Consider the following 57,671-nt stretch of genomic DNA (forward strand, 5'->3'; position numbering starts at 1 on the left):
CTGTGCCCGATAATCGTTTGCGTCGAGAATTCTAAGAGCTGAGGAATGGCGATTGATAAGAAAATAAAGCCAACCCCTGCCCCAAGTGTAATCATTGTACTTCTGCTTATTGATCCCAATAATGTAAAGACTGACACAACGCTAATCATTGTCACAAAACAAGCAAAGAAGTATTTAACGTTATATAATAAAGCTGCTGTCAAAGATAATTTCTGCTCATCTAAAAATGTTATTAAGGTATCAACCTTGGGAAAAAAGATATAACCAGCAACAGTATTTAAAATCCAAAATAGAGTTAAATACAAGAACATGGTTGTTAAAATAGTAGCTAATTTTGCTAAAAAAAGTTGAGTTGTAGAAAAAGGACGAATGAGGATCATTCTTAACTGCCCATTTTCTATCTCATTAGCTATAACCGTAGAAATTAGTATTATAGCTATGATATTAAAAGAAACAACGAGATGTTCAGAAATGCTGATTATAGGAAAGTTTAAGGAAGTTACATAATCTGGTTGCCCTGGTGACACTCGTTCATTCCAACTCAAGTAATATTTAACTGAACCTATCGACATCAAGGGTATAAAAAATAGTATGATCCATGATATCTTTTGGGACCATAATCGTTCTAACTCTGAAGTGAAAAGTCCTTTCATGATGTCATCATCTCCACAAATATATCTTCTAGTCTCTTACTTGGATCTTTAATTAACTCCTCTTTGCTTCCTTGTGTAACAAGTTTACCGTTACGAATAATGACAAGACGATCACACATTTGTTGAATTTCGTCAAGTAAATGACTAGAGATGAAAAATGTTAGGTTTTTCTTTTCTCGAAGTTCAAGAATTAATTCCCTTAATTCTCTCATTCCCATAGGATCCAGACCGTTTGCTGGCTCATCTAATAAAATGACATCTGGTTCTCCTAAGAGGGCTTGAGCAATTCCCAGCCTTTGTCGCATACCTAATGAATAATTCTTGATTTTTACATCCGCATCCTCTGTTAGTCTTACAATGGATAATGCTGCCTCCACCTGTTCTAACTGTTCTTTTCTCGATAGGTCAGGATATAGTCTCGCTAGATTTTGTAACATCTTTCTTCCTGACATGTAAGGGAAAAAGATAGGGGATTCTATAATCGCTCCTACATTTCTTAAAGCCTGTTGTCTATCTTTATTTACATCTTTACCCCCTACCATTATTGAGCCTTCAGTAGGACGAATAAGTCCTGTAAACATTCGCATAACAGTTGTTTTTCCTGCTCCATTGGGTCCCAAGAAGCCGCATATATCTCCTTTATACACCTTAGTTGAGAATTGGCTTACAATATTCTTTCCACTCACTGCTTTTGTGATGTTATTTGCTTCTAAAACAATTTCTTTTTTCATATTCAATCCCTCCTTATGGTTTAATATAAAAGACAAATATAAATAAAAAATAAAGAAAATAAAAAAACTCACATTTTTGTGAGTTTTTATTGAACTTCAACTTTTTCACAAACATTCAATAGTGTATTTCTTTCTTCTAATTGTTTAGAAATGATATTTAATATATTTTGCGGATTAGGTAACACGTAGTTAGGCCTCAATGACATAGTTGCAATTTCAAAAGCTGTTGTTTTTACAGGAGGTACAACAATATGATCATATTGTTGTAGTAGCTTAACATTATGCTGAACTACTTTCTTTTCCCACATTAATTTATTCATGTTTGGGGTACCGCCACATGCCCATCAAGCTAAGTTTAAACAATACCTTCAAAAATGAAAAAACGCTATGCTTATCGTAAGAAGTTTACGAGAAAGGATGGTGTTTTTTTATGAATCCTATCGTCTCTATTGTAAAATTGTTCAATCTCAAGTGGTCTTTCGCAATAAGTACTTATTTGTGGGTTTGTTTCAATCAGTACCCAAAAATCATATTCCAAATCACTAAATAAACGAACATTTCTTTTAACTTTTGGGCTATATGCTTCCCAATAGTTATTTCCAAACTTACTGCTTCTCTTTGTTGGAATGGGTGAATACATGATATTCCCCCCCCCTCCTTAAACGTAGTATCTGAAGCGTTGTTTTAAAAAGTATATTATGTCAGATATTCTACATTACTTTACAGAAACCTTTGTCGAAATCTCGGTAATTTGTAGAAATATGCTGTTAAATGATAAAGAATTGCTTCATTCTACACTGCTTAAAATGATCACACTTTTGCCTTCCATATAAAGAATGTACTCACTTTTGGTTCCTACTGATTAGACACAAAAGTGAGTACATTAATTTGTGAAATAGTTGATTAATAAGCAATTATAGATACCTTAAATGTTCTTGCTTTTATGACCTTCTACACTTTTGTACACAGACACAAAAAGTTCAATACATTAGGGACATCCTCATCACATTCACTCTCTAACTGTTTTGATATACAAAATCGAGTTTATAAACATCAATCGTATAAATTTAACTGTAAACACACATACCACCGTTCTGAAATTTCAGAACGGTGGTATGTGTGTTGCCCTTTTAACCTATAACTCCTCGCTGGATAACACATTCCATTCTAGGAAAAAGATATAATGTTCAGAGGGGCGGTTTTTTCTGTGTTTTAAACCCTCACGGTGATGATTCATGTTCCATCTTGCTTGCTGGATCGATAAAAAGCTGGTTGAATGAACTGAGAACAACCAACAGATCCGTCTGTCCTGATAGATGTTTGTTGCCTTTACTCCTCTTCATAGAGCGTAAGAAAGGAATCCGGCTCGACACGACCCTCTGCAATCGCGTTTACCCTGTCGACGTATTCCGGAAGAATCAGATGACGCAGAGGCTGGTCTACTTGATTCAATCGTTTAAATGCCTCCCGAGCCAACTCATCCCATTCCTTGTAGCGATGCAGATAATCATCCGGCATCACTACGGTGCTAGACGTCCCTTCCTCCGGTTCACACTCAAACGGTTCGTCTAACCCGAGCGTAGCATAATCGCATGTGATTTGCTCTCCGGGGAGGATATCCCTCGACGCCAATTCAATTTCATAGACCGTCGATACCACATTTGGACTGAAGCTGTGATTCATGTATCTGGCATGATCCCAGCACAGCACATAGCGGTCGTCATCGTTGAGGTAGGCATATTTATAGACGATTTCCTTTCGCACTAGATCAAGCGATTCAATCTCATCTTCCTCTAGGATGATGTCCAAATCATCCAATGCCCAGATAATCGTTCCTTTGGGAATCATTTTTGTGGCAAAAACCCCCACACCAATCTTTTCATTGACAAACCGAATCTCGGTATCTGGATGTATCATCGATTCTGTTCACCCTTTCTCAAAACTTACTATTACAATATATAGCAGATTCGTTTAATTGACTGTTCATTCGCGTATTTTATCCAAGTTCAATTAGCGGAATTTTCCACTAGAAAAATGAAATTGGTCGCTTTAATGGAAAAACCACAGAAATTTAGAAATAAACAGAAAAGAGGATGCATGATAACTTTCATCAAAACTTCACCGGAAAATATTGATCTTCATAGAATAAGTGAAGAGTATAATTATTAATGAAGGTGCTTACGGAAACAAAAGAATTTCTAGCTATATTACTTGATAGGTGAAATTATTTTGTAATTCATCATCATAGATCATCTTTTGAAAAATTCGAGGATAAAAAGTTTGCAGTAAGCATCGACAAAAAAAGATGGTACTTAAATCTTAATTTAATAAGGAGAATTCTCTAATTTGGTGACCTTACAGGAGCTTACAAATTAATACCTAAATATGATCCCAAGCCAATAACTAGTGAATTAATGATGGGGAAAGTTAATTTAGCAAATCAAACGATTTTAGATCGAGGAAAAAGAGAAAAGAACGCCACCTCCCCCTTCATCTCATTGCCTTACCGATTTCATGACTATAAAGAAACACTTTTGGATCAGCAAAAACATTATAGTGAACCTTTTATAATCAGAAAAAATATGCCATTAAATCCTTGTGGACTGCACAAAATATTTAAAGAGATTTTAGAACCAGCTGATCTACCCCGCTCACCGATTTTCTCTGCATCATTTAAGGCATACTTTTGCTACCTTACTATTAAAAATTTGCAAATATCATATGTTTCAGTTGGTTCCTTATCTGTTTTTAACTCCAACAAGGACAAGTATTTTCATTCGATCACCTTAATTCCTACCTATCGTTCAATTAATATGCCCCTGTAGTTAAAGTAAAAAAGCCTTACTTCTTTTTGAAGTAAAGCACCCATTAGTTATATAAATTTTTGAAACAGTCAAATACAAATAAAGCTACACCCCTTATGTCCTATTAGGAGCATTGACTCGTATTTAGGACTATGTTTTATTTGTTTTCCTTTTTTCAATTTCTTTTTTTACCAAAGGGATTACCTTTTCTTTTACTGTTTTTTGTACTTTTGGATCACTTATTAATTTTTTAAATTTGTTTAACACATTCATACCTCCGATTTATTAAATTTAGGATTTAACTAATATGGCTGTGTACTAAAAGGAATAAACGATTCTTCTTCTTGTCAAACATTTCACAAATGTTAAAAGTGGCAGGCCACTCTTAAAGTAAATTACCCAAAAGAATAAAAAAATCTAAAGAATTCCACAGTGCATAAATATATAATCCTCTTCTAAGAGCTGTTTTTAGTCGTTAAATCTACCTTCGTTTAACAACCTCTTTATATACCATATATGCAATTACAATTATAGCTAGAATAAAAATTACTTTCATCCAAATCTACTCCCCATCTACTTTTTTCTATCCTCTCTTATACCCGTAATCTGTATTAAGAAACAATGAGATAAAGGAAAGGTTAATTAACCATAATTGATTTGTTATTAAATAAAACATAGTTTTCATAATAAATGTCTTGGTTGTAATAACCCAGGTAGAAAATGTATACGACGCTGAAAAAATAATGCGTTTAGCACCTTACTATACTCTTTGGACTTCTTACACCAATAATGAGATATCAATTTGCAATTTGTAATCAGGTAGTTCCCACATTTCCTATGGTCAATAGGCAAGATTACAGGATTTTCTTCTGTAAGAGCCAAGTTAATTCGAACATTGGCATACATTATGACTATCCGCAAGGTGATGCACCACTCCCCCTCCTTTAAGTTTCTTACAGTATCTCGTAATTGGATTCAAAAAAAGAAAAATAAATAAAAATATTGCTTTGGTGTACATAATATAAGGAATAACCAATGATAGTAAAAGTGTTATGAAAAGGGTGAACAAATGGAAAGAAATAGCGCGATTGACTTTATTAAATTTTTTGCAATTTTTTCTGTTGTAGTCATTCATGTATTCCCAAAGGATAGCCAAATTGGTCTATTTATTCTCGATAACATCTCAAGGTTTGCGGTGCCATTCTTCTTTACTGCCTCTGGTTATTTGTTCGGTAAAAAGATGATACATACAAGGGATTCCATTGATTATTTTAAAAGGTATATTATAAAAATCTTAAAACTGTATTTATGCTGGCTCTTCTTTTATATGATGTATGATGTTCTTATTCTTTATAAAGTTGCTACCGATGCAGCAAAGGAATTAGCGCAATACATTAATCATTTTTCCTTTCTTGACCTTATATATTACGGAACTGGGACTAGCGGATACCAATTGTGGTTTTTAACCGCATTAATTTGGAGTGTTATCATTCTTTTCGTTTTTTTAAAATTAAAAAAAGTAAGGCTTCTTTTAACCATCAGCCTAATATTAAACTTGATAGGTCTTTTCGGACAATCGTATTCTGTGTTCTATGATTTTCCTCAAAGTACACGGGATGCTTTATTTATTGGTCTTTTTTATACAACTTTGGGATTCTTCTTAGCGGATGATAAATTCTTTAAAAAGTCAAGAGCAATAACAGCCAAAACCTACCTATTATTAATTTTTATCTTCTTTACTTTCCAAGTGGTAGAAGGATACTTATTAGATAAGGTATTATCAGGAAGCCATGGAGAATATTTTATTTCTACTATCTTTTTAACTGCATTTCTTTTTTTATTTGCATTAAATAATAAAACATTGGGGAAGGATTTGTTCATTACTAAAGTAGGAGGAAGAGCCCTAGGTATATACATTGTTCATGTGGTCTTCATCGATATTTTTGATTTGATTTTATCGGCAGTAAAAATGGATCATATATCCGACAATTTATTGTTAAAACTATTTGAGACACTCCTTATAATTTCTATGTCGTACATTTCTTATGACCTCCTTCAATATTTCAAAAGGCGTTTAAGCAAAATGATAAAAACCTGTTAGTGGAGAGTTACAACGATAAAAGCGCATGAGACCTCAAGTCCCCATAATTCTTCTTAAAAATTACACTTAAAAAACCACAGGTCCAAGCGTTATTAATTCGATGTTCTCTCCTCTATAAATGAAAAAAATCTGTTTTTTGCTTTCAACTAAGTTTGACAGAAATTTGTTGTCACTCCCTTTTTTTGAGAATTTTAACTTTATATTTGCAAACCCTGAATTAATTCAATTATGTTAAATCCTTTTTTGACACTTCGATTTTAACTTAGTGCGACCAAGACTTTATGATGCCAATTAAACAGATTTTCGGTGATATGGTTTGTTCTCCCGCTTTCTCATATATAAGTAATGATAGGTTTGATACTACTTTGCCCATTAAAAAAGCGCCTTTCTCAAAGGGCGCTAAGCTGGTTATTTATAGTTTAAAAATTGATCCCCTTTTTATAAGACAGTAAATTTATCCGTTTTATCCTTTTGACATAGTGAAGGAATCAACGTTACATTCTTTTAAAGCATCATTAATCAATGTAAGCTGATCATTAATGATTGATAAGTAGGAAATATGATAGTCATTTATTTGTTCCTTTAACTCCAACAGCAGCGTTTTGTCCCTAAGTACAAGGTAAATCTCGTCTGGATGTAACATATCACTTCTCCTTTTAGTCAAGATATTACCTTTTACCCAATTTATTACAATCATTAACTTGTAAATGGATGTTTTGTACCATATTTCACAAGGGATATTAAGAAGAAGTTGGACTATACGTTTTTTATTACAAACCATGCAACTTAGTTTCATAATGGGCTCAGTGACAGTTCCTCCTTTTAGTAAAGTTCCGTCAGTTGAGGTAGCACAACGATAAGTATATAGAATATTTATTAAAAAAGGCTGTCGTATATTAGTCTTTAACGTCGAATATGCCCCCTTCTTACATTGTTATGTTAGACTTAATATATCAAACCATATTTTCTTGGGTTTGATAGACTTTTCTTAGTCACACTTGTATAAGGAAAGGAGTGTAGTAAATGGAGAAAATCAGCGTATTTCTGGATGACTATCGGAAAGCACCCGATGGCTATGTGTTAGTCGAGACTATTGACGAATGTATAGAGCTATTGCAAAACTTTGATATTGAACATCTTTCTTTGGACCATGATTTATTAAATAAAACCAGGAATGGTTTTATGCTTGTTCAAAAGATGGTCAAAGAAAAACTATTTGCCAATCGCATTACTATTCACTCTGCAAATTCAGTTGGCGGTAAAGCAATGTACAACTGTTTAAAGCAAGCACAACGGAATTTAACTATGCCCCCTGCCATTATTGTATCCTTACGACCATTGCCTCTCAAATTCTTCCCGTCAAAGGTTCTGCAACATTATATAGATATACGGTAAACTCTTCTCAATCTCAATTACATTTCATCCATTGTAAATGTAAAATAAACTATATTGAAAAGGCAACTTTATTCATAGTTGCTTTTTTGTATTTTTATTTTGACTGTTGTACAGATAGAAGCAATCCTTAATTTAAAAAGATCACTCCCTGATCAGAATCTATCAGGGAGTGATCTTTTTTGGTCCAAAAGCTATAGGCACCTTCTGTAACCATTGATTTAAATCATGATTTCACTTCATTAAAAAATTGCGGCAGGTCTTCTTTATGCGCTTCGAGCATTTCATCCAGTATTTTTTTGGCGATGGTGTCTGATGGTACTAAAGGATTTATGGTCATCGCCACTAAAGCTTTATGATAATCTCCTGTGACAGCCGCTTCAGCAGCCATCCTTTCAAAAGATTTAATTTGCTGGACCAATCCCCGGACTGCTACAGGCAGGTCGCCAATGGCGATTGGTCTTGGCCCTTCTTTGGTGATCACACAGTTAATTTCAATGGCTGATTCATTTGGAATACTCGCTATCGCCCCGTTATTGCGTGTATTGACTGGCTGAATATCCCGCTTATCATTGTAAATCGAATTGATGAGACTGCATGCCGCTTCGCTGTAATACGCTCCACCGCGCTTTTCTAGTTGAGCCGGTTTAACATTCAGTTCAGGATCTCTATACAATTCAAATAGGTCCTTTTCCAGTTGTTGAACGACCTCGGCCCGCGTCCCATTTGTTGCTGAAGATTCCTTTTCTTCGGCAAGCATTTCATCGGTCTTGTAATAATAACGATGGTATCCGCAAGGAATAATGCCCATTCCTTTGATGAAATCACGATCCCAGGCAAAGCCCGCAATGTTTTTCATCGTCATTTCATTTTTTGGATCCCCAAGCGCATTTATTACTTTATCCTTCACGCTTTTTCCGTCCACATATACATCCAGTCCAAATACCATATGATTCAATCCTGCAAAATCGACTTGAACCCTGTCTGGCTCTACATCCAAAGCTTTTGCTATGCCCATTTTCATCCCGATGGGAACATTGCATAAACCAACAACCTTTTTGATGGTGCTATACCTTAAGACTGCCTCCGTAACCATTCCAGCTGGGTTGGTGAAGTTCACAAGCCAGGCATCCGGACAAAGCTCCTCCATATCCCTGCAGATTTCAAGTATCACTGGTATGGTCCGAAGTCCTTTGAAGAGACCTCCAGGCCCATTTGTCTCCTGTCCGATTACATCATATTTTAATGGAATCCTTTCATCCTTAGCTCTTGCATCAAGTAATCCGACGCGGAATTGGGTCGTTACAAAATCTGCATCCTTCAATGCTTCGCGTCGGTTAAGTGTAAGGTGAATGTCAATTGGCAGACCTGCCTTTTTAACCATTCTCCTAGCAAGGTTTCCGACGATCTCCAGTTTTTCGATACCTTTGTTTATGTCAACGAGCCAGATTTCACTTACAGGAAGTTCATCATACCGTTTGATAAAACCTTCAATCAGTTCCGGTGTATAGCTGGAACCGCCGCCTATTGTCACGATTTTTATCCCATTCTTCAAAATGACATCCCACCATTCTTATTTTTGTCTCATTTCCTGATACATTTTAATCATTTCTGCAACTAGGTCCCTTATCGTCTCAGCACTCATCATTTGATCCTCTGCATGCATAAGTAGAAGCGAGAATTCCACCTTTTGTCCTGATGCTTCCTGCTGGATGAGCCCTGAATGGGCATGGTGGCCTTCAACCATATGAATCTGGGATTTCTTCAGTTTTTCCTCGGCCGCTTCATATCGTCCTTCTCTTGCCTCATACAAGGCTTCCATGATCAAGCTCTTTGCGGTCCCTACATTGCTGATCATTTCAAAAGCTACAGCTTCCAATCCTTCCATGACTATTCCCTTCTTCCTTGGTTTACATATGTTTGCAGATGATGAAACAAGGCACCGAACATGCCTGCATCATTGTTCAAAAAACATGCTTCAATACAATCTCCATTTATATATCCATTTAATGATTCGACTCTTCTTCTGAGCTCTGGTATCAATTCTTGCCTGGCACTTACAGCTCCGCCAATCAAGATTTTGCTTGGATTGAACATGAAATACAAATTGTGGATTCCAATTGCAAGGCTATCATAGAACCTTTCCACTTCATCGCGAGCTATAGGGTCTCCAGTTTCATATGCATGAAAAACATCCTGTCCGGTTACTTCCTCAACCAAAATTCCTTTATGTTTTGCATACCGTTCCCTGATGCCTGAAATAGATCCATTCCAACTCAAAGTATTTTTAAAAGCTGATCCATCTTTGCTACCATGGGTGATCATGAATCCAAATTCACCGGCCCCAAAGGAAATGCCCCGGTATAATTGATTGTTAAGGAAAACCGCTCCGCCAACCCCTGTACCGACAGTCATGCAGAGAAAGTGTTCAGTGTCCTTTGCGTTCCCCTTCCATTTCTCGGCTAGAGCGACACAATTCACATCATTTTCCACCGTGACAGGCAGATTCGTCCGTTCCTCCATATATGTTTTAATGTTGAAACCATCAAAATCCTTGATGGCTCCACCCATTTCTATAAAACCTGTCTGGTCATTGACAAAGCCGGGAGCGCTAATGGCGATTCCTCGTAAACTGGGAAAAACGGAAACTTTAGCTAAGATCGCTTCAAGGATAGCTTCCCCATTGTTGCGAACCGTCGGAAATCTTCCTTTTTCCAAAATATCGCCTAATTCTGTCAGCAATCCGTATTTTATTTCCGTTCCCCCTATGTCAAAGGCTAGATAGTTGGACATGATATCCTGTCCCCCTTACTAAATTTTTTTGATAGTATAATATAGACCAGGGCCGAACTTAGATTGCTGAAAGACCTGTTTAAGGTGCTTCACCGCTTCCTCTCCTTTGAGGGCGGTCATTGCTTCAAATATTGCCTGAACCCGATTTGAGGATAGAAGAGTTGTTTTTATGCGTTCATCTTCATATTCCGAGAAGAAATCACAAAGATATGATATCTGTCCGCAATTCATTTGAATTTGATAAGTATTCATGCATTCTCCTTTCTAAGCAGGTAAATCGTTATTGCCGGCATCCGTTGGTTGCTGTATGGCTGCAGCTTTATTGGAAGCTAGCACGAACGGTAGATAGACAAGCGTTGAAACAGCCAGACAGACGAATCCAATAACCAAGGCCATCCAGTTTCCGCCAGTACCAAAGAATGCAATAAGCGGACCAGGCGTCGTCCACGGCACAGTATAGGCTATCGGCGGTATCAGCTCTGTTGTGATCGCGATATAGCCGATCAAGATGTTTACTGCCGGCACCAGGATGAAAGGGATGATCAATATTGGATTAAGTACAACTGGCAATCCAAAGATGATCGGTTCATTGATATTGAAGATGCCCGGTGCAATGGAAAGCTTTCCGATATCGTGATAATCCTTTCTTCTTGATGCGATGAAAATGGCAATGATCAATCCCAGGGTCATGCCTGATCCACCGTAATTGGCGAAAGCATCATTGATAGCCCAAGTAACAGGGTAGGGAGCTCCCCAGGCAGATCCATGTGCAGCGACATAGTTCAGGTTTTCAAGCGTTGCCTCCGCAAACATTCCTTCCCTGATTGCGGCAACTGTATTAGGACCATGAATCCCGAAGACCCAGAGGAGATTCGATACTATGGCCAGGATAATTAACGAGAATATATTGGTTCCCAAGTTTTTCAATGGGGTCTGGATCGCTGCATATATCAATTCATGGATCCCATTTGGGTAGATAGCTAGAATGATTGCATTACCAACTGAGAATAAAACTGTAATGATGACGATTGGAAAAAGAACCTTGAATGTTCTCGAGATGGCTGGCGGTACGGACGCAGGCATCGTGATTTGAAGACGTTTCGATTTGGATAAACGGCTGAAGATCTCGCCCACGAGCAAGCCGATGATCATGGCTACGAAGAGACCCTGTGCCCCCACCCATTGAGTGGAAAGGAAATTCGTCCCGTCAACCACCGTATAAGCGGGATATACAATGAAGAAAGTGGAAAGGGCAGTTAATCCGCAAAGAAGGTCATCCGCCTTCATGGCTAAGGCGATATTCCTGGCAATTAGAAAGACGATGAATATGGATAAAATACTGGTTGAACCATTCAATACTGGTGCGAATACCTGCTGGAAATCAGCCAAATTAGGAAATAGCTTATTCAAGAACAGCATCTTTGCAATGAATCCATCCGGAGCCAGTACAGCAAAATTCAGTAAAACGATCAATGAACCCGCAAGCGTGATTGGAAATGCTAATATAAAAGCGTCACGAATAGCAACAATATGCCTTTGAGAGTTCAGTTTAGCCGCGACAGGAACAAGGGCTTTTTCCATACCACGCTCAAAACTAGCCATGAATCCCATAAAATACCCCCCTGAATCATTCTTTTTTTTGTTTTATTGGTCTTGACCAATAAGCTCTAATGCCCGATCGAGGATCGCGCTCCCGTTCATCGTTCCATATGCTCTCATTTCTATAACCTCTACTGGCACCCTTCCGTCTACAATGGCATCCACCTGTGCTTTTTGATATCTGACCTGAGGACCCAATAATACGACGTCCACTTCCTCAGCGGCTTTTGAGCATTCTGAAATGGGCAAGGCAACAATATCAATGGCGATGCCCTTATCCTTTGCAGCGTCATTCATTTTATTAACGAGCAAGCTGGTGGACATTCCAGCTGCACATACCAATAGGATTTTTTTCATTCATTATTCCTCCTTTTGAATAATAGATTGAATATTCTGTAAATTATTTCCGTTATTTTCTATCAATTCTTTATACCAATAGAAACTTTTTTTCTTTATGCGCCTTAAATCCTTTTCACTATGTTCATCTCTGTTCACATAAACGAAGCCGTAGCGCTTCTTGTAGCCATTAAGCCAGCTAAGTATATCCGTGAATGACCAAGTGCAATATCCAATTAGGTCCACACCGTCACTGATGGCATCCTGGCAGGCCGATACATGACTTTTCAAATACTCAATGCGGTACTCATCATTCACCACATCCCCTTCAAGGAGCGTATCATATTCACCTAAGCCATTTTCAGTGATGAGGATAGGGAGCCTATATCTGCTGGTCAATCTGCGAAGTCCGATACGAAGGCCTGTAGGGTCGATTTCCCAATCCCAGTTCGTTGCATCCAAGTGAGGATTTCGCTTTGATTTGAAAAGTCCGGGAACACCGCTTTCCTCTGATGTTCCTTTCTTTCCGGTCGTATTCATGGTCCCCAGTTCAATGCCGTCAAGCGGGTTCATTTCGACAGTTCCCGATCTATAGTAATTGACACCGATGAAGTCAGGCCTTCCAAAGGCCAGAAGTTCCATATCCCCATCCATGATGGTCGGAGCCAGACCATTTCTCTCTAAATACTTCATGCTTATCATAGGATAGGTTCCCCAGCAATAAACATCCAGCCACCAATGGTTATTGAGATCCTCGGCATTTTCATAAGCAAGGATATTATCCGGGGCACAAGTAAAAGGGTATGTCGGTCCAAAAGCAAAGCTGGGACCGATTTTGCCTTCAGGTACGAACCTTCTGAATGATTGGATGGCTTTAGCATTGGCCAAGTTTGCAATATGATTGGCTTCATACATCCTTTTTGCATCTTTCACACCCGGTGGATGCAGCCCTGTACGGTATCCTAATCCGATAAATACATTTTGCTCATTCAAAGTAACCCAGTACTTAACCCGTCCACCGAAGCGTTTGAACAGCGTGATGCAATATTCGTTGAAGTCATGAATGATTTCCCTTGATTCCCAGGCACCATATTCCTCCATTAATGCTTGGGGAACATCCCAGTGGTAAACCGTTAAAATGGGCTCAATGCCGTGTTTTAGCAATTCATTAATGAGGTCATCGTAAAATTTCAGGCCCGCTTCATTGATTTTTCCTTTCCCTTCAGGATAAATCCGGCTCCAGGCAACAGAAAAGCGGTATGCCTTCAATCCCATTTCGGCCATCAAGGCAATGTCTTCCCTGAAACGATGATAATGGTCAACCGCCACATCACCGTTCGTACTTTCATAAGTCGTACCATTCTTTTTTGCATAAATATCCCAGACGGAAAGACCCTTTCCATCCTCATTCCATGCTCCCTCCACTTGGTATGCTGCCGATGCAGAGCCCCATAAAAAGTTTTCTGGGAAACGTTCACTCTTTTGATGAATCATTATCTCACCTCTTCCTAAATAAATTGTATCCGCTTTCAATGTTGCGGTAAATACCATTCCCCCTTTCTGTTTTTTGTGACGTCAGTTGTCATCTGTTACATAAAAGAAACAGGATGTTTCTCGTGATCTATATCTTGTATATTTCTTTGGCAATCGCCTCTAACAGATAAACGACCGGAATTTGGGTGGTTATATTCGATTTACCGCTGTATTCCTCTGTCACGAAATAGGATATATTCAAATCGGAAATCCTTGCAATCGTACTGACTTTATTATTGGTTATGCTGACGATGGTGCTTCCCTCTTCTTTTAAACATTTTATAAGGTCAATGATCTCTATCGTTTCTCCAGACACACTCAAGGCAATCGTTACACTGTTACTTGAATACTTTGAATGGATTGGAAAGAAAGGATCCTTAATATATAAGGAAGATTTCCCAAGGCTGGAAACATAGCGTGACCCATATTCAGCCATAATGCCCGAGCTTCCAATACCAAGAAAAATGACACTCTCCGCTTTGGCAATCAGCCTCGCCGTTTCTTGAATATATGACTCGAAGCTTCCCTTCAGTGTCCTCTCTACAAATTCCGACAAAGAATGTTGGGTACTCTTTAGCTTGACATGCTGTTTCTCACTTATATACATCTTAAGCTTCACTTTGAATTCAGAGTAACCAGCGCAATCAACCTTTCTGCAAAAACGAAGGATAGTGGAAGTAGAGACATGTGTCTCATCTGCGAGCTCCCTTATCCTCATATAAGAGACCTTTTCTGCGTTTTTGGTAATATAACCATATAACGAACATTCCAATTCATTAAAAGATGCAATGGCTTCTCTAGTAAACATATAAAAACTCCTTTTGAGTGTCAGTTAACGACCAAAGTCTCATTTTCATTTTCCATACTCGTATCTATATTTCGATTTCTATGCCATTTCTCCTTTTATTACTTATAATACATAGGTTATTTGGAAGATTGGTTCTGCTGGATAAGTTGCACAGTCTAAATAACGGCCTTTGAATAGCCAAATGTTGCGTAATACTCGTAAAATACAAAAAAAGCAATTCACATGAAGTGTAATTACTTTTTAAAGAAGTGTATATTTTCGAGCTTCGTCCACTCCATAGTAGATTATTAGTTTTTTCGCCTAGTAATAATTAGCATCTGACATTACTTGTTTTTTACGATCGATAAAATCGTAATGGTGCTAATAATGCAGAGCGTGCCAAGCCACTCGGCAAAACCGAATGTTACATTCAGCCAGAAAACGGATATTAAGGTTGCGGATAATGGTTCAACCGAAGCAAATAAACTTACCTCAGAAGCCGAGATGAATTTGGTACTTTCCAAATAAAAATAAAAAGCAATGATCGTACCGAAAATGATGATGAATAAAACCGCTGAAAATGAAGGAAACGTCCAATTGCCTTCAAATGCCCATGGAGGATGGATCACGCTAAAGCATATGCCTCCAATCAACATGCCCCAACCCACAACAATCATCGCTCCCCATCTAGAAAGGAGTTTATAAGGCTGCAATGTATAGAACGCCAATGCAAAGGCTGATGTTACTCCCCAAAATACTGCCCAGCCGGAAATGGATAGTGTACGAATGCTTCCTCCCGTCACAAGCAAAAAAGTGCCTAAAATCGCTATGATCACAGCTACACTCACAGTAATGCTTGGAAAACGTTTGGAGCGAATGGCTAAATAACAAGTGATAAGCGCCGGTGCCAAGTATTGAAGGACTGTGGCAGTGGCTGCGTTGCCATGTTCAATCGCTGCAAAATATGTGTATTGAACAGCGAGCATTCCTAGAATGGCAAAAAGGATAATTTGAAGCGCATCTTTTTTGGTTTTCCAAATCTCAAAAACTTTCAGCCTTTCATTCTTATAAGCGACACCCAATAAGATGATTCCAGAAAGCAACAAGCGTATAACAGTGAGCCACTCAGGACTGAATCCTTGCTGCTGAAACAGATATTGAGCTGCCGTCCCTGACACTCCCCATAACGCGGCACCAGTCAGTACTAGTGCAATCCCTTTGTTTCTTGAAGGTGATATAGCAACTAAAGTATCATTACTCATTTTTTTCTACCTCGCTTTTTACACGTTCCGTATGGGCTTGAATTCTTAAATAACTTTCTTTCCAATTCTTTTCTATCACCTTAAGCACCATAGTGAGATTTCCATTCCTTAATGCGTGTATGATCTGATCATGCTCATCAACGGAAAGATGAACATCACTTACCTGATTGAAATAAAACAGTTCCATTCGTATAAGTTTTTGTTTGAGTCCCGATAGGATCCGCTTCATTTCATCATTTGTAGAAAGATTGATGTAAATGGAATGAAAGTCATTATCTTTCTGAACGGCCACCATTTGATTTCCTTCGTCGATTGCTTTTTTCACTTCATGATTGATGGCTTCCATTTCTATTAAGTGTTTTTCTTCAATGAAATCAAAAGCCTGTTCCATAGCCAGCTTTTCCAGTGTCCAAACAATGGAGTATATGTCTAATACACCACCGAATCGTATAGGGGAAACAATTGTTGAACGGCTCGGCTTGGTCTCGACAAATCCTTCATCCTCAAGCCTTAATAGTGCTTCTCTTATTGGGGTTCTGCTTACACCCAATTGCTCGGCTAATTCTTTATCGCGTAATTGCTGGCCTGGCGTTAGGTTTCCCTGGACAATCCAATCCCGCAATATCATGTATGCTTCTTCACGTACAGAAGTACGTTTTATTTTTTGAGATGAATTTGAATGCTTCAACGGCTATACCTCCTTAAATTACCGATATATAATATGCAATATATCACATATTGCATGCCGTAAGAAAGAAATTATAGAAAATTTAAATCTGGATCCTTTGTTAAAACATCAAACACATTTTAATAAAAGGGAATACTTCCATAGTAAAAACATTTTTTTCGAATGATGAAAGTAATCCTTCTACCATGAGTCCTCGAGCTTTAAGATTTACAACGATTCACTGAAAATAAGTTCTATTTTTCTGTATATCCATAGTATGTATTTTTAAATTTTTAGAACACTAGACTGAGACTTACGACATTTGTAGTTTAGTGCTCCTGGAACTCACAAATATTGGATAGTTTTCGCGAATGAATTGGATACTTCTCACTTTATGACCATTTCAAGTGAAATTTGGTGTTTCTAAAAAAATGTCTTGAAAATGTCTTGGTGCTGACCGCACTCATTACATGAATATTCTATTTCCAATGCATCTTCAGTTACTGTATGAACTGTCTCTTTTTTACAAGTTTCACAAAATCTCTTTTCGGATATTTCTTTCATTTATCATTCACACTCCGTTTTATCATCTTTTTTTGTAGTCTTGTTAATATTATTTTGCGAATATCCAACAGAAAAAATACCTTTTTCCTGAAGGACCTAAAAAAGAAGGTAAAGAACTCTGAGAAAAAGGTACTCAAATTGTTAAGTTAACCTTGGATTCCAATACATCAAAGCTGCATGAAACGGATATTCGTATTCGAAAACTCCCTCTTTTTCCACCACATATTTATTTAGGATCGTTTTTACTTCATCGTAGGAAAAATGTTCATCAAGAATTTTTGTTGTATTATCTCGGATCACTTCTTCAAAGGTGGAATAGATTTTTTTACTTTTCAATTTAACGATCTTACAGTCCGCCAGTATTCCAAGTTGATACAAAACATTCAAGATGTGTATGTAATCCCGTTTTCTTAAATTGATTGTATATCCTTGTTGCTGCAATTCCATATAATGAGGTTTTTCAGGGCCGGTTGTCATACCTACTATCACTAAACGGGCTGCAGACTCATTCATTTTTAATAAGGTTTGACCGATTTCTGTCATACGGTAATAACAATTAAAACCAAATACTACGTCAAATTTGTTTCTTTTGGTCTCACTTTCCCACTTATCATGAATCAACTCCATGTTTTCGAAACCTTTTTCGTTCGCCTGGGATTCCAAAAAATTGATAATGCTTTTGGAACTATCTATACAAGTTAGCTTCCTGACTTCTTTTGCAATATCAAATGTATAATTTCCCCATCCAGGGCCGATTTCCAATACATGATCATCCTGTTTTAATAATGCCAATAACTCCTGCTGTACAATTTTTGCATAAGGGTCCGCTTTATGTTGCTTTTTCGCTGCAACCTTGGAAGCCCAAAAAGCTTCTTCTGCAGCATCATCTTTTAGCCTGTTAGGTATATTCCCTGTATGATCCGCCATTGCCTGTTTCCAAAGTTCAATATAATCTGTCATCTTTTCTCCCCTGAATTCGTATGTATTTATCGGCTTTCACAGTGGTTTGGAGTTGCATATTAGTTTGTTTCAAATTAAAGCAAACAGCCAAATACTTCCTCTTTTAAATATATTAGCATACCATAGCTAAAACTTTGTTTTACACATAAGAAAAAGGAGCAAAAACTTTGCTCCTGCAACAAATATTGCTTATTATCCTTTACACTTTTATCTTTTCGATAAAGCTGACCACGTATTTTCAAGCCATTTATCAAAGTCTGCTCCTTTTTCACCCTCATATGTATCATATATATCCATTCTCATCTTCTGGAGTTTCTCTTTGAATTCAGTATATGTGTGATTTTCTGGTAAACTCTTCTTGATCCTGACTAAGATTTTGGTCAAACCTTTGACCAACTCTCCTTTTTTCCTTGCTGGCAATTGAACATCTTCACCTAAACTTTTCAATTGACGGTAGGCTGCCTCTTGAACTTTATATACAGAATCATTACTCATGATATGTGTGAGAATGTCGATTACTTGTTTATTTTTTGACTGGCCTAATTCTTCGATCGCATCTAAACGTTCTCTCCAATTAGATTTGCGATTGGCAGATTTTTTTAATTCCTCATAGTTGGCAGGTAACTCGATAACCTTTGTTTCTTTGTTATTCAAATGAATCATTTCTCCTTCTGTCTAAGTATTCCGGATATCAAAATGTTAATCCGCTACTACAATAGTCCCATTACCAGGAATGGTTTATTACATTCCTTATTATACCCTTTTCCATATTTTAATATAGTTAAATTCCTAAATCATCTGTTGTATCCTCAAATCAGTCGGGTGCCGGGGGTGCGATGCTTTGCTCTACAAACTTACTTGCACCTATAGCTCCAAAAGTAGCTTCAACAGTAAAAGGCATAAATCCTGCCTGGATTCATGCCCCTATAGTTGACTATGAAGTATGCAGACAATAATAGCAAATCTAGTCCACGTAATGTTTTTTATAATCTGGATGGATAGAAAACTTTTTACGTAAATTGGCGAGATTTACACCAAAGCTTTCTTCTAATAGTTCTCTATGCTTCTCCATGATTTCCATCAGATACAAATCATGAATCATGACTTCTGTAATGGGCATCACTAATCCTACATGCATGGTCCATGCTGCACGGCTATCTTTACCAAGCGAGACAATGCCTGCTACTACTTCTGAATCATCTCCACTGATAACAAGCCATCGTCCGCCATACTCTTCTGTAATTGCATAACCCATATAATGGAGGTAAACATTAGCAAAATCACAGACGATTTCCCCATAGGCAATAATTGTTACATTGACCCCTTTATTTGCTGCCTGTCTTAGTTCATACTCTAATTCTACGAATTCGTCTTCCCAAATCTCTAAGAGTATTCTTTTTTTAGCAGATAATATACAAGCTTTTACCTTATCGAGTATTTCATTGCGTCCCATGATATTCCAGATATTTTCACGGTCATTTGCAGAACGTTCAAACTCCGCTAATGATTTTTCTGCCCGTTCAAAATTCTCTTCTGCTTTTATCCGACGGTTTTTTATTAGTTCCTTTGCAGGTACAGGCGTATATTGTGGTGTGTTTCCAGGACTAACCAGAATATCTCCTCTTATTGCGAGACTGTCCAGAATTTCATAGATTCTTGAACGTGGTACACCGGAGTTTTTTGCAACTGCATAGCCTGTTAATGGCGATTCTTCCAATAAGGCAAGATATGCTTTCGCTTCATATTCGGTAAAATTTAGATTTTTTAATGTTTCTAAAATGTTTTCTTTCATAATCCCTCCAACACAACCTTAGTCGCTACCTTTGTAACTAATATTTTAACAAAATCTGTTGACGTTTTCCATTTTCATCTAATATACTTATATAAGTAGTTACTTGAGTAGCAACTATTAAAGAAGAAGGGAGAAATAGTATGGATAGCTTACTTACATACATATCAATTGTTGCAATGATGGTTATTATACCAGGAGCAGATACTATGCTCTTAGTGAAAAACACGCTTAGCCATGGTACAAAAGCTGGACGGTATACGGTTCTCGGAATGGCAACGGGACTTTCTTTTTGGACGCTTATTGCAATTCTTGGACTATCTGTTGTGATTGCGAAGTCTGTGATTCTTTTCAGTGCAATCAAATATTTGGGAGCCGCCTACTTAATTTATTTAGGGATAAAAAGTTTTTTTGCTAAAAGCGTTTTTTCTTTAAAAGAAATTCAAGCACAAGCAAATACAACTGCAAAGCATTCAAACCGGCATAATAAAGATTCCTTTATGCAAGCATTACTTAATAATATTCTTAATCCAAAGACCGTTTTAGTTTATATTACAATCATGCCGCAATTTATCAATTTGAACGGAAATGTAAACCAGCAATTGATTATTTTAGCCTTCATCTTAACCTTGCTCGCTGTAATGTGGTTTCTATTTCTTGTTTATCTAATTGATTACGCAAAAAAATGGATGAACAACTCCAAATTCCAGAAAGCATTCCAAAAATCAACTGGCTTAATTTTAATTGGTTTTGGGATAAAAACAGGAATATAAATTCATTTACTAACACATCTAATTTGATTCCATCCGTTCAGATAATTGAACGGTTTTTTTTATTTACGAACCGGCACCGATAATGGCATAAACTCAATCTTTCGTTCGTACATATGGCACTGCATTATTGGTCGGCAAAGATTTTTCCGCCTTCATCATTAAAAACAAAAACGTCAGTATTTTGCCATAAGAGCAGGAAATACTGACGGATAATGTCCTATGAAGTTTGAAGTATCCCTTTTTGTCAATCCAAGCCGCAAGCCTTGGCGAGTATTTCAACAAGGTGCAAACTTTTCATTTGGTTTGCCGCTCCCTCCCTTTGGATACCAATGCTCATTTGCATTTGGCATCCAGGGTTAACCGTCACTACGGTTGTTGCTTTCGTTTCTTTTAAGTTCTTCATTTTCTCATCAAGAATTTTCATGGATTCATCAAAGTGGAGAAGATTGTAAATTCCTCCAGATGCACAGCAGCGGTCAAACCCTTCCATTTCCACATAGGTAACCCCTGGTATGGATTGCAATAATAAACGAGGTTCCTTTTGGACCTTTTGAACATTGCGTAAATGACATGAATCTTGATAAGATACGATGCCTTGCCATTCTTCAGTAAAAGGAAGCGGCCCCAATTGATGAAGAATTTGACTGATATCTTTTGATTTTTCCGAAAAGACCCTTGCCGCGCCAGCCCATTCGTGATCATCTGCCAATAGATGTCCATATTCAAGAAGTGAGGCGCCGCAGCCTCCTGCGTTATTTACAATGACATCAGCATCTGTTTGCATGAAGGCCTGGATATTCCTCTTTGCCAATGCTTTCGCTTGTTTTATTTCACCTTGATGGGAATGCAGGGCACCGCAGCAATTCTGATTTTCAGGGAGAATGACCTCACAACCCGCTAAGGTGAGCAACTCAATGGTAAGACGGTTTATTCGTGACATCATGGAATCCATGATACACCCAGTAAAAAATGCCACCTTTAATTTCGTTTCCCCTTTTGCCGGCATTATCGTACCTGTCCGGATTCGTTTGGAGGACGGCTCGATGGCTGGAAGTGCTTGTTCTAAATGTGCAAGGGCAGGGGAAACCTTTTGCAGTACATTTGATGAACGGATAAGCCTGGATAAGCCTGTTTTTTGATAGAGCTGTACTGCACTTCCAATCCTGTTCATTCGTTTTGGATATGGAAAAAGATGAACCAATGCCAGTTTTTTGATCTTTGTCATTTTGTTTTTTTGATTTGCTGACGGGGAGTTTTCAATGGCTTCTTTTGCCGCTTCCAGTATATGTCCGTATGGCACACCAACAGGACAAGCTGTTTCACAAGCACGACAGCCTAAGCATAGGTCGATCGGTTCAGCTAAATCTTTTTGGAAATCTATTTTTCCTTCGGCTGCCATTTTCACTAGATTGATACGACCGCGTGGAGAGGCGGATTCCACCCCCATTGATTCATATGTAGGGCATGCCGGTAAACAGTATCCGCATTTTACGCATTGGTTTGTCCAATCATAGGCATCTGAATGTAAATTTTGGACCGCAGCATTTGACTCGTTCGGTTTGGCGGGTAGATTCATGTAACCAACACGACCCTTGTCTGTCCTTTATCAGGAAAAATCTTCCCCGGATTCAGGATATTATTGGGATCCCATGCTTCTTTAACTTTTTTCATCATATTCACCCCTGTTATTCCTAATTCCATTTCCATATATGGTGACTTTAAAGTACCGATTCCATGTTCCCCCGAAAGTGTTCCGCCTAATTCGATTGCTGCTTCAAAAATTTCACTGACAGCAAGCTCCACTTTTTTCATTTCTGTAATATTTCGTTTATCAGTAATGATGTTCGGATGTAAATTGCCATCCCCTGCATGGCCGAATACAACCAAGTTCAATCCGTATTTCTCCCGGATATTGTTTAATCTCTCCATCATGGCCGGTATTTGACTGCGCGGAACGGTCGCGTCTTCAGAAATTTTTGTAGGGCCCATTTGTGTAATGGCCGGGGAAACCGATTTACGCGCACTCCAAATCGTTTGGCGCTCGTCCTCTGTCTCCGCTATCTTGACGTAGGAAGCACCCTCCGCCCTGCATATATCAGCGCATTTATTGATTTCTTCCTCAATCGCCAATGGGTGACCATCTATTTCTATGATCAGAATCGCTTCTGCCTGAAGAGGCAAACCGGAAGGCCGATAGCTTTCAACAGCACGGATGCACGCATTATCCATCAATTCCAAGGCAGATGGTAGAATTCCTGACGATAAAATGCTGGTAATGGCATGGCCAGAGTCTATCAAATGATTGAAGTGGGCGACAAATGTTTGTTTAGATTGAGGTTTTGGTATCAAGCGGATGATTGCTTCTGTAACGATGCCCAGAGTACCTTCCGATCCCACGATCAATCGGGTCAAATCATACCCTGTTACATTTTTAACGGTCTTTCCGCCAGTACGAATGATTTCTCCGGTCGGGGTGACCACCTCCAGACCTATCACGTATTCTTTTGTCGTTCCGTATTTCAATCCCTTTGGCCCGCTGGAGTTTTCTAATAGATTCCCGCCTAAAGTGGCTACATTGGAGCTGCTTGGATCCGGCGGATAGAATAAGCCGGCTTCTTCAGCCTTTTTATGAATATCTGCCGTAATCACACCTGGAGAGACAATGGCAAGCATATTTTCCCGATCAATGATCAATTTATCCCGCAAAAGGGTCATATCAAGAACCATCCCCCCTTTAACAGGTAAAGGGCCGCCACTTAGCGAAGTTCCTGATCCTCTAGGGTAAACAGGTATTTTGTGAGTATTAGCCAATTTAACCACTTCACTGATTTCCTCCGCGTTTTTTGGCTGTATAACGACTTCAGGTAAATATTCCCCAAAAGAAGCGTCATAGCTATAACAATACCTTTCTGCCAAATCAAGAAACATTCTGTCACCTGGAATTACCTGACAAAGATCGACCAGGGCTTCTTTCTCCATGCTTCTCACTTCCTTTCTTAATAGAAATACGGAAAAGGTCTATTCGTATGTAATATAATGGCATTTTAAGATTCTGCTAGATATAATGATGAAAGAAAAGGAGGATTATATTTGAAAATCGCCCTGATTCATGCAACCACAACTGCACTAAAACCAATTGAAGTTGCCTTTCAGACTGTTGCACCGAACATTGAACTTCTTCATTTCATGGACACGTCTCTTCTCGCCTTGATGGAAAAGAGCGGCGAGTTAACTCCGGAAATCATCCGCCGCTTTTCTGCATTAGTGAATATAGCCTATGATTCTGATGTTTCATGTATCCAACTTACTTGCTCTGCTTTTAATGACATCACTGCAATTTTACAACCTTTATACCCTGTAAAGTTATTTCGTTCAGATGAGGCCATGCTTGATGAAGCACTTCGCTACACTAGCATCGGCCTGGTTTCAACCGTAAAAGAAACGCCGATCGCCCTTCAAAATTACTTATTAAATAAGAATCCGGACTGTATGATCGAGTCATTGGTGGATCCAGGAATCATCCATTTATTATCACAAGGAAAAAAAAAGGAACATGACGATCGGGTTAAAAAGATGGTGGAACAATTGGATGGAAAGACAGAAGTGATTTTGCTTTCACAATATAGTATGGATCATATTGCAAAGCAGGTTAATCCTTCTGTCCCTGTCCTAACGGCGCCGCTATTGGCTGCCAAAAGGTGTTTGGCTCATTTGAAGGGAACGTTTAAATAATTCTTTTCGTAATAAATCAGAGCTTAGCAAGAATGATCGTTTGTCACATCTTATATATCGTTTTTAACCGTTTGTATGATGCGAACCGCCAAAAACTTTCCCGACGCCTTGAATTTTTTCAAGTATGACGATCAGAAGGACTGATATGAAAATAACCACGCTTGACACGGATGCAACGATTGGATTGTAGGCATCCTGCATTTGCGAGAAAATCTCGATCGGCAGCGTTCTCATTTCCGGTGATACCATAAAGAGAGAGACCGTTACATTATCAAATGATGTCAAAAATGCGAATAATCCCCCTGAGATGGCCGCAGATCCAATTAGCGGCAGAGTCACTTTCATGAATACTGTTAGTGGATTCGCTCCTAGAATGGCAGCGGCCCGTTCGAGATTATAATCAAATCCACTTAAACCGGTCAATACGAGCCGCATGACATATGGTATGCAAATGACGATATGGGCAATTAAAAATCCTGTAGACGTACCGGCAAGCATCATTGGTGTAAAGTACATTAAAAGTGCAATCCCTAACACTAATTGCGGCACACTTAATGGTGAAGTTAAAAGGGCCGTAATATACGATTTTCCCGGTATCTCATACTTTGCAATGCCAAGTGCACCCAAAGTTCCGAATATGACGGAGAAAATGGCAGCTAATGCTGCGAACTTCGCACTGTTCAAAAATGCTTCCAAAAATTCAGGACGCTCCAAGATCTTGGCATACCATTGCAGTGAAAAGCCTTCAGCCGGAAAGCTTGGATAATTGGCACTTGTAAAAGAAGCGGGAATAACGACAATGAGTGGGATCAAGATATAGATAATGGCCAACACGGCAACGGCAATCCGCAGGCCGCCAAACGTTTTCATCATCGGAACACCTCCTTGAATTTCCCTTTTTCAAACGCTCTGGTAAAGACGGCTACCGATATGACAGTGGTTGCTAATAGAATATAAGAAAGAGCAGATCCGAATGTCCAATGCAGCAGGTTATTAATTTGATCATAAATGACGACAGGCATCACGGGCACGTTGGCTCCCCCCATTAGTGCAGGCGTAACATAAGCACTCATTGACAAACTGAATACGAGAATGCAGCCAGATACGATACCTGGGATGCTTAGCGGCAATGTAATGGAAAAGAACCTTCTGAATGGGCTTGCCCCAAGTATCGCTCCTGCCTTATCAAGAGAAGGATCGATATTATAAAGACTTGCAACGATGGATAAGATCATGAAAGGAAGATATGCGTTGGAAAGTCCAATTACTACTCCGATTTCCGAAAACAATAGTTTCAATGGTGCATCTATTATGCCAAGGGCCATCAAGGTTTGATTAATCGTTCCATTAGGCAATAGCAGGAGGTACCAGCCAAAATTACGGACAACTATACTTACCAAAAGCGGTGACACGATCAAGAGCGTGATATACCCTCTTATGCGCGCTGAACTTTTGGCCATCGTCAAGGCTACCGGATATCCAAGAAATAAAGCAACCAAGACCGAATATAAACTGATCTTCACTGTCAGCCATAAAGAAGATAAGTAATAGCTATCGGAAAATAATTGTGTATAGTTTTTTAGGCTATAAACTGCCTCCGCTCCTCCCAGATTATCTGTGGATATGAAGCTTAAATATAAAATGTATAACATCGGTATGACAAAGAAACCAAATATGAAAAGCAAAATCGGCGTTAAAAGGAGTAATCCTGGCACCCAGACTTTCCTTTTCTTGATTTTAGGTTTCTTTTGCGGCTCAATAGGATCCGTTTCCTGTTCTATTTCTTGACTAGCATAACTTCTGATGGGCTCCATCCTATCAGCACCTCACTTCCATTTTGCCATGATGAATCGAAAGCGGAAGTCAATACTTGGATACTTTTCCCCTGTAATAGAACATTGATTTCCCAAGAAGTACCAAGATAGTTAATTTGGCTGATCTTAGCACGATGGAAATCCAAAGGAGCTGTAGATTTTTCATCAAGAGAAACAATTTGCAGTTTTTCCGGTCTAATATAAAGCTTCACCTCATCACCGGTTTTCAAATCACTATCATTTCCCATGATGTTATTTGCATCGACATGAGTGATATCAGGCCCTATCTTGACTGAAACTTTCCGCTTATCCACAGCAGACACATTCCCTTCAAAACAATTCGATTTCCCGATGAATTGAAAGACGAATTCTGTCTTAGGATGATTGTAAATCTCAGTCGGTGTACTGATTTGTTCAATTTTCCCTGCATTCATGACCACGACCCGATCAGACATGGAAAGAGCTTCTTCTTGATCATGAGTCACAAAAATGGTCGTTACGCCAATTTCCTTTTGTAAACGTTTTATCTCGGCCCTGAGTTCATGGCGCAGCTTCGCATCAAGGTTTGAAAGCGGCTCGTCAAGCAAAAGGAGCTCCGGTTCCACTACAAGTGCCCTGGAAATCGCAACACGCTGACGCTGACCTCCAGATAATTCCCTTGGATAACGATTTTCCAATCCTGACATTTTCACTAATTCAAGAGCTTTACTTATTTTCTTTTTTTGCTCGGCTTTACCGACCTTGCGCAGTTTCAAGCCAAAACTAAGATTTTCATAGACTGTCATGTGAGGAAAAAGCGAATAAGTTTGAAAAACCATTCCTAAATCTCGCTTATAAGGCGGAACCTTCGTAACATTATTGCCCTTAATATGAACCTCGCCCCGATCTGCATCGAGGAACCCTGCAATGAGGTTCAAGGTTGTTGACTTTCCGCACCCGGAAGGCCCAAGAAGAGTGAGTAACTCTCCTTGTTTCACCTCCAAATCAATGCCATTCAGGACAACATTCGCTCCAAATTGTTTAAACGCGCCTTTTATCTCTACATCATTTTTATTTGATCCAAACCCCTGAACTGACTCCAGGTGCTGCCTATTAATTTCCACATCTTTTTTTAATACTTCCATGTGATCAACACGCTCCTTTTATTTGAGTTTTTTCCCTAATTCAGGAGTAACCTCTTTCGCCCATTTGTCTGACACCTCGGCACGGATCTCGGCAAACTTGGCGAAATCAGGTTTAAATGTTTTATCACTTGCTTTAAGGCCGATTGACTCTTCATATTTCTCTGGGATTTTCATGCCTTCCACCGTCGGATAAAATCCTTTTTCGGAAATTAATGCTTGAGCTTCTTCACTGATTACATAGTTGATGAATTCAAGGGCTTCTTTGCTATTTGGCGTATTTTTCACTAGACCAGCGCTGAAAGCTTGAAGCGGCACACCTTCTTTAGGCACGGCCATCTTAATCGGAATACCTGAAACGGCTAGTTCACCTATGGAATAACTTCCCATGACCGTTACGTCAGCAGCTCCTTGCTGGATCGCTGGCATCATTTGCGTTGAGTTTTTATAAAATGTATTGGAATACGCTGCAAGATCTTTAGCCTTTTCTAGACCTGGCTCCATGTCTTCTGTACTGCCGCCGTTTGAAATCGCCAGACCATTAAGGGTATTGAAGCCCCAATCATTCGTAATATCTGAAAATGCCGTTTTACCCTCGTACTCAGGAGAGACAAGATCATTCCATGATTCAATTGATTTTAACCCTTTCTTTTTAAAGGTTTCCGTATTATAAGCTGGTGCAATGACTAAACCGAATGCTGGCGCGGCCGCCTTTTCAACCGGAATGAAACGTGAATCCACCAATTTCATATTGGGAACATTGGACTCATCAATTGGAACGATCAGTTCCTTCTCCTTAGCGCGAATTACATCAACCGGTACAAAAAGGGCAACATCTATTTGCGGAGCGTTTTTCTGTAATTCCACTTTGGATAAGATTTCACCTGATAAACCGGAAATATAATTGACAGTGATTCCCGTTTCTTCTTTGAACTTTGGTGCAATCACATCTCGGATGGCACTTTCAATGACACCGCCATTACCTGCTATTGTTATTTTCTTCTCTCCTTTTTCCCCTGTACTTGTTTGTACGGATTCCCCCGGCTTTTGCGGAGTGGGATTACCACACCCCGCAAGAGCGATCAATACTATTATCGATAAAATACACATCAGTTTTTTCATAGTCATTGCCTCCCGTTTTTCATTGATTTTCAATCATTCCTTGTTCGGTAAAATAATTCATGGCCCCTGAATGGAAATCCAGTGGAACTTGTTTGGTTGCTTCCTCTATTGAAATATCAGAAGCCGCCGGATGTGTATGCTGCAGTTCAGGGAGATGTTCATATAATGTTTTCACAAGATTGTATGCATGAGGGTCAGACATTTCCTTGTAGGTTACCAAGACATTTTTAATTGAAATCGTTTGGACATTTTTTTTCATTCCCCTGTATGTATCTCTGGGAATTTCATCATGAGTATAAACTTCATATTGTTTCTGAAGACGTTCAATGATGTCTCCCGGTATTGGAATGAAAGATAGTTCCATCTGCCTGGATATGAAAGCGATTTCATTATTCGGAATTCCCGAAGAAAAGAAAGCTGCATCAATGGTGCCATTTCTTAATGCTTCTGCAGATTGAGAAAAAGAAAGATAGGATAAATTCAATTGATCAGTCGGTAAATCAGATTCTAACAGTATCCGCTCTGCAATAAGCCTTGTACCGCTTCCTGCCGTTCCCACACTAATGCGTTTACCAACTAAATCATCTAAGGAATCCAAATCATTTTGTTTAGTTGTAACAATTTGAACATAATTGGAATATAGGGCCGTTAAAGCTCTTAACTTGGATTTATCCGTCTCAGGCAAATCCAGTACATCCACTGTGGTAAAGCCAATTTCTGCCCGATGGCGGCTAACCAATTCAGTATTTTCGATGGAAGCATCGGTTACCTGGGTTCCTGACACAGCTCCATTATATTTTTCATACATATTTGATAATCTTTGTCCTAATGAAAAATAAACACCTGTCATATCACCGGTTCCAATGATTAGCATCCTATTATTTAAATCCTGTCCTTCAGAGGTTAGTTGACTCTGAATCAAGGTAGAAGCAGGTTTAGATATTTCCTGCTGCTCATTCATAAAAGAACATCCTGTCATGAAACAAAATAACAAAGCGACTTTTATAAAGAGTGCTCCATTCTTCATCGTGGCCCTCCTTTCTTAATGAATTTAGATGCAAATATCATGCCAAGTCGATTTTCTGCTTTAATACGCAAATCCTGCCGATTTCTTGGATGTTATCCAAGTATAAATCGGCAATTTTTTCCGGTTACCCAGAAAAAATTGCCGGTTAACACAATAATCCTGTTATTCTCCATTTGAAATGTGCTTGATTTTATCACGAAGGCTTCTTTCAGAAATTTTTAAGATTTGAGCTGTTTTTTGCCGATGGTTTTTACAGTATTGAAGAGTGGCCGTTATGACCTTTTCTTCTATCTCTTTCATGGAAATGCCGATGGGAATCCTGAAACTGTTAAAATCGTCGTCATTGCCATCCGGCTGGAGAATGAACTTTTGTTCTTGTACATATTGCGGCAAGTCGGTTTCTTCCATTCTTTTCGAGTTTGATAGGGCAATAGCATATTCTATAATGTTACCAAGCTCACGGACATTCCCAGGGTAATGATAATCCAGTAAAATCCGACGTGCAGTTGCCGAGAACATCTTTTCTTCACGATTCATATCCTTAGCGTGTTTTTTTATAAAATAATCCATAAGGATCGGTAAATCTTCTTTTCTATCTCTTAAAGGCGGCATCAAGATGGGAATGACATTTAGCCTGAAAAACAAATCCTCCCTAAATTCCCCTTCCATCACCATTTGTTCCAGGTTTTTATTGGCTGCACTTATAATACGGACGTCCAATGAGATTTTTGTATTGGATCCCAGAGGCGTCACTTCCCGTTCCTGCAATACCCTTAATAATTTGGCTTGAAGTGGAAGGGGCATTTCACTAATCTCATCCAGAAAAAGGATGCCTCCATTAGCAGCAACGAATTTCCCTTCCTTCCTCTGAGTTGCACCGGAAAATGCTCCCTTCTCGTAACCGAACAATTCAGATTCCAGCAGCATCTCAGGAATTGCTGCACAATTGACAATCTGAATGGGATTGTTTTTCCTTCTTCCCAGCGTATGGATGTTTCGGGCTACAAGCTCCTTTCCAGTACCACTCTCACCCGTGATAAGAACACTGGAATCAATATCTTTCACTCTTTCGATCATTGAGAAAATACGCTGCATCGCCTTGCTGTTACCAAGGAAGTTACCAAATCCCTTTTGAATCTCTAATTCTTCATGTAATGTCTCCAATTGATTGGACATCTGTTTGAATTCGGCTGCCCTCATCAAGAGCAAAGAAAGCTCTTCTATATTAATTGGCTTTTCAATATAGTAGTAGGCGCCTTTTTTTATGGCCTCGATGGAAGTTTCAATGGAAGAATAGGCAGTCATCATGATGACTGTCACGTTAGGTGATATTTGTTTGATTTTCTGTAGAACATCAAGTCCACTTTTATTCCCTATTCTCAAATCAAGTAATACAATATCAAAGTGCTGATTCTCGATCTTCCGAAGCCCCTCATCAGGGTCAGTAGTTGTTACGACTTGATAGGAATCTTCCAATGCAAAACTAAGAGCGGTGCAAATAGCAGGTTCATCATCAATCACCAATACATGCATTTTCATATTATTCCTCCTCTTTCCAGGCTTCTATTCGATATATAAAGGTAGTAAAATGGTGAATTTCGTTCCTGAATTAGGATAACTTTTCACATGGATATCTCCGTAATTCTCTTTAATTAGCCTATACGATAACGTAAGTCCCAAACCGACTCCCTTTTCTTTATTTGTGAAAAAAGGTTCGAAAATATGGTTCAGTTCCTCCTGTTTCATCCCTTTTCCTGTATCGGATATGGTAATCCGCCCTGTCTTTTCGTTCTCTTTATCAATGGTGATATTAATGGTCTTTTCCTTTGTTTCTTCAACGGCATGAATCGAATTCAACACCAAGTTAAGAAGTACTTGTTGAATTTGTTGTAAATCTATATAAAAAATAAGGTCCTCCTCAATCGTCTGCTCGAAATTTATTTGGTTTTTTTCCATTGTCACCTTATGAAAAGCAAGTAATGATAAAAGTTCATAAGCGTGGCAATTAGTAATATTGGGCGGACGCGGACGTGCATATTCAATTAAATCGGTAACAATTGCATTCAAACGATTAACTTCAGTAGGCAAGTGTTCCATTAGAACTTGTCGGAATTGAGGATTATCATATTTACTCGGAAGTAAATCAATGAATGTTTTTATCGATGTCAAAGGATTCCTTATTTCATGTGCGACACCTGCAACTAGTTGACCAAGAGCGTGCAGCTTTTCTTGTGTGACCAATTTTTTCTCCAATGATTTCTTTTCCGTCTCATCACTCATGGAAAGCAAGTATCCGGTTTGCATATCTTCAGAATTGAACATCTTATGCATCGAATATGAAATCATCTTCTGTTCATTTCCCTCATTAAGTACCAAGATCCGAAAAGAACCCGTACGATTATTCTCATTTTGTTCTTGATGTAAAGCTTCGAAATTCTTCATTAATTGCGAATGATTCATAAAATTCAGAATCATTTCCTTGGAAATGTTGAGAATGTCCGATGCCTTTGCATTGCAGCTGGTAATCATGAAATCGAGATCGAATGTAATGATTCCATTATTGATATTGTTTAAGATTTGATCTTTGAATGCTTCAGCGTTAGCGATGTTTTGCCGTTGTTTCTCTAAATCCTTATTTAATAAATGTAATTTTAACGTCTGGTTATGAACGGATTTTTTTAGCTTTTGATTCCATATGTAAATGATTAAAAGGATAAGGGCTACCGCAGTTAAGCTGATAATCAACCAGAATATGAATTGCTCCAGCCTGGCAATTTTTTGATTGGATTGTGGCATGACCCATTTATCGATTATCCCATTGATATTTCGGTTTGCTTTAAGTTCTGTGAGTGTATTGTCCATCATGAAAAGAAGCGATTGATTCCCTTTTTTTACTGCAATCGTATAATCCGCGGGTTCAATGACTTCATCGAGAATGATGTAATTCTTTTCTTGGCGGAACTTTTTCAAATAGAAATCTGCAGTCCATTTGTTTCCGATGAATACATCTGCACGGTTGTTCAATAATGTTAAAATACCCGAGTATTGATTCGAAACGGTCGTTAAATTTGTATTCCTCATATTGAGAAATGTACTGATTACTGGAGTGTTATGGTCAAGGACAACATGTGAATCACGTAAATCAGTTAACGTATGAATATCCTGTTTCCTATTACTAGGAATGATTATTGATTGGGACATTGTAAAATAGGATTGAGTGAAATCAAGTTGGTTATCTTTTTCGGTATTATAGGTACTTCCAACAATTGCATCGATTGTTCCGTTACTTAAGGCTTTTTCGGCATCTTCCATCCTCATCGGAATATATTTGAAATCTACACCATTATATTTTGCTATTTCCTCCATTAAATCAATATTTATGCCTGTCAGCTCACCAGTTTCATTTTCATATGAAAATGGTGGAAGAGCACTTTCTCCAGCAATTATAAAAGTCTTTTGGTCAGCAAAAACAGCGGGAGACCAAAGCGATTGAACAAAAACTATCAAGCAAAATATACTTAGTTTAAACAGCTGCTTTTTAATTAAAAGCCCTCCTTCTGTGTCAAAATCCTTGCAGTCAGTAATCCTCGGCTAAAAACATCATGATTATATACTTCTCCAATTAAGACTTGAACCCTTTAAAATGGAAAGAATTCTTGACACAATCTAACAATTATCTACAAAAAGGTATGTGATTCTGTCTTACCAAATAAATATAACCCCAGCAACCTGTGATGGGTTTTAAGATTAGAAATAGGTTTCTTATTTTAAATAGTAAGAAGATCCAGTTTGTTTTTTCAATAAATCCAGTTGATTTCAGAAATTCGCTTCCTTTCCACTACCTGTCTGATGAACCTCCTCGACGCATTCGTCTGTGGGGTCTCAGCTAGCCAGTTGAGCAGGGATGTCGCATTTTCTTCAATCTAATGAGGGTTTCATTCTAAAAACATTAAGGATAAACAAGTCTTTCTATAAAATCTTGGTTTGTTTTCAGACCTTCTGGAACATACAGATACATTGGCCAAATTTATGTTAAAGTATTTTCAATTTCAATGCTTTTTAACATTTGCCGTAACGCTTCAAGATGATGAGCCGAGTGGGCAATGGTCGCATTGACATTTGTCGGCCATTTTCCTATATAGAAATTTCAAAAAAAAGCCCAATTTCTCAGTATTAAAATTGAGAAATTGGGCTTTTTTGTTACTCGATAAAAGCACCCTATAATGGAATAACACATTATTTTTATTAGGTAGTTTTGTTGAAGATCATTACTTTTTTTCTTATCGAATATACTAATCCTTTAATCCCTTTCCATTGAGAATATTCTGCATGCATTTTTCAACTCTTGACTCTCGAGTTTTGGATTGTTTTGGTTGAGAAAAATGAAGAATGTATGCTCTTTGCCGTCCCGGGGTCAATGCTTCAAATGCAGTTTTCAAGGCAGGGATTTCATCGAATTTGTTTTGAAGCTCTTCAGGAATTATGAATTCTGTCTTTTTAAAATCCACTTCCAAACCGGCTTTTTCAACTTCAATGGCTTCATGAATATAGGCTTTCAGAATGGATTCCGTTGCAACTATTTCTTGAAGATTGGTGAACCGAATCTGGCGCGCCCCCTGTACATTCTCCGTTTGTTGGATTAGAATCCCATGGGTATCCTTTAACAAGGCACCTTTGTGAAACAGAAGCGCACAATATTCTTTAAATCCATGTATTAAAACGATGTTTTTTTTCTCAAACGTATAACAAGGATGCATCCACTTAAATTCTTCGGTCAGCTCACAGTCAAGAACGATATTTCTCAGCGTCTCATATTCTTCCTTCCACTTTGTAGCTTTACTTAAAAATTCATCAACCTTAGGATTCATACTATTTGTCATCACGGAACACTCCTCTTTCCGAGCAGTTTGCTTATCTTATACGTTAGCTAAAAACTAAAAAACTTACATTTCCTCTAACAATTTATTAAGATCTTCGCCCATTTTCGCCCAACCATATTTCGCACCATTGAACGCTTGATCTTCTTTTTCAAATCCTGATTGTTCAAGATGTAAATAGGTTGTTCCATCCTCGTGCTTTAATGTCCATGTGACTGTAGTATTTATCCCGCCACCTACCCAAGTGTAAGATAACCTATAAGGCTCCTCAACTTCAAGAACTTCGGAATCGATAACTAAATTCCACTGTTCATTCCGGAACTGAAATTTATGTCCGACGACAGGTTTAATATCATTAGCCATTACCCACTTCGCAAGAGTATTTGCATCCGTTAAGGCGTGCCATACCTTCTCGATTGGGCTCTTAAAATTAAAATCTTGTGATACTGTTAAATTCATCTTTTGTTCCTCCTCTAATATTTTGTTTAAAAGTAGCATTCTTTCACTCCAGAATTTCCTGTAAAACGATACCCAATCCTCAATTTCCCTCAACGGGGCAGCATTCAGCCGATAACGCGTTTCCCTGCCGACCTTTCTGCTGATTACGAGACGAGCCTCTTTAAGGATTGCCAAATGCTTCGAAACCGCAGTTCGACCCATTTCAAAATGAACGGTCAACTCATTGAGTGGCAATTCTTCCACGTCCGCCAACAAACGTAGCAATTTACGTCTTGTTGGGTCAGCGATGGCCACATAAATATCACGCTCTTGATTTTGATTTTGCTCGTTCAAAATCACCCCCCCTTTATTGGACACCAATTAGTGTCTTTTATTATATGACACCAATTGGTGTCCTGTCAATTTTATTATTGACATCAAGGTATTTGTTTTATTCGCCTATCATCAAGTATATAGGTTCCTTCTTTAATAGTTGTTGAATAGAATAGGCTTCAAACTTATTAAATCCTTTTACAACTAAATTTCCCTGTTTGATAAACTACTTTTCTTCACAAACTATCGCTTTTACATAAATGACCAGCTAATAGCCGCTTTGTTGCAAAAGATCACAAACGAAAACGGGCATCCTAAAAAATTTCGTGATCTTGGAATTGAGCAGCGATATATCCTCATTGATAAGCAAAGTGGAAAGAATTTAACCGGTCCTCAATATCAGGCAATGCTCTTAATCATTTGCGAAGGCGGAGATTTATTATTACTTGATTCACTAGCAGAGGATAGAGATTATGCTGGTATCATTCGAGAATGGAAGTATATTACCCGAGATCCGAACGCAGATATTGTGGTACTAGAAAATGAGACACTTTTGATAGGAAGAAATCCAGAGGGTGGGTGATAGCGGCAAATTAATGGAGGACCAAATTTTAACTCTGCTTTTATATGTTGCTGAGTAGGAACGTATAAAAATTAGCAACGACAGGCTTAAGGAATTGAAGTGGCAAAAGTAAAGACGTGAGATTGGGAAGACGTAAGTCTGAAATTAATAGACTTCATTCAAAAGGAATCAACGATCAGATTTTACAAACCCACAAATAAAAAGATCCAAGATTTTGCATCATATAAAATAGTGAAAAAAATGAAGGATAATCAAGTTGTTTTAAAAATGAGGTAAAAATCCCCCTCGATAAATCATGAGAGGGGTTGGGGATGAGTCCACTCCATTAGGTCGAGAAACTCACTGAAAAGCACCTGCTTTTTTTCATTTAAAAAACATTCAAGTTAATTGGAGAAGGTATACGAGACTCCTGCGGGGAGAGCGCGTACAGGGAGACCCTTTACGCGCAGGCGGAGTGCCCTCGGAAAGTTAGTGCCATACGTTCCAATCATTTTACAAACCCTCAATATGTTTCAAGGCTTTTTATCATTTGCCGTAACGCTCCAAGATGATAAGCCGAGTGGGCAATGGTCGCATTTACATTTGTAAGCCATTTTCCTAAATCGATTGTATCGATTTCTGCGAAAAGAGATACATATTCTTTATGTAATTCCTCTCTGATTTCAGCCCATTTCACCTCATCAACAGTAGCAATGGTCCAGCTTGCTTCCCAATCTTTTTCAAAGTCTGTGCCACTGATCATTGTTCGGATCACCCATAAATAATACCGTATGTGGTCTGAGTGAGCCGCAATTGTCGATCCGTTTATGAAACGTGAAGCATCTTCTGCGGTTAAATCATCAAGCGTACCAAAAATCCCTGTATTCGGTTTTGATTCAGTATAATAGCTCCCATCATTTCCCGGTCCTTCAAACGTTTCTTTCAAAAGCATTTTTATGGAACTTGCCAACGTCTCGCTCATCTCAAATCCCCCCAATTAATTTAATCGACTTCATTACTTTATTATACAATAAGACAAACCATTAATCCTTTTTATTTTGTTAAATTAATCCAAAAATATCGCAAGTTTAAAGAATTACTCACTAAACTGGCATAAGGTAAGGGCTTCCTTTAACAGTTAACAACCTTATATGGTATTGACGCTGCTCTTAACATTGTAAATAAAATAAAAACACCTTAAAAAGGCCATTCCTTAAATAAACAGGAACGGCCTTAATTATTTATTTAAAAAGTTTGAAAAGTATAGAATGCTAAAACTAAAGTTTTAGTAGCTTTTCAAACGCTCTTCCAGGGACACAATTCTAAACTTTAACTCTTGATTCGAGTCTAAGCCCCCTATTACAATTTGATTATCTTCCGTAATGGTGACATATCTGAAGGTTTCTTCTCCGTGAATCTTGATTTTTGTCTCCAATGTCGTTTCCATTTTTGCAAAAACTTGATCTGTGTATGTAAGCGGAAGAAGATCATCTAAACCTTCTTCGGGGCTGCCGAGCCACTTAAACATGAAATCTTTCAATGAATATTGTTCAATCATCGATAAATGATCTTTAAAAATTAATTTGTCAATTGTTATCTCTTTCAACTTAACCACTCCTCAATAGTATCTAAAGTTTATATGGATAAACTCCTAACATCAAGGGCATTACAATGACAAACCATTACATTTTGATTACTTGCTTACTAAATAAACCCTTCCCTTCCGTAAAATGGAGTTCTGTAACCTTGAAAACAGATTTTAGGTTTTATTTTTTCTTAAGAATACCCTTGGATTAACATGAGAGGGATTATTTTCTGTGATTTGCACGTTTTGGTATAGATGATTATCCATGAACCGAGGATGTTCATTTCAGTCAAAACAGCCCCATTTACATAGGAAAATGGAGGCTGTTTTTCTTATATGGATGTAAAACAACTTTCTGTTAAATGATAGTCCCTTAAATTACACATTATAATTCTTTTTTTCCTTTAACACCATTTATTGAATAGCTGATTTTGATGTCGGCATTTAATGAGTGATATACTGAACAGTACGTATTTTTGGATAATTGAATCGCACGGACCACTTTATCTTCAGGCAGATCACCCTCCAAAAAATAGTGAATATGAAAATCGGTAAACCGTTTAGGGTGATTTTCAGATCGTGCCCCTTCTATTTCTATTTGAAAAGCCTTTGTTTCAAATCGCATTTTTTTTAATATCATTACAATATCAATACCTGTGCACCCAGCAAGAGAATGTAAAAGTAACTCCGTGGGTCTGGCTCCGCTATTTTTTCCTCCTACTTCTTCGGCAGCATCCATCTTAATTTCATGTCCCGACGGAGTTGTGCCAGAAAAGGCCATTTCCCCTGTCCATGTAATCATTGTCTTCATATATTTCAATTCCTCCCTTTCTTGATGTTTTGTTCTAAAAATAGTCCGTATTTCTATTTAATGTAAATGCAGATCATTTAAGTATTAAAAAAATATTTCCGCAATGGGGTCAGAACGCAAATATACAGTGCACTTAACTTCTGGATTTTTTTGATGACTTTCCATAGCTTATATTCTTCCCACAAGTCCTGCTTAGTTAGTCATACTGTAAAATTTGAACGTTGATTACCTCTTCAGGCTTTAAAACATGATCTCAGAAATCCGCTCCCTTTCCACTGACTGTATGCCAAGCCACATCAAAGCAAGCGTCTGTGGGGTCTCGGCTAGCCTGTTATTCGGCAGGAGTGTCGCAAATTTCTTAAATCTATTCAGGGTTTCATGCATATAAAGAAGTAAAAAAACCAGAAGGATATTAAGTTTACCTTTAGAAACATGGTTGTGAGAGCATTCCGAACCTCCTTTTGTCGACAAAATGGTTTCTATCTAAATTTTAATCTTAGCCCTATATATCCATCTACCATGAAGTTTTATAGTTTCCTTCTCCATTCAAAGGAGTTTTATAACTATTATTTTCCCTATCTTGCCAAATGATATTGCCATTTTCATCTTTCAGGACGAACTTGAATTCATAAAATCGATCTGCAGCTAAACGAAATGTTCCACTCCAGCTGCCTTCTGTGCTTTGAGTAAGTTTATATTCATAATCCTCAGGATTCCACCTGCCGATTTCCCCTCTATCCCCAATTAAGTAAACTCCCTGTGTGGCAGGTACATTTTCAACTGTGAATGTAACTGGAATCGACTTGCCTTCCAATTTATCAGCCATCATCTTGAATTCATTTGTTGGATTTCCTTCATCGTCGAATAAATAAGACATCCTTAGCAAGGTAAATCCCTCAAAACCATGGTTAAAAACCATTTCTGCTATATTGTCAAAGCCCGCTTCATTGTTGATCAGCGGGAGTGCATTTTCCCCGTTTAATGAAATTCCTTTTTCATTAGCCAAAGAGGCAATATGGGTCACCAACGTCTTAGGAGCGCTATAGGATGGGGCAGTATGTGCGTCTTGATCTCCCATTTCCAAACAGGTGAATGTGAGGGCCATATTCGATTTCTTAAATTGATTCAGTAATTGGGAGTAGTTATAATACCCGGCACTATACTCTGCAGAATGCGGCAGTACTGGATCATTCATTTTCCAATGGACTCCTGAGATTTTAGCTCCAATTGGAACGCCAAAGACTTCATCGAAATGTTTATGGGCAAATTTAGAGATTTTTGCAAGATGCTTTTCGAGTGCTCCTTGATACCACTGCATAAAGTCGTATCCAAATTGAGTGTCGATTGCTCCGCCCCTGGTGAAAAATTCATCCCCATTTCCTGGCGGCTGAATCTCATTCCAGTTTTTATACGTTTTGCCCCAAGCAGCATTTAATTTTTTTATCGTTGAATATTTTTCTCTCATGGTAAGTCTGAAATCACGTTTCGCTCCTTCTGTATAAGCTTGGAGCTGTCCTCTTTCAGGATAATCCCAGCCATCAGCATTTTGATAGGAGGGATATCTTAGTTCCCCAGCTGGTCCTGCACTTAAATATATTTTAGCTATTAAATCCTTCTTATCAGCAAAGTTCTTTGCAAAGGATTTATACAATTCGTTGTATTGATCGGCTGTACCTTCCCACCAAGGAGCAAGTACTTCCTTATTCCAGAAACCACTTTCACTCTTGAATGCCATGTTTTCAGAAGTGTCTTTATTCCAGAGCCAACTCGGGATGGGATAGTTGCAATCATCCCCCACATTACCGCCGCATTGGTGCGTAGACAAAATGGGCACCCATTTTAAACCGGAAGCTTTCACGGTTTCCGCATATTTTTTATAATAGGACCAATCAAACTGATTATCTTTTTTACTCTCGACCAATCCCCACCAGATATCTGTCGTAATTGCATATACTCCATTTTCCTTCAACTGGGTCAGCTCTGCTTTAAATGCCTCCCAATCTGTTATTTCACCCAATGGGGCCATCACATAAAGCTTGTAATCTGGTTGTACTTCTGCTATTCCAGGTGTATTTGATAAAGGAACAAAATACAGCATAAAGGTAAAAACGCCAACAGATAATTTGTTCATGAAACGCCAACCTTTCCCCTATAACTTTATTTGTTTAAATTTCGGTTCATCACCGAAACCGCTTACATTTTTTTGTTTTTTAGTCATTCCTTTACTAGAATTATATTTGTTATGGAAATATTTATCAATTATTTCATCGGAGGAATTTAGTTCAAAAATCGACAAAGAAAAAATGGATAGTCTAAGAGACTATCCAGAGCAGCTGGTTATAAAACTATATAAACATTATCATCTTCTATTTCAACATGGAATGTCTTTACACAACCATTATCAGGTTTTTGGACTTCTCCATTCTTGACACTGATTTTCCAGTCATGCATCGGGCAAAATACGTGATCACCACTCACAATGCCTTCCACCAGAACCCCACCTTTGTGTGGGCAACGATTTTCAATAGCCCGGAATTCACCATTTGCTAAATGAAAAAGAGCAATTTCATGAGAGCCTATGGTTACTGTTTTCCCTAGGTTTTTTGGCATCTCATTTACTGTTGAAACCTTTATCTTTTGAAGCGTTTTCCCCATTCAGGCTTCCCCCTTATTCATTTATTTGATATAGCTGGAATTTTCACTTTTTGAAATAAACCGGTTTGGATCGCATTGCTCTCAATGATTTCTTTCCACGGTTCTTGTAATACTGATAAGGCCTCATCCAAGTGTTGATTAAGCTCCATTCTTTTTTGCTTATCACCAATAATCGCCTTAATGGTATCGAACCCTACACGCTCAACCCAGACAGATGTTCTTTCTAAATAATTGGCAGTCTCTCGATAATGTTGGATGTATGCACCCGTAATTTCAATTACCTCATCACTTGTTTTCACTTTGCATAATAATTCAGCAGCTCTTAAATGGGTTCCGCCGTTGCCGCCAATATAAATTTCCCATGCACCGTCCACTCCGACAACACCAAGATCTTTGATGCCGGATTCAGCACAATTACGAGGACATGCCGACACAGCCATCTTAACCTTATGCGGTGTGCCTACACGTTCAAATTTCTTCTCCAGGGCAATGCCCAGCCCAATTGAATCTTGGGTGCCAAAGCGGCAAAAGTTTTCACCGACGCATGTTTTCACAGTTCGAAGGGTTTTTCCATAAGCATATCCAGAAGGCATATCCAGGTCAGCCCATACTTTTGGAAGGTCTTCTTTTTCAACGCCGAACATATCTATTCTTTGCCCGCCTGTAACCTTAAGTAACTTAACATTATACTTATCGGCAACATTTGCTATTTTCCGTAATTGATCAGGATTAGTGACGCCGCCATACATTCTTGGCACAACGGAAAATGTACCATCCTTTTGAATATTTGCATGAAGTCTTTCATTGACATAGCGGGATTCTTTTTCATCTTCATAGTCAACAGGATGGATCATGCCTAAGTAATAGTTCAGTGCCGGTTTACACTTCGAGCAACCATCACTTGTATTCCAGCCAAGAACATTCATGACTTCTCGAGTATGGGTCAGATTTTTTTCGCGTATTTCAGAAACAACCTCATCTCTGGATAATGTGGTGCACGTGCATATGGATTCCTTCTGGTTTGACTTACTGAATTCAGCGCCTAATGTCAGCTCTAGAATATCACCGACTAATGGCTTACACCCTCCGCATGATCTCGAAGCACTTGTGCAGCCTTTTACTTCCTCAATACTTGTTAACCCATTAGATTCGATAGCCGTCACAATATCGCCCTTGGTTACACCATTACAACCACAGATGATTTCTTCATTTGACATCGAAGTGACAAGGCTAACACTGGGTTCACTTGTTCCAGCATTTAAATACTCCGAAACGTCGGCATTTTTATTGATCATGCTCAATAGGTTATTGCTTTCCTTTGTATCCCCGAATAATACGGCACCAGAAATTTTCCCATTTCGAATCATTACTTTTTTGTAAGTGCCATTCCATTCATTAAATTCCTTGATTGATTTAGCTTGTTCATCCTCGAAAATTTCTCCAGCCGAAAATACATCAACACCAGATATTTTTAACTTAGTGGACAGCACTGAACCCTCGTAAGCTTTGTCTATCAACCCGCAAATCCTTTTGGCCAATACTTTGCCCTGTTCATATAGGGGAGCAACCAAACCATATACCATTTCACGGTGTTCCGCACATTCACCAACCGCAAAAATATTCGGGATTCTTGTCTCCATATAATCGTTCACGATAATTCCTCGATTGACAGGGATGCCGCAATTTTGGGCCATTGCAACATTTGGCTTAATCCCAACTGCCATGACCACTAAATCGGCGCTGATTTCCTCGCCATCACTAAAGCGTAATCCTTTGACATCAAATTCACCTAAAACCTCCTGGGTCTGTTTCCCAAGATAAAAATTCATTCCCTGACTTTCAAGTTCCCTTTGCAGCATTTTTCCTGCTGTTGGATCTAACTGCCTATCCATCAAATATTCAGAAAGGTGAATTACATCTACCTGCATACCTAGATTCAAAAGCCCCCTTGCTGCTTCAAGACCCAGCAATCCTCCACCAATGACTGCAGCCTTTTTATTGTTTTTGGAATATTCGATCATTTTTTCACAATCTTCAATATTTCGAAAGGCAGTCACTCCTTTTTTATCAGCCCCCTTTATCGGTAGAATGAATGGGATTGATCCGGTAGCTAAAATTAATCGATCATATGCGACTTCACGATTTGCATCTGAATATATGATTTGCTTAGTGGTGTCGATGTTCGTGACTGTTTCACCTGAAAAAAGTGTAATATTGTTTTCTTTGTACCAATTCCAATCATTTATTGTAATATCATCTATCGTCGTAGCCCCTTGCAATACATTCGATAGTTGGATTCGATCATAATTCGGATGCGGCTCACTTCCGAAGACAGTCACCTCAAACTTTTCCGGTTGAATTTTCAAAATTTCTTCTATACATCTTACTCCAGCCATACCATTCCCAATGAGTGCCAATTTCTGCTTAGCCATGTTTTGTCCTCCAATAAGATTTTTTTGAAAGGATGATATGATTGATTATAGGTGACGTCACTTTTTAATGCCATAAGTGTGTTATAAAATCTTACATAGTTTTTTAAAATTAATAATTAATGTTAGTTTTTATTACAAATATTCAGAAAATTAGGATATAATATCCTTATTGATTCAGCATAAATCCAAAATGAGGTGATTTTCATCGTCCAGCAAAAAGAATCTTATTTAGACAGAAAAGTAATTTCCATAGGGGTTGTCAGAGAATTAACCGGACTATCCGATAGACAAATCCGGTACTATGAAGAAAGAAAACTCGTTTTCCCCGAAAGATCTAAGGGGGGGAACCGTAAATACTCTTTTTCCGACGTCAAGGCATTAGTGGAAATTGCCGATAAAATAGAGGATGGAGTGCAAACCAATGAAATTAGGCAGGAAAAATTAAAAGAAAACAGAAAAATTGAACAGGAAAAAATGCGAAAAAAAATGCTGCAGGGCCAATTAAATGCACACTTCGGATTACGTAATTGATTTTCGCTAAGCAACCGCAATTATTAGCCGATTCACTTGTCCATATTTCATACTTCGATTAGCCAGGTAACAAATTCACCTTACATCTATAAAATAGCTGTTAACATTGTTAAACTGGACATGATGACTTTCATGTCCAGTTTTCCTTTTGCATTACAGTATAAGTATTCTAGCTAATCATTCCTTTTCTAAGCGAAATCCTTATCTTTTGACTTCTCTGAAAACCATGATAATTTCTTGGATAAATTCACCACTTCTCCTATTACGATCATGGCGGGATTGGCAACCTGCTCTCTTGTAACGATCCCCACTATTGAATCAAATGTTCCTGTAAAAGTTCGTTGAAAACCGGTCGTTCCTTGTTCAATGACAGCAATGGCAGTTTCAGGCTTCTTTCCGCAGGAACGTAATTGTTTACAGATATATGGAAGGTTTTTAATCCCCATATAAATAGCAATTGTGTCAACACCATGTGCCAAATGATGCCAGTTGATGTTATCAGGTTTGCCGGTCACGCAGTGTCCTGTGACAATTGCGAAGGAACTCCCCCATTCCCTGTGAGTCACGGGAATTCCAGCATAAGCTGGCGCAGCGATTCCAGATGTGATTCCAGGGACTATTTCAAATTGAATTCCGTGCTTTGCTAGCACTTCTGCTTCCTCGCCCCCTCGACCAAAGATGAAAGGATCTCCCCCTTTTAGACGAACAATCGTTTTTCTCTCCATTGATTTACTTATTAACAATTGATGAATGTCCTCTTGAGGGACACAATGTAGACCAGGCGCTTTACCGCAATAAATGTATTCAGCTTCAGGTTTACTGTACAAAAACAATTCACGATTTACCAATCGATCGTACAAGATGACATCCGCTTCCGCGATGCATTTGATTGCCTTGACAGTAATTAAGTCCGGATCACCAGGACCGGCACCAACAATATAGACCTTACCTTTTTCCATCCTTGATCCCCTTTTGTTGTTTAGTCATGATTAGATTATGGTTGAACCAAAAAAAATTATGGTGAATGGGAAGAAAAACGCCCCTTAATGAGACGTTAACTCGAATATAGGATGTACTTTTACAGCACTGACTTTAAATCCAGGCATTTTGCATGTCGGGTCTAAATCCTGTGAAACGAGGAGATTGACATTTTGGGAGTCTGCCCAATGAAAAGGAACGAATATAGTATCATGGCGAATGGTTGCTGACCATTTGCTCCTTATAACAATACTTCCCCGCCTTGATTCGATTTTCACCAAAGTATTGTCTGGAATATGATATTTCTTGGCTGTTTCCGGATGAATTTCCATATATGATTCAAAATTTCTTGCGGCTAATGATGAGCTTTTTCTCGTTTGTACTCCTGTTAAATAATGTGACATAATTCGTCCTGTTGTTAAATAAAGTGGAAAATCATTACATGGCTGTTCTTTTGGAACAAGAGGCACATTATTAACCACAACCATGGCCGCCTTTCCATCCGGGTGGGCAAAAGACGTTTCAAATAACCTTTTTGTCCCTTTATGGTCAATGGTTGGGCATGGCCACAATATGCCTCCTTCTTTTCTTAATCGATCATACGTTATACCATAATAATCAGCGGTCCCCCCGCGGCTTGCCACTCTTAATTCTTCGAAAATCTCATTCGCAGATTGAAAGGGAAAATGCTCTTCTTTTCCAAGAGCTTTTGCTATATCACAAATGATTTGCCAATCATGCTTCACTTCCCCAGGGGATGAAAAACTGGCTTCCCGCAGCGTTACCCGTCCTTCTAAATTCGTCATCGTTCCCTCATCCTCTAAATAAGACGAAGTAGGTAAAATCAAATCAGCCAATCTAGCAGTTTCAGAAACGAACATATCTACTGCGACTAGAAACTTTAATTTTTTCAAAGCCTTTTTGACAAAGTTAGCATTGGGATTCGAAACAATTGGATTGGAACACATTAAAAACATGCCGGTAATTTCACCTTCATTTATCTTCTCTATCATTTCGTATGCCGATACACCTTTACGCGGCAAATCAGCCTCATCAATACCCCATATTCTTGCAATATGTAATCTATGTTCCTCATTTTCAATCATGCGATACCCCGGCAACTGGTCTGCCTTTTGGCCATGCTCTCTTGCTCCCTGTCCATTCCCCTGCCCAGTGATAGCTCCATAGCCCGAATTCACTTTTCCGATTTTCCCTGTAACAATAAGAATATTAAGAAAATTACGGACGGCCGCTGAACCATCTGTTTGCTGCTCAACTCCCCTTGCTGTAAAAATCATTCCTGATTCTTCTTTCCCGAACATTGCAGCCGCTTTTTGAATTTGGTCGCTAGGCACCCCTGTCATTTCTGCAATTTCCTCCAACTTTAAAGATGCAACATACTCTTTAACTTCGTTGTAGCCATTTGCACGTTCCCGGATAAATGCTTCATCAGTAAAATCCTCTTCAATGATCACTTTCAATAATCCGTTTGCCAAGGCGGCATCCATCCCTGGTTTTACTTTTAGATGTAAGTCGGCCATTTTCGTTGTTGCTGTTTCCCGTGGATCTACAGCAATGATATATGCCCCATTTTGTTTCGCTTTCTCAAAGTAAGGCATGATTGTCGGCTGGCATTCCGCAATATTCGTGCCCGCCAAGATAATGCACTTTGTGAACGGAATCTCTGATAAGCTGTTGGTAAGGCCCCTGTCCATACCAAATGTTTGGCTGGCTGCCGAAGCAGCTGCGGACATGCACAAACGGCCATTATAATCTATATACTTTGTTTTTAAAGCTACTCTTGCAAATTTCCCAAGCAAATATGCTTCTTCATTTGAAATGGATGCACTCCCATAAACAGATAATGCATTTACACCATCTTCCGCTTGAATTTTAGTGAAATTCTCCTTAATGTGGCTTAATGCTTCCTCCCATGATATTCGAATAAATTCCCCATTTTTTTTAAGTAATGGGTATTTAATTCGATCTTTATGCAAAGCATGTTGGTGTGCATTCATTCCTTTAATGCATAAGCGCCCCTCTGAGGTTGGATTATCTTTTCCGATCGTCATATACTTTTTTCTTGTCACGATTGTTTGTTCCAGCAGCTGCATCTTACATTGCATACTGCAAAATGGACATTGTGTTTCATATCGTTTTTCTGATTGGACCTCTTGTTGCTTCGTGCGGAAATACTTTAATAATAATTCGGTCAAGGCTCCTCACCCTTTACTCATTGATTTCTTATGTTACAAACATTTATCCGTTTATCTAAAGGTATTTCCTCTTAGTTCATTCTCTGATCTACGCCATTTCCAATCGTTGAGACAGTTGCTGACTAAGTTCATTATCAAACAAAACTTCTCTAACATGAATTAAACCCACTCGTTCCATCCATTGCCAAGTCCGTTCTAAGTAATTGGCTGTTTCACGATAATATTGAATAAAACCGATGATGATTTCAATCGCTTCATCATTTGTCCCGGCTACACATAACAGTTCACTGGCACGAACATTACGCCCGCTGCTTCCGCCCACATATATTTCCCAGCCCCTGTCAACGCCCATAACACCTATATCTTTCGTTGTTGATCCTGCACCGTTATGCATACAAGCAGATATGCCCATCTTAATACGATAAGGTGTTGATACATGCTCCAATCTTTTTTCCAAATCTACAGCAAGTAAAAAGGATTGCTGTTTATCACAAGAACAAACATGCTCACCGATACATGTTTTGACGTTTTGAACGGCGTTACCATATTTCGAACTTAACGGCATGTCTAAATCAGCCCACACACCTGGAAGGTCTTCTTTTTTCACACCCATTAAATGAATCCTTTGTTCACTTGTTACCGCTACCTGAGATATATCATATTTATCTGCAACATTTGCAATTTTTCGCAAGTCCTTCGCATTCGTCATCCCGCCGTACATTTGCGGGATAACAGAGTATCGATTATCACTTTGAACTGTTGCATTCTTTTTTTCATTAATGAAAAGGGTTTGCTGTCTGATCTCGTATTCTGGATGAATCATCCCTAAATAATAGCTAAGGGCCGGCCGGCATGTTGAACAACCTCCTGTATTTTCCCATCCAAGAATATCCATCGCTTCTTGGACGGATGTTAAATCCTGGAGCTGCATTTTATACACGACTTCATCTTCCGTTAATGTCGTACACGAGCAAAACGCAGTTTGTTTCTCATCATGAGTAGAAAGATTACTTTGAATATAGGTCAAAAGCTCGGTAACTGCCGGCTTACATCCACCGCAAGAACCGGAAGCATTTGTGCATTGTTTAACTTGTTCCACAGTTGTTAATCCCTTTTTTTGAACCGCTTCAATGATTGCCCCTTTTGAAACAGCATTACAATTGCAAATGATTTCATGGTTTGCCATCGAAGCGATTATTCCCTCACCCGTACTTGGTGATTGGAACAGTGCACGCTTTTCCTCTGACGATACTTCTTTCCGCTTTAAAATCATTTCGAGTAATCGGGAACTGATGTTTGTATCTCCATAAAGAACAGCACCTATGATTTTTCTTCCTTGAAAAACCACCTTTTTATAAACACCATCTAATTCATCAATAGTTGTGATTGATTTCGATGTTTCATCACCAAGGAAATCTCCAACAGAGAATAACTCAACTCCTGATATTTTCAACTGGGTCGATAGGACCGAACCTTGGTATCCGTTGCATTTCATCTCACAAATATGCTTTGCCAGCACTTCACCTTGTTCATATAGAGGTTTCACCAGTCCATAAACAATGCCTTGATGTTCAGCACATTCACCAACCGCATAAATATTTGGGATGCTGGTTTCTAAATAGTCATTTACAATAATGGCACGATTTGTATCAATTCCGCTTTCTTTGGCCAACTGAATATTCGGTCTGACTCCCACAGCCATAACGACCAAATCTGCTTCCAGCTCCGTTCCATCTTTAAAACGGACGCACTCTACACGTTCGTTGCCGATTATCTCCTGAGTTTCCTTATTTAAAAGAAAGTTCATTCCCTGGTTTTCCAACTCTTTTTGCAGCAAAAGTGATGCCTTTGAATCAAGCTGCCTTTCCATTAAATGGTCAGCAATATGAACGACATGCACTTCCATACCAAGGTTTAACAGCCCTCTCGCTGCTTCTAAACCTAATAAACCGCCTCCGATGACGACTGCTTTTTTATGTTTGCGTGAAGTTTCAATCATCTTTTGGCAATCTTCAATCGTCCGAAATGCAATGACGCCTTCTTTATCAACACCGGTAACAGGAAGAATAAATGGGACAGAACCTGTGGCAATTATCAGCTTATCGTAGTAAACTTCCCGTTCTTTGTCCGTTTTTATCTTCCGGGTCTCATTATCAATTTTTACAACCGTTTCCCCTGTGAATAATTGGATATTATTCTTCGTATACCAGTTTCGATCATTTATCGTAATATCTTCAAAAGAAGTGTTGCCTTGGAGCACAGTCGACAATAAGATTCGGTTATAGTTGACGTGTGGTTCACTGCCGAAAATAGTAATCTCGAAAGCAGCCGGATCATTCCTGATAATTGACTCAACACAGCGTAATCCCGCCATTCCGTTCCCGATAAGGACCAGTTTTTGTTTAAACATTTTATCCCCCCAAACAAGTACTGTAACAAGCCGATATAATTAGTTAACAAAGTTCTAAATCTTAACTGAATTCTTTCCGAGTACCCACGTTTTTCTCCATGAAAGCTGAGCTAGACCCAGGATAAGCAACGCCACGATTCCAACTGCGGAAAATACTAAAAATCCTGTAGCATATGTGCCAGTAATCTGTTTTAACGTTCCTAGTATGTTTGGAACCAAGAATCCGCCAACACCTCCGGCAGCTCCTACAATTCCTGTGATAAAACCAATTTCTTTAGAAAATCGCTGTGGAACTAACTGAAAGACAGCCCCGTTGCCCATACCGAGAAATAGCATTCCGATGAACAGCAGGATCGTAACGACAGTAAGGGAATAAAGAAAACTAATCCCAAACATGCATAATGTGAGTCCAATAAACAAAAACATAAGCAGCTTAACTCCACCTATTTTATCGGCAATAAATCCTCCGACAGGACGAAAGAAGCTTCCGGCGATGACACATATTGTAACAAATTCGCCAGCCCTTATTCGTGTTAACCCATACTCATCAACAAAAAAGATGCTTAAAAAGCTAGTAAACCCGACAAACCCTCCAAAAGTCACACTGTAAAGAATACAGAAATACCACGTATCCGTTATTTTAAATACATTGAAATATTCCTTGAGTGGTTTTGCAGGCGGTTGAGATGGTGCGTCTTTTGCGATTAAAATATAAATGACAAATACAATGGTTAAAGGAATCAAAGCTAATCCCATAACATTATGCCAGCCAAGAGACTCTGCAATACGAGGTCCGAACAATGTCGCAAAAAGAGTTCCGCTGTTACCGGCTCCCGCAATGCCCATCGCTAGACCCTGCAAATGCGGGGGGTACCAGCGGCTAGCCATAGGAAGTGCTGCAGCAAAACTTGCACCTGCCACTCCGAGCAAAATCCCAATTAAATAAAGCTCGGCTAAACTTTCGCCGAATAACCAACCCCAAAAAAGCGGTATCATCGTAACAAGCATCCCGCCGATCGCTGTTTTCCGCGGTCCGATGCGATCAGTCAATAAACCAAGGACGATTCGAAAAAACGAGCCTCCTAAAATCGGAATAGCTACTATCATGCCTTTTTCAGCTGGGGAAAGTCCGAAATCCTTGGTAATATAGACACCAAGTGCACCCAATAATACCCAAATCATAAAACTGATATCAAAATAAAGGAATGAAGCTAATAATGACGGAGCATGACCGCTTTTTTTTAATTCAGATATTTTCACTTTTCATCTCTCCAATACTTTATTAATTGAATATTCGTTTATTTTACTCTTATAAAAGCAAGATTTCTTTGTTTATGTCAGAAAACATTACACACTTTTTTTGTAAGTTATAAAATGTGAATACTTTGAAGTCGTTATTGGTCAAAATTTAATAATTTCATTTCTTTTTTCTTATTTAAATTGAATGATAATGTGGTTTACTTAGGTGAGGTATAGTCCCAAGCTTGTTTAACTTTTCAGTTATGGCAGGAGATATACCAAGAATACCTCCAATAACTTTTCGAAATATCTCCATACAAAAAAAGAGAAGCCTAATGCTTAAGCTTCTCTTCCAGACTGTAGATAAACACGACTATAATAACTGAGTTTGTTTACAGTTGTAATATTTGTCCGTTAATTTCCACTCCAGGCACGCACTTTTCCCGCAGGAGTCTCGAACACCCGCTCCAATCATGTTTTAACATCAAGATAAAACTCCTTTTGCCTACAGTCTTTTTTGTTTAAAATAGAAGAAATAAAACTTGAGGTGATATCTATTCAGCGAGATTAACTTTAAATGATGATTGCATCTTCATTAGAAGGCGGGTTCTTCCCACAGCACGAAACAAGGACCTTTTTCATATGATGTGTTATGAGCGGCATGAGATTTAATAATCTGATTATATCCGGAGAAAGGTTGGGTGCAATAATATGAAGCAATATCCATTTCATAACATCCCATTTCAAAATCTTCAGAAAAAAGACATGTCATTTGAAGAGGTATTCGTTCATATTGTTGAGTTCATGAAATTAAACCCTTCCGGTAACTATCGATTAATGGTCGGTACAGATTCGCAAGTACATAAAAAACATACTGTTTTCATCACAGGCATCGTGATACGGCAGGTCGGAAAAGGTGTATGGGGTTGTATAAGAAAAGTGATGATTCCTAGAAGGATGCTGCATTTACATGAACGTATTTCCCAAGAATTGTCGTTAACAGAGGAGATTGTATCACTGTTTACGGAAGAAAGAAAAAATCAATTAATTGATATTGTCCTGCCTGCTGTATACCAAGGGGCAACGTTCACAATGGAAGGGCATATTGATATCGGGATTGGAAAGCGGAACAAAACAAGTGAATTTGTAAAAGAAATGGTAGCCAGGATGGAATCAATGGGCGTGGAACCGAAAATTAAACCCAATGCTTTCGTCGCTTCTAGTTATGCCAACCGGTATACAAAACAAGAGTAAATGTCTTTAGAAAATGTAATAAGCCAAAGCAACCTACACTGGATTTGTTATAGGGCTGTGAAAATAAATCAAAACGGTACATAGAATTATTGTACGGTATTTGAAAATAGCAAAAAACCGGCCTCAGACCGAGACCGGCTTCAACATTTAAAGATATAAGCCGCCATTGCCGTATTCAGTAAGAAAGTTTTAAACCACCACTCCTCAAAGTGGGTGTTTGCAGAAATAATCCTGTTGTCCAAGTCAGTGACGAGGCATAACATTCCTGTTTCAATATAAAACTCCCTATTACAGCTTAAAGGTTAAAACTTTATTATCATTACGAACAGTGCAGCTTGTATTGTTATAATACCTGAATTCCTTATATGTTACAATGTTAATAATCACCATATTAATAACCTATGGCTGACTAAGGGAATGGACGTCGTATTAGCCCTTTATAATAGCATTCGTTAAAATCAAACTATTGATCAAAATAACCGATAAAGTCCGATTCGTCTTTATTTTGCAGATATAATACCGTTTCTTTGTCAGAAATAGTAGGCAGTCCGAAATTTTGTTCATACTTCTCAATTCCTTTTCCTGTAATGATAATCCAATCCCCTTCCTTTCCAGCTTGTATCGCCTCCTGGATAGCTAGTGTCCTATCTGGAATAACCTTCCCATTTCCAGCAGAGTAATCGCGTTGCAGTTTATTTAGTGACGATTCCATCCCCTCCATTCCCTCCGAATTCAGATCATCCATCGTCAAAATCGAAACATCACTATGTTCAGATGATACTTTAACCATTTCAGCCCTTTTGGTTGTATCTCGTCCACCCCGGAAACCAAAGATATGATAAATCTTTTTGGCCCCGCATTCTTTGGCAGTTTGAAGCATGTGATGTATGGCATCTGCAGTATGTGCATAATCGATGACGATTGTCGGCCCATATTCTTTCTTATACATTTCAAACCTTCCAGGCACACCGGAAAATTGTTTCAATGAAGTGAGAATGTCCTCTCTTGAAATTGGAAACATCTTCGCTACGGAATAGGCAGCAGTTGCGTTATATAAATTATGAAGTCCAGGTATAGGTAACTCAATTTTCACAAAGTCATGATTCTCATTCAATAAAATAAAGGGGTTTGTTGCAGTATTATAATTTGTGATGGTTAAATCGCAGCGATGGGATTTTCCAAATACAAAGGCACTGACATTCTTTTCCCATAAGTATTCTTGTAGTTTTTCTCCCCAGAAATCATCTCCATTGATGATAGCAAGACCATTAGGTTTCAATTTTTCAAAAAGAAGTAATTTTGCCAGGAAATAATCCTCCATCGTACCGTGGAAGTCGAGATGGTCATGATACAAATTCGTGAAGACACAGAAATCAAATTCAATTCCTTCTAAACGATATTGAGCTAATCCATGTGAAGACACTTCCATTATGACAACCATGTCCCCACTTGCAGCCAGTAAGGAATTCAACTCCATGCTACCTGGAGTCGTATTATGGGAATCGACTTTGTTTCCATTGATAATATGCTGTATCGTACCAATGACGGAACAGGTTACCCCATTTTCTTTCAATATTTGCTGAAGCATATAACTCGTTGTGGTTTTTCCATTTGTACCCGTAATTCCGATCATTATTTTTTGCTTGCTTGGATCCCCATAAAACCTTTTGGCGATTAGCCCTAATGCTTTACGGCTGTTCTCCACTCGTAAATAAGGAACTTCCAACCCCTTAATATCGCGATCGCCAATCACAGCTGATGCCCCTAAACGAATTGCATCTTTAATGTAGTTATGGCCATCTGACTTATATCCGGTTACGGCAACAAAAAGGTATCCCTTTTTTATTTCTTTAGAGTTATCGGTTACACCTGTGATGGATATATGTTCAACGTCCTTCGGCAAATCCCAGTTTATCGCTTCTTTCAATATGTCTTTAAGGATCATTAACTTTTCTCCTTTTTCATTTAAGCTATTCACCTAACTTTTTTTGAAAATGAAATGCATAAGTTCCAACAAGCCATTTTTAGTATTTACCAGTACTCTAAAAATAATTGTCAATCCAGAATTTGTTAGTTGAACAGTAAAAAGAAAAGCAGCCAATAAGGCTGCTTTTCTTGGCTATTGCTGTATAGAGGTGTGGGCACACCGCAGTATACTTACGATTGGATTTCCAGTGGTTTTGATTCGGCCTTTTGATTGTACAATGGCAAAATGAAAAACATCCCTAGAATAAAAAAGAAAGCGGCGGTTTCAAATATGGCGACGAGTGAAAATTGCTCTTTCAGCACGCCTGCCGCACTCATGGTCAAAACCATCGATCCAGTGAATAATGGGCTCAAGATTCCATTGACCCTTCCGATGAACTCGCCTTCGGTTCTCTGTAATATCAATGTATTGATCCCGATTTGGATACAAGGCAGCATTAGTCCATTAAAGAACTCGGCAGTAAGTGTAATCCAAAGATTTGTTGAAAGCCCCATTACCGCTAATCCTATGGCATTCACAAGCATTCCGAAAGCTAATAATCTCTGAGGTGCCACTTTTTTAGCAAAAATCATCACCCCAGCTCCGCCTAAAATCATACCAAACCCATTCACCATAAATAACCATTGCAGATTTTCCTTAGGAAGTTCCAGTTGTTCGGTAACAAGGAATATAGAAAGCGGCTGAATGAAACCCAGTCCAAGCCCGGCTGCCAGAAAACATAAACCAAGCAAACTTAGTTCTTTTTTTCGCAACACATAGCTCACTCCGCTTTTCATTTCCTGCCATAACGTTGTTTTTGCTGTCTCTTCATTCAGTTTACGATCTTTAGGAAGAAAGGCGAGTGCTCCAGCTGAAAGTAAAAACGCCAGACCAGTAATCGCAATAGAGATGTTTATCCCAAATGATTGGAAGGCAAATGTACCGAGAATCGGACCTAAAACCATAAATACTGCGAAGACGGTCTGATAAACAGACATCCCTGTCTGAATTTGACTTTCAGGCAAATGCATCTTAAATAGCTTCATGCCTGATGGCTGAGAAAATTGAGAAAGTATCGCCGAAATCAAAGTAGCGAAGAATACCATTTTCCAACTGCCAAAGATAAGCGAGATTAGCACAGCAAATACGGATATTGCACTTAATATATCACACCAAACCATCGTTTTTTTCGGACTCCAACGGTCCGCAAACGTCCCTCCAATGAATGAAAAAATAAAGATGGGAGCGAATTCCGCTACTGATATCATGGAAATGGCAAAAGCATCCCCGTTTGTCTTTTCCATGACGAATAACAAAACTGCAAAATTCCGTACCCATATCCCTATTTGTAAAAACAAGCCTGAAAAGATAATGGCCCGGAATACACGATTTTTAAAAATGTTAGGTTCTTTATTACTTAATGTTACGGACGTGTTTTTTTCCATATAAAAACCTCCTGTGAGATTTCTGGACAGGAGGCAGTACAATACAAAATTAACAAAACAAAAGATTCCAAATGGACGGAACACAATGATCTTTGTTTGTATTTTAGTACAGACTAATCCTATCCAGAAAAAAGTTCGTATTTAGCACGCATTTTTTCTTAAGAATAGGATTAAATGATCATTGTTTAAAGGTCACCCTTCCATTTTATGCTAATTTGATAATAATCTATTCAATCTGATAAATCAAGGTAAAATTTAAAAATAAAACCATTTTCCGGAAAAGTTTGTTCAATTTCCCGCATAAAAAATAGGCTTCCTTTAAAGAAAGCCACAGACTGGAGACAAACCCAAAAAAAGCGAGTTTCACTCCAGATTTTTAACATTCGAATACTTTCTTTATAAGAAGCCGTTTAATATCCTTAAGTTCCCGAGCACTGTCACTAATTTCGATCCTTTCTTACACTCACCATCATTAGTTCATGATAATTCCTGGAATACCTCAGGCAATTGCGTTTCTTCTTTTCAGTTCTCCAATATACGTTCTTGATTAGGATTGCCCTGTAAAAGCAAATGGGAAGATGGCATTAGAATTTGATGCTCATGTAGAGCAGTCATCATTTCAAACCTTACGCTTCTCGATGTTTCAAAGTAATCATCAGGTTTCACAAGGCCGACTATGCATAGTTCATATCCAACATATTTAAGATTCGGATTTAAATCCGTAATGCCGATGTATCTAAAATCCTCTTCAGGTGTACCATCTTCTAGCCTTAGAAGGCTTTCACCATACTTATCATTACAGATAATACATATATCCTCCAACAGCCGTTTTACCTTTTCAGGATTTTCTTGGTAACTTACTGTAATGCGTTCAATGATCCGCATTCTCCCTTTATTAAAATTTTGAATCGTCCTGATTTCACTGTGTGGGATGGTCAGCAATTTCCCTGACCATTCCCTGATCTGCATGAACCGGATACCTATTTCTTCTATTGTCCCAGAGCTTGTCCCATTGAATGTAACGAAATTCCCCACCCGGAATTCATTATCTGAAAGCCTTACAAATCCCAATAAGATATCCTTAAGCATTTGCTGAGCGGCAAAACCGATCACGACCCCTAAAATACCAGCTCCAGCTAAGATTCCTTTTAGGTCTATAAACTGTCCAATCAAATATATAAGGAAAAGCCCGGAAATACCGTACCTAAGAGAAGAACGAGTAACCCCCTGTATTGTTTTTTCGACTTCTTCGTCGAAAAAATTGGATCTTCTAAAGAACCATTCAACCAGTTTATTCAAAATATAATAAACCGCCAATAACAGTAAAGCCAATATGAAAAGCCTCAATAATAAAAATTCTTCCCAGTAATCCATAGCAAGCTCAGAAAATTTCAAGATATTCATGTTTTCACCTCCATTTTCACGTTTATTCAGAATCGATTAAAATCCAGTCATCATCCTTTCCTATTATCCCTTTATCAAGGATAAGTCTCGTTTTAAGGCGATAGGATACCCCTCGCTTATAAGGCTCCTTCAATATAGGCAGACAAAAGTTGAAAGGAATTTCGTTGCTTTCCCCTGAATTTATCTCCCTTGTAGATAAAATGGTGCTCGTTTTAAGGACCTCTTCCATTCCCGTAGAATGAGTATCCATGATCAAATCACATTCAATCCTCCTTATTCTTTGCGCAAGAGTACCACCCTTAATCAAAAAATATCCATTTATGCATTCACCAGATTTATACGTATTTTTCGGAAGGATTAAATCTATTTGTGCAGAACCTATCCCTAAAAGTAACAAAGATTTTCTAAGTATCAACTAATACACTCCATTTATATTTATTTGTTTTTCTACTAAACCAACATGTTTATACATTTCCGTAAGGGCTGCATGATCTGGACTACAAAAAAACCTTTACCATTTTGGTAAAGGTTTACTAAAAGAAAATAGACCTTTACCAATAGGTAAGGTCTGGCTAACAACAATATGCTGCCAACAACACCGAGAGCAAGAGCTCCGTAATGACGACATTGTTGTAAAAGCTACTCCCCTTTGGAGAATGTATTCAAGTATATAATTTATAATACGGTAGGATTAGAAAGTTTGTCAAACCTTTATATTTTATTTTTTTTAGGAGCTGCCCGGTTAATTCGAGGTCTTTGTACATATCTTGATATTAATGAAAATATAATGAATTAACATGTCCCGTTATTGAAAAAGAATTAACTGCTGGGTTTTAACTAGGCCAGTTCGTGGAATATGAAGTATGTAACAGTAGTGACCTTCTATTTACAACGCCGCTTTCAAAAAGAATAATATGAACAAATTATGTATATTTAATGGAAAACTAAAATTATATTTAAAAATTAACAAGATTT

The 57,671-nt window shown here is 38.4% G+C and carries 51 protein-coding genes, 1 other RNA gene and 1 pseudogene (1 of these 53 cut by a window edge); 7 read left to right on the forward strand and 46 right to left on the reverse strand.

Annotated elements, in window-relative coordinates; translation table 11 throughout:
• From OSJ91_RS13885 to OSJ91_RS13905, 5 genes are all read right to left on the reverse strand, one after another.
• Positions 1-653, reverse strand: the 5' portion of a protein-coding gene (locus OSJ91_RS13885; RefSeq protein WP_413017796.1) for an ABC transporter permease. 178 nt of this gene lie to the left of the window's left edge; the window shows 653 of its 831 coding nt (coding positions 1-653); the start codon lies at positions 651-653; the stop codon falls past the left edge of the window.
• Entirely contained in the window at positions 650-1,384 is a 735-nt protein-coding gene (locus OSJ91_RS13890) for an ABC transporter ATP-binding protein (RefSeq protein WP_043981771.1), read from the reverse strand. The genes OSJ91_RS13885 and OSJ91_RS13890 overlap by 4 nt, the downstream gene beginning before the upstream one ends.
• Before the next feature lie 86 nt (positions 1,385-1,470).
• Positions 1,471-1,704, reverse strand: coding sequence for a hypothetical protein (locus OSJ91_RS13895; RefSeq protein ID WP_252297654.1), 234 nt, complete (start codon positions 1,702-1,704; stop codon positions 1,471-1,473).
• 71 nt (positions 1,705-1,775) lie between these two features.
• Entirely contained in the window at positions 1,776-2,024 is a 249-nt protein-coding gene (locus OSJ91_RS13900; protein WP_350302699.1) for a hypothetical protein, read from the reverse strand.
• A 689-nt stretch (positions 2,025-2,713) separates the two neighbouring features.
• The gene (locus OSJ91_RS13905) at positions 2,714-3,301 is read right to left on the reverse strand and encodes an SET domain-containing protein (RefSeq protein WP_350302700.1); all 588 of its coding nucleotides are present in this window, start codon (positions 3,299-3,301) and stop codon (positions 2,714-2,716) included.
• 1,956 nt (positions 3,302-5,257) lie between these two features.
• On the opposite strand from OSJ91_RS13905, the gene OSJ91_RS13910 reads away from it, so the two are divergent.
• Positions 5,258-6,289 carry an acyltransferase gene (locus OSJ91_RS13910; RefSeq protein ID WP_485889842.1) on the forward strand — a complete coding sequence of 344 codons (1,032 nt, stop codon included), beginning with the start codon at positions 5,258-5,260 and terminating at the stop codon, positions 6,287-6,289.
• A 463-nt stretch (positions 6,290-6,752) separates the two neighbouring features.
• Here OSJ91_RS13910 and OSJ91_RS13915 read toward each other — a convergent pair whose 3' ends face one another.
• Positions 6,753-6,932, reverse strand: coding sequence for a hypothetical protein (locus tag OSJ91_RS13915; RefSeq protein WP_485889843.1), 180 nt, complete (start codon positions 6,930-6,932; stop codon positions 6,753-6,755).
• A gap of 380 nt (positions 6,933-7,312) precedes the next feature.
• Between OSJ91_RS13915 and OSJ91_RS13920 the strand changes: the two genes are divergently transcribed.
• Positions 7,313-7,684 (forward strand): cyclic-phosphate processing receiver domain-containing protein, encoded by a 372-nt coding sequence (locus tag OSJ91_RS13920; protein WP_098372364.1) that lies wholly within the window; start codon positions 7,313-7,315, stop codon positions 7,682-7,684.
• A gap of 223 nt (positions 7,685-7,907) precedes the next feature.
• Here OSJ91_RS13920 and OSJ91_RS13925 read toward each other — a convergent pair whose 3' ends face one another.
• The 13 genes from OSJ91_RS13925 to OSJ91_RS13985 all read right to left on the reverse strand — a co-directional run bounded on the left by OSJ91_RS13925 (position 7,908) and on the right by OSJ91_RS13985 (position 19,974).
• Complete coding sequence (locus OSJ91_RS13925) at positions 7,908-9,236, reverse strand: 6-phospho-beta-glucosidase (RefSeq protein ID WP_485889844.1); 1,329 nt, start codon at positions 9,234-9,236, stop codon at positions 7,908-7,910.
• An 18-nt stretch (positions 9,237-9,254) separates the two neighbouring features.
• Positions 9,255-9,569 carry a PTS sugar transporter subunit IIA gene (locus tag OSJ91_RS13930; protein WP_485889845.1) on the reverse strand — a complete coding sequence of 105 codons (315 nt, stop codon included), beginning with the start codon at positions 9,567-9,569 and terminating at the stop codon, positions 9,255-9,257.
• Between the two features lie 2 nt (positions 9,570-9,571).
• Positions 9,572-10,474 (reverse strand): ROK family protein, encoded by a 903-nt coding sequence (locus OSJ91_RS13935; RefSeq protein ID WP_485889846.1) that lies wholly within the window; start codon positions 10,472-10,474, stop codon positions 9,572-9,574.
• Positions 10,475-10,492: 18 nt separating this feature from the next.
• Entirely contained in the window at positions 10,493-10,726 is a 234-nt protein-coding gene (locus OSJ91_RS13940) for a hypothetical protein (RefSeq protein WP_350302707.1), read from the reverse strand.
• 12 nt (positions 10,727-10,738) lie between these two features.
• Positions 10,739-12,085 (reverse strand): PTS sugar transporter subunit IIC, encoded by a 1,347-nt coding sequence (locus tag OSJ91_RS13945; RefSeq protein WP_485889847.1) that lies wholly within the window; start codon positions 12,083-12,085, stop codon positions 10,739-10,741.
• Between the two features lie 33 nt (positions 12,086-12,118).
• Positions 12,119-12,430, reverse strand: a complete 312-nt coding sequence (locus OSJ91_RS13950) for a PTS sugar transporter subunit IIB (protein ID WP_350302709.1) — start codon at positions 12,428-12,430, stop codon at positions 12,119-12,121.
• A gap of 3 nt (positions 12,431-12,433) precedes the next feature.
• Positions 12,434-13,903: a glycoside hydrolase family 1 protein gene (locus OSJ91_RS13955; protein WP_485889848.1), complete on the reverse strand. Its 1,470-nt coding sequence runs from the start codon at positions 13,901-13,903 to the stop codon at positions 12,434-12,436.
• Positions 13,904-14,030: 127 nt separating this feature from the next.
• On the reverse strand, positions 14,031-14,750 hold the full coding sequence (locus OSJ91_RS13960; RefSeq protein WP_350302711.1) for a MurR/RpiR family transcriptional regulator: 720 nt from the start codon (positions 14,748-14,750) through the stop codon (positions 14,031-14,033).
• A gap of 323 nt (positions 14,751-15,073) precedes the next feature.
• The gene (locus OSJ91_RS13965; RefSeq protein WP_485889849.1) at positions 15,074-15,991 is read right to left on the reverse strand and encodes a DMT family transporter; all 918 of its coding nucleotides are present in this window, start codon (positions 15,989-15,991) and stop codon (positions 15,074-15,076) included.
• Positions 15,984-16,679 (reverse strand): GntR family transcriptional regulator, encoded by a 696-nt coding sequence (locus OSJ91_RS13970; RefSeq protein WP_485889850.1) that lies wholly within the window; start codon positions 16,677-16,679, stop codon positions 15,984-15,986. Before OSJ91_RS13970 ends, OSJ91_RS13965 begins: the two co-directional genes overlap by 8 nt.
• Before the next feature lie 684 nt (positions 16,680-17,363).
• Positions 17,364-18,182, reverse strand: coding sequence for a methyltransferase domain-containing protein (locus tag OSJ91_RS13975; RefSeq protein WP_485889851.1), 819 nt, complete (start codon positions 18,180-18,182; stop codon positions 17,364-17,366).
• A 207-nt stretch (positions 18,183-18,389) separates the two neighbouring features.
• Positions 18,390-18,845, reverse strand: a complete 456-nt coding sequence (locus tag OSJ91_RS13980) for a HEAT repeat domain-containing protein (RefSeq protein WP_485889852.1) — start codon at positions 18,843-18,845, stop codon at positions 18,390-18,392.
• A gap of 301 nt (positions 18,846-19,146) precedes the next feature.
• Positions 19,147-19,974 carry a TrmB family transcriptional regulator gene (locus tag OSJ91_RS13985; RefSeq protein WP_485889853.1) on the reverse strand — a complete coding sequence of 276 codons (828 nt, stop codon included), beginning with the start codon at positions 19,972-19,974 and terminating at the stop codon, positions 19,147-19,149.
• Between the two features lie 140 nt (positions 19,975-20,114).
• Here OSJ91_RS13985 and OSJ91_RS13990 point away from each other — a divergent pair, with 140 nt between their 5' ends.
• On the forward strand, positions 20,115-20,744 hold the full coding sequence (locus OSJ91_RS13990) for a homoserine/threonine efflux transporter (RefSeq protein WP_485889854.1): 630 nt from the start codon (positions 20,115-20,117) through the stop codon (positions 20,742-20,744).
• Between the two features lie 244 nt (positions 20,745-20,988).
• On the opposite strand, the gene OSJ91_RS13995 is transcribed toward OSJ91_RS13990, so the two are convergent.
• Both OSJ91_RS13995 and OSJ91_RS14000 read right to left on the reverse strand, forming a co-directional pair.
• The gene (locus OSJ91_RS13995; RefSeq protein ID WP_485889855.1) at positions 20,989-22,320 is read right to left on the reverse strand and encodes a (Fe-S)-binding protein; all 1,332 of its coding nucleotides are present in this window, start codon (positions 22,318-22,320) and stop codon (positions 20,989-20,991) included.
• On the reverse strand, positions 22,317-23,723 hold the full coding sequence (locus OSJ91_RS14000; protein ID WP_485889856.1) for an FAD-binding oxidoreductase: 1,407 nt from the start codon (positions 23,721-23,723) through the stop codon (positions 22,317-22,319). Before OSJ91_RS14000 ends, OSJ91_RS13995 begins: the two co-directional genes overlap by 4 nt.
• 111 nt (positions 23,724-23,834) lie before the next feature.
• Here OSJ91_RS14000 and OSJ91_RS14005 point away from each other — a divergent pair, with 111 nt between their 5' ends.
• Entirely contained in the window at positions 23,835-24,476 is a 642-nt protein-coding gene (locus tag OSJ91_RS14005; RefSeq protein ID WP_485889857.1) for a hypothetical protein, read from the forward strand.
• A gap of 63 nt (positions 24,477-24,539) precedes the next feature.
• Here the strand turns inward: OSJ91_RS14005 and OSJ91_RS14010 are convergent, their stop codons facing one another.
• The 10 genes and pseudogenes from OSJ91_RS14010 to OSJ91_RS14055 all read right to left on the reverse strand — a co-directional run.
• On the reverse strand, positions 24,540-25,346 hold the full coding sequence (locus tag OSJ91_RS14010) for an ABC transporter permease (protein ID WP_485891900.1): 807 nt from the start codon (positions 25,344-25,346) through the stop codon (positions 24,540-24,542).
• On the reverse strand, positions 25,346-26,290 hold the full coding sequence (locus tag OSJ91_RS14015; protein ID WP_350302721.1) for an ABC transporter permease: 945 nt from the start codon (positions 26,288-26,290) through the stop codon (positions 25,346-25,348). Before OSJ91_RS14015 ends, OSJ91_RS14010 begins: the two co-directional genes overlap by 1 nt.
• Entirely contained in the window at positions 26,254-27,414 is a 1,161-nt protein-coding gene (locus OSJ91_RS14020) for an ABC transporter ATP-binding protein (protein ID WP_350302722.1), read from the reverse strand. The genes OSJ91_RS14015 and OSJ91_RS14020 overlap by 37 nt, the downstream gene beginning before the upstream one ends.
• Before the next feature lie 18 nt (positions 27,415-27,432).
• Positions 27,433-28,533 carry an ABC transporter substrate-binding protein gene (locus OSJ91_RS14025; protein ID WP_350302723.1) on the reverse strand — a complete coding sequence of 367 codons (1,101 nt, stop codon included), beginning with the start codon at positions 28,531-28,533 and terminating at the stop codon, positions 27,433-27,435.
• A gap of 19 nt (positions 28,534-28,552) precedes the next feature.
• Positions 28,553-29,560, reverse strand: a complete 1,008-nt coding sequence (locus OSJ91_RS14030) for a TAXI family TRAP transporter solute-binding subunit (protein ID WP_413017839.1) — start codon at positions 29,558-29,560, stop codon at positions 28,553-28,555.
• Between the two features lie 162 nt (positions 29,561-29,722).
• A complete protein-coding gene (locus OSJ91_RS14035) occupies positions 29,723-31,099 on the reverse strand; it encodes a sigma-54-dependent transcriptional regulator (RefSeq protein WP_485889858.1) in 1,377 nt (458 codons plus the stop codon).
• Positions 31,100-31,123: 24 nt separating this feature from the next.
• Positions 31,124-33,067, reverse strand: coding sequence for a transporter substrate-binding domain-containing protein (locus OSJ91_RS14040; protein WP_485889859.1), 1,944 nt, complete (start codon positions 33,065-33,067; stop codon positions 31,124-31,126).
• 785 nt (positions 33,068-33,852) lie between these two features.
• Complete coding sequence (locus OSJ91_RS14045; protein ID WP_413017845.1) at positions 33,853-34,440, reverse strand: YdeI/OmpD-associated family protein; 588 nt, start codon at positions 34,438-34,440, stop codon at positions 33,853-33,855.
• 63 nt (positions 34,441-34,503) lie between these two features.
• Positions 34,504-34,896, reverse strand: coding sequence for an SRPBCC family protein (locus OSJ91_RS14050; RefSeq protein WP_485891901.1), 393 nt, complete (start codon positions 34,894-34,896; stop codon positions 34,504-34,506).
• Positions 34,897-34,989: 93 nt separating this feature from the next.
• Positions 34,990-35,253 (reverse strand): annotated as a pseudogene (locus tag OSJ91_RS14055) (ArsR/SmtB family transcription factor); the annotation flags it as partial.
• A gap of 238 nt (positions 35,254-35,491) precedes the next feature.
• Here OSJ91_RS14055 and OSJ91_RS14060 point away from each other — a divergent pair.
• Positions 35,492-35,791, forward strand: coding sequence for a hypothetical protein (locus OSJ91_RS14060; RefSeq protein WP_485889860.1), 300 nt, complete (start codon positions 35,492-35,494; stop codon positions 35,789-35,791).
• A gap of 502 nt (positions 35,792-36,293) precedes the next feature.
• Here OSJ91_RS14060 and OSJ91_RS14065 read toward each other — a convergent pair.
• The 6 genes from OSJ91_RS14065 to nirB (OSJ91_RS14090) form a co-directional block, all read right to left on the reverse strand.
• Positions 36,294-36,752: a hypothetical protein gene (locus OSJ91_RS14065; RefSeq protein WP_485889861.1), complete on the reverse strand. Its 459-nt coding sequence runs from the start codon at positions 36,750-36,752 to the stop codon at positions 36,294-36,296.
• Between the two features lie 303 nt (positions 36,753-37,055).
• A complete protein-coding gene (locus OSJ91_RS14070; RefSeq protein WP_350302730.1) occupies positions 37,056-37,376 on the reverse strand; it encodes a hypothetical protein in 321 nt (106 codons plus the stop codon).
• A 364-nt stretch (positions 37,377-37,740) separates the two neighbouring features.
• Positions 37,741-38,166, reverse strand: a complete 426-nt coding sequence (locus OSJ91_RS14075) for an OsmC family protein (RefSeq protein WP_350302731.1) — start codon at positions 38,164-38,166, stop codon at positions 37,741-37,743.
• 514 nt (positions 38,167-38,680) lie between these two features.
• The gene (locus OSJ91_RS14080; RefSeq protein WP_350302732.1) at positions 38,681-40,297 is read right to left on the reverse strand and encodes a family 14 glycosylhydrolase; all 1,617 of its coding nucleotides are present in this window, start codon (positions 40,295-40,297) and stop codon (positions 38,681-38,683) included.
• A 206-nt stretch (positions 40,298-40,503) separates the two neighbouring features.
• Complete coding sequence (gene nirD / locus OSJ91_RS14085) at positions 40,504-40,821, reverse strand: nitrite reductase small subunit NirD (protein WP_241591630.1); 318 nt, start codon at positions 40,819-40,821, stop codon at positions 40,504-40,506.
• Positions 40,822-40,838: 17 nt separating this feature from the next.
• Entirely contained in the window at positions 40,839-43,253 is a 2,415-nt protein-coding gene (gene nirB / locus OSJ91_RS14090; RefSeq protein ID WP_485889862.1) for a nitrite reductase large subunit NirB, read from the reverse strand.
• A gap of 204 nt (positions 43,254-43,457) precedes the next feature.
• Between nirB (OSJ91_RS14090) and OSJ91_RS14095 the strand changes: the two genes are divergently transcribed.
• Entirely contained in the window at positions 43,458-43,784 is a 327-nt protein-coding gene (locus OSJ91_RS14095) for a MerR family transcriptional regulator (protein WP_137015855.1), read from the forward strand.
• Between the two features lie 188 nt (positions 43,785-43,972).
• Here OSJ91_RS14095 and cobA read toward each other — a convergent pair whose 3' ends face one another.
• The 4 genes from cobA to OSJ91_RS14115 all read right to left on the reverse strand — a co-directional run bounded on the left by cobA (position 43,973) and on the right by OSJ91_RS14115 (position 50,648).
• Positions 43,973-44,743 carry a uroporphyrinogen-III C-methyltransferase gene (cobA, locus tag OSJ91_RS14100; protein ID WP_350302734.1) on the reverse strand — a complete coding sequence of 257 codons (771 nt, stop codon included), beginning with the start codon at positions 44,741-44,743 and terminating at the stop codon, positions 43,973-43,975.
• Positions 44,744-44,827: 84 nt separating this feature from the next.
• Positions 44,828-46,978 carry an assimilatory nitrate reductase catalytic subunit NasC gene (gene nasC, locus OSJ91_RS14105; protein WP_485889863.1) on the reverse strand — a complete coding sequence of 717 codons (2,151 nt, stop codon included), beginning with the start codon at positions 46,976-46,978 and terminating at the stop codon, positions 44,828-44,830.
• A gap of 88 nt (positions 46,979-47,066) precedes the next feature.
• Positions 47,067-49,388, reverse strand: coding sequence for a nitrite reductase large subunit NirB (gene nirB / locus OSJ91_RS14110; protein WP_485889864.1), 2,322 nt, complete (start codon positions 49,386-49,388; stop codon positions 47,067-47,069).
• A gap of 54 nt (positions 49,389-49,442) precedes the next feature.
• Positions 49,443-50,648 (reverse strand): nitrate/nitrite transporter, encoded by a 1,206-nt coding sequence (locus OSJ91_RS14115; RefSeq protein ID WP_485889865.1) that lies wholly within the window; start codon positions 50,646-50,648, stop codon positions 49,443-49,445.
• 690 nt (positions 50,649-51,338) lie between these two features.
• On the opposite strand from OSJ91_RS14115, the gene OSJ91_RS14120 reads away from it, so the two are divergent.
• Positions 51,339-51,881 carry a ribonuclease H-like YkuK family protein gene (locus tag OSJ91_RS14120; protein WP_230175939.1) on the forward strand — a complete coding sequence of 181 codons (543 nt, stop codon included), beginning with the start codon at positions 51,339-51,341 and terminating at the stop codon, positions 51,879-51,881.
• Between the two features lie 153 nt (positions 51,882-52,034).
• On the opposite strand, the gene ssrS is transcribed toward OSJ91_RS14120, so the two are convergent.
• The 5 genes from ssrS to OSJ91_RS14145 form a co-directional block, all read right to left on the reverse strand.
• A non-coding RNA gene (gene ssrS / locus OSJ91_RS14125) (6S RNA) lies at positions 52,035-52,221 on the reverse strand.
• Positions 52,222-52,344: 123 nt separating this feature from the next.
• Positions 52,345-53,826: a UDP-N-acetylmuramoyl-L-alanyl-D-glutamate--2,6-diaminopimelate ligase gene (locus tag OSJ91_RS14130; protein WP_485889866.1), complete on the reverse strand. Its 1,482-nt coding sequence runs from the start codon at positions 53,824-53,826 to the stop codon at positions 52,345-52,347.
• Between the two features lie 212 nt (positions 53,827-54,038).
• Positions 54,039-55,292, reverse strand: a complete 1,254-nt coding sequence (locus OSJ91_RS14135; protein WP_350302739.1) for an MFS transporter — start codon at positions 55,290-55,292, stop codon at positions 54,039-54,041.
• 522 nt (positions 55,293-55,814) lie between these two features.
• Positions 55,815-56,696: a mechanosensitive ion channel family protein gene (locus OSJ91_RS14140; protein WP_350302740.1), complete on the reverse strand. Its 882-nt coding sequence runs from the start codon at positions 56,694-56,696 to the stop codon at positions 55,815-55,817.
• 22 nt (positions 56,697-56,718) lie between these two features.
• Complete coding sequence (locus OSJ91_RS14145) at positions 56,719-57,111, reverse strand: sporulation protein (protein WP_485889867.1); 393 nt, start codon at positions 57,109-57,111, stop codon at positions 56,719-56,721.
• Positions 57,112-57,671 lie beyond the last annotated feature (560 nt).

It is taken from the genome of Bacillus sp. T-10(2022) (genome assembly GCF_056502895.1).

Bases quoted from the DNA above. Each gene is read 5' to 3' on its own strand.
- OSJ91_RS14025 (WP_350302723.1), bottom strand. From the start codon at position 28,533: ATGAAAAAACTGATGTGTATTTTATCGATAATAGTATTGATCGCTCTT.
- OSJ91_RS14020 (WP_350302722.1), bottom strand. From the start codon at position 27,414: ATGGAAGTATTAAAAAAAGATGTGGAAATTAATAGGCAGCACCTGGAG.
- OSJ91_RS13940 (WP_350302707.1), bottom strand. From the start codon at position 10,726: ATGAATACTTATCAAATTCAAATGAATTGCGGACAGATATCATATCTT.
- OSJ91_RS14065 (WP_485889861.1), bottom strand. From the start codon at position 36,752: ATGAGCGAGACGTTGGCAAGTTCCATAAAAATGCTTTTGAAAGAAACG.
- OSJ91_RS13890 (WP_043981771.1), bottom strand. From the start codon at position 1,384: ATGAAAAAAGAAATTGTTTTAGAAGCAAATAACATCACAAAAGCAGTG.
- OSJ91_RS13920 (WP_098372364.1), top strand. From the start codon at position 7,313: ATGGAGAAAATCAGCGTATTTCTGGATGACTATCGGAAAGCACCCGAT.
- OSJ91_RS14050 (WP_485891901.1), bottom strand. From the start codon at position 34,896: ATGAATTTAACAGTATCACAAGATTTTAATTTTAAGAGCCCAATCGAG.
- OSJ91_RS13935 (WP_485889846.1), bottom strand. From the start codon at position 10,474: ATGTCCAACTATCTAGCCTTTGACATAGGGGGAACGGAAATAAAATAC.
- OSJ91_RS14130 (WP_485889866.1), bottom strand. From the start codon at position 53,826: ATGATCCTTAAAGACATATTGAAAGAAGCGATAAACTGGGATTTGCCG.
- OSJ91_RS13945 (WP_485889847.1), bottom strand. From the start codon at position 12,085: ATGGGATTCATGGCTAGTTTTGAGCGTGGTATGGAAAAAGCCCTTGTT.
- OSJ91_RS14135 (WP_350302739.1), bottom strand. From the start codon at position 55,292: ATGGAAAAAAACACGTCCGTAACATTAAGTAATAAAGAACCTAACATT.
- OSJ91_RS13910 (WP_485889842.1), top strand. From the start codon at position 5,258: ATGGAAAGAAATAGCGCGATTGACTTTATTAAATTTTTTGCAATTTTT.
- OSJ91_RS13930 (WP_485889845.1), bottom strand. From the start codon at position 9,569: ATGGAAGGATTGGAAGCTGTAGCTTTTGAAATGATCAGCAATGTAGGG.
- OSJ91_RS13990 (WP_485889854.1), top strand. From the start codon at position 20,115: ATGGATAGCTTACTTACATACATATCAATTGTTGCAATGATGGTTATT.
- cobA (WP_350302734.1), bottom strand. From the start codon at position 44,743: ATGGAAAAAGGTAAGGTCTATATTGTTGGTGCCGGTCCTGGTGATCCG.
- OSJ91_RS13900 (WP_350302699.1), bottom strand. From the start codon at position 2,024: ATGTATTCACCCATTCCAACAAAGAGAAGCAGTAAGTTTGGAAATAAC.
- OSJ91_RS13985 (WP_485889853.1), bottom strand. From the start codon at position 19,974: ATGAAAGAAAACATTTTAGAAACATTAAAAAATCTAAATTTTACCGAA.
- OSJ91_RS14120 (WP_230175939.1), top strand. From the start codon at position 51,339: ATGAAGCAATATCCATTTCATAACATCCCATTTCAAAATCTTCAGAAA.
- OSJ91_RS13975 (WP_485889851.1), bottom strand. From the start codon at position 18,182: ATGACAGATTATATTGAACTTTGGAAACAGGCAATGGCGGATCATACA.
- nirB (WP_485889862.1), bottom strand. From the start codon at position 43,253: ATGGCTAAGCAGAAATTGGCACTCATTGGGAATGGTATGGCTGGAGTA.
- OSJ91_RS13905 (WP_350302700.1), bottom strand. From the start codon at position 3,301: ATGATACATCCAGATACCGAGATTCGGTTTGTCAATGAAAAGATTGGT.
- OSJ91_RS14000 (WP_485889856.1), bottom strand. From the start codon at position 23,723: ATGGAGAAAGAAGCCCTGGTCGATCTTTGTCAGGTAATTCCAGGTGAC.
- OSJ91_RS13915 (WP_485889843.1), bottom strand. From the start codon at position 6,932: ATGTTACATCCAGACGAGATTTACCTTGTACTTAGGGACAAAACGCTG.
- OSJ91_RS13955 (WP_485889848.1), bottom strand. From the start codon at position 13,903: ATGATTCATCAAAAGAGTGAACGTTTCCCAGAAAACTTTTTATGGGGC.
- OSJ91_RS13965 (WP_485889849.1), bottom strand. From the start codon at position 15,991: ATGAGTAATGATACTTTAGTTGCTATATCACCTTCAAGAAACAAAGGG.
- OSJ91_RS14035 (WP_485889858.1), bottom strand. From the start codon at position 31,099: ATGAAAATGCATGTATTGGTGATTGATGATGAACCTGCTATTTGCACC.
- OSJ91_RS14015 (WP_350302721.1), bottom strand. From the start codon at position 26,290: ATGGAGCCCATCAGAAGTTATGCTAGTCAAGAAATAGAACAGGAAACG.
- OSJ91_RS14030 (WP_413017839.1), bottom strand. From the start codon at position 29,560: ATGAAGAATGGAGCACTCTTTATAAAAGTCGCTTTGTTATTTTGTTTC.
- OSJ91_RS13980 (WP_485889852.1), bottom strand. From the start codon at position 18,845: ATGATTCATTTGAATAACAAAGAAACAAAGGTTATCGAGTTACCTGCC.
- OSJ91_RS13960 (WP_350302711.1), bottom strand. From the start codon at position 14,750: ATGTTTACTAGAGAAGCCATTGCATCTTTTAATGAATTGGAATGTTCG.
- OSJ91_RS14080 (WP_350302732.1), bottom strand. From the start codon at position 40,297: ATGAACAAATTATCTGTTGGCGTTTTTACCTTTATGCTGTATTTTGTT.
- OSJ91_RS13950 (WP_350302709.1), bottom strand. From the start codon at position 12,430: ATGAAAAAAATCCTATTGGTATGTGCAGCTGGAATGTCCACCAGCTTG.
- nirD (WP_241591630.1), bottom strand. From the start codon at position 40,821: ATGGGGAAAACGCTTCAAAAGATAAAGGTTTCAACAGTAAATGAGATG.
- OSJ91_RS14010 (WP_485891900.1), bottom strand. From the start codon at position 25,346: ATGAAAACGTTTGGCGGCCTGCGGATTGCCGTTGCCGTGTTGGCCATT.
- OSJ91_RS13895 (WP_252297654.1), bottom strand. From the start codon at position 1,704: ATGAATAAATTAATGTGGGAAAAGAAAGTAGTTCAGCATAATGTTAAG.
- OSJ91_RS14140 (WP_350302740.1), bottom strand. From the start codon at position 56,696: ATGAATATCTTGAAATTTTCTGAGCTTGCTATGGATTACTGGGAAGAA.
- OSJ91_RS13995 (WP_485889855.1), bottom strand. From the start codon at position 22,320: ATGAATCTACCCGCCAAACCGAACGAGTCAAATGCTGCGGTCCAAAAT.
- OSJ91_RS14075 (WP_350302731.1), bottom strand. From the start codon at position 38,166: ATGAAGACAATGATTACATGGACAGGGGAAATGGCCTTTTCTGGCACA.
- nirB (WP_485889864.1), bottom strand. From the start codon at position 49,388: ATGTTTAAACAAAAACTGGTCCTTATCGGGAACGGAATGGCGGGATTA.
- OSJ91_RS14045 (WP_413017845.1), bottom strand. From the start codon at position 34,440: ATGACAAATAGTATGAATCCTAAGGTTGATGAATTTTTAAGTAAAGCT.